Annotated in this window: 51 protein-coding genes and 4 pseudogenes; 44 read left to right on the forward strand and 11 right to left on the reverse strand. The window is 34.3% G+C overall.

What is annotated here, in order from left to right:
- Positions 1–345: 345 nt before the first annotated feature.
- Both ACQKFG_RS26510 and ACQKFG_RS26515 read right to left on the reverse strand, forming a co-directional pair.
- Positions 346–1296: a hypothetical protein gene (locus tag ACQKFG_RS26510; RefSeq protein WP_427563997.1), complete on the reverse strand. Its 951-nt coding sequence runs from the start codon at positions 1294–1296 to the stop codon at positions 346–348.
- 112 nt (positions 1297–1408) lie between these two features.
- Positions 1409–1657, reverse strand: a complete 249-nt coding sequence (locus ACQKFG_RS26515) for a hypothetical protein (protein WP_201182465.1) — start codon at positions 1655–1657, stop codon at positions 1409–1411.
- Positions 1658–1923: 266 nt separating this feature from the next.
- On the opposite strand from ACQKFG_RS26515, the pseudogene ACQKFG_RS26520 reads away from it, so the two are divergent.
- From ACQKFG_RS26520 to ACQKFG_RS26540, 5 genes and pseudogenes are all read left to right on the forward strand, one after another.
- Positions 1924–2096, forward strand: a pseudogene (locus ACQKFG_RS26520) (DUF6366 family protein); the annotation flags it as partial.
- A 173-nt stretch (positions 2097–2269) separates the two neighbouring features.
- Positions 2270–2953: a hypothetical protein gene (locus ACQKFG_RS26525; protein WP_427563999.1), complete on the forward strand. Its 684-nt coding sequence runs from the start codon at positions 2270–2272 to the stop codon at positions 2951–2953.
- Positions 2954–3621: 668 nt separating this feature from the next.
- Positions 3622–4413 carry a PhzF family phenazine biosynthesis protein gene (locus ACQKFG_RS26530; protein ID WP_427564001.1) on the forward strand — a complete coding sequence of 264 codons (792 nt, stop codon included), beginning with the start codon at positions 3622–3624 and terminating at the stop codon, positions 4411–4413.
- Between the two features lie 751 nt (positions 4414–5164).
- Positions 5165–5923, forward strand: a complete 759-nt coding sequence (locus ACQKFG_RS26535) for a hypothetical protein (protein ID WP_427564003.1) — start codon at positions 5165–5167, stop codon at positions 5921–5923.
- A 183-nt stretch (positions 5924–6106) separates the two neighbouring features.
- Positions 6107–6442: a hypothetical protein gene (locus ACQKFG_RS26540; RefSeq protein ID WP_427564005.1), complete on the forward strand. Its 336-nt coding sequence runs from the start codon at positions 6107–6109 to the stop codon at positions 6440–6442.
- Between the two features lie 128 nt (positions 6443–6570).
- On the opposite strand, the gene ACQKFG_RS26545 is transcribed toward ACQKFG_RS26540, so the two are convergent.
- Complete coding sequence (locus ACQKFG_RS26545; protein WP_427564007.1) at positions 6571–7593, reverse strand: STAS domain-containing protein; 1023 nt, start codon at positions 7591–7593, stop codon at positions 6571–6573.
- Between the two features lie 228 nt (positions 7594–7821).
- On the opposite strand from ACQKFG_RS26545, the gene ACQKFG_RS26550 reads away from it, so the two are divergent.
- Complete coding sequence (locus ACQKFG_RS26550) at positions 7822–8931, forward strand: lactonase family protein (protein ID WP_427564009.1); 1110 nt, start codon at positions 7822–7824, stop codon at positions 8929–8931.
- A 263-nt stretch (positions 8932–9194) separates the two neighbouring features.
- Here ACQKFG_RS26550 and ACQKFG_RS26555 read toward each other — a convergent pair whose 3' ends face one another.
- Positions 9195–10445, reverse strand: a complete 1251-nt coding sequence (locus ACQKFG_RS26555; RefSeq protein WP_427564011.1) for an MFS transporter — start codon at positions 10443–10445, stop codon at positions 9195–9197.
- A gap of 195 nt (positions 10446–10640) precedes the next feature.
- On the opposite strand from ACQKFG_RS26555, the gene ACQKFG_RS26560 reads away from it, so the two are divergent.
- On the forward strand, positions 10641–11492 hold the full coding sequence (locus ACQKFG_RS26560) for a LysR family transcriptional regulator (RefSeq protein ID WP_096340395.1): 852 nt from the start codon (positions 10641–10643) through the stop codon (positions 11490–11492).
- Between the two features lie 1201 nt (positions 11493–12693).
- Here ACQKFG_RS26560 and ACQKFG_RS26565 read toward each other — a convergent pair.
- On the reverse strand, positions 12694–12930 hold the full coding sequence (locus tag ACQKFG_RS26565; protein WP_427564013.1) for a peroxiredoxin family protein: 237 nt from the start codon (positions 12928–12930) through the stop codon (positions 12694–12696).
- Positions 12931–13247: 317 nt separating this feature from the next.
- A complete protein-coding gene (locus tag ACQKFG_RS26570) occupies positions 13248–13679 on the reverse strand; it encodes an ASCH domain-containing protein (RefSeq protein WP_349730158.1) in 432 nt (143 codons plus the stop codon).
- Between the two features lie 172 nt (positions 13680–13851).
- Between ACQKFG_RS26570 and ACQKFG_RS26575 the strand changes: the two are divergent.
- The 3 genes and pseudogenes from ACQKFG_RS26575 to ACQKFG_RS26585 all read left to right on the forward strand — a co-directional run.
- A pseudogene (locus ACQKFG_RS26575) lies at positions 13852–13959 on the forward strand (M4 family metallopeptidase); the annotation flags it as partial.
- A gap of 559 nt (positions 13960–14518) precedes the next feature.
- On the forward strand, positions 14519–14806 hold the full coding sequence (locus tag ACQKFG_RS26580) for a hypothetical protein (protein ID WP_427564016.1): 288 nt from the start codon (positions 14519–14521) through the stop codon (positions 14804–14806).
- Positions 14807–15116: 310 nt separating this feature from the next.
- Positions 15117–15449 (forward strand): hypothetical protein, encoded by a 333-nt coding sequence (locus tag ACQKFG_RS26585; RefSeq protein ID WP_427564018.1) that lies wholly within the window; start codon positions 15117–15119, stop codon positions 15447–15449.
- A 301-nt stretch (positions 15450–15750) separates the two neighbouring features.
- Here ACQKFG_RS26585 and ACQKFG_RS26590 read toward each other — a convergent pair whose 3' ends face one another.
- From ACQKFG_RS26590 to ACQKFG_RS26600, 3 genes are all read right to left on the reverse strand, one after another.
- Positions 15751–16386, reverse strand: a complete 636-nt coding sequence (locus ACQKFG_RS26590) for a putative bacteriocin export ABC transporter (RefSeq protein WP_056520936.1) — start codon at positions 16384–16386, stop codon at positions 15751–15753.
- 1 nt (position 16387) lies between these two features.
- Positions 16388–18382, reverse strand: coding sequence for a hypothetical protein (locus ACQKFG_RS26595; protein WP_427564020.1), 1995 nt, complete (start codon positions 18380–18382; stop codon positions 16388–16390).
- Positions 18383–18802: 420 nt separating this feature from the next.
- Positions 18803–19162 carry a hypothetical protein gene (locus tag ACQKFG_RS26600; RefSeq protein ID WP_056520940.1) on the reverse strand — a complete coding sequence of 120 codons (360 nt, stop codon included), beginning with the start codon at positions 19160–19162 and terminating at the stop codon, positions 18803–18805.
- A 486-nt stretch (positions 19163–19648) separates the two neighbouring features.
- On the opposite strand from ACQKFG_RS26600, the gene ACQKFG_RS26605 reads away from it, so the two are divergent.
- From ACQKFG_RS26605 to ACQKFG_RS26625, 5 genes are all read left to right on the forward strand, one after another.
- Positions 19649–19861, forward strand: coding sequence for a hypothetical protein (locus tag ACQKFG_RS26605; RefSeq protein ID WP_427564021.1), 213 nt, complete (start codon positions 19649–19651; stop codon positions 19859–19861).
- A gap of 180 nt (positions 19862–20041) precedes the next feature.
- Positions 20042–20398: an ABC transporter gene (locus ACQKFG_RS26610; RefSeq protein WP_427564023.1), complete on the forward strand. Its 357-nt coding sequence runs from the start codon at positions 20042–20044 to the stop codon at positions 20396–20398.
- 501 nt (positions 20399–20899) lie between these two features.
- Positions 20900–21244, forward strand: coding sequence for a hypothetical protein (locus ACQKFG_RS26615; RefSeq protein ID WP_106027904.1), 345 nt, complete (start codon positions 20900–20902; stop codon positions 21242–21244).
- A 199-nt stretch (positions 21245–21443) separates the two neighbouring features.
- Positions 21444–21881 (forward strand): VOC family protein, encoded by a 438-nt coding sequence (locus ACQKFG_RS26620; protein ID WP_349730160.1) that lies wholly within the window; start codon positions 21444–21446, stop codon positions 21879–21881.
- Positions 21882–22225: 344 nt separating this feature from the next.
- Positions 22226–22666: a cell wall hydrolase gene (locus ACQKFG_RS26625; RefSeq protein ID WP_192206669.1), complete on the forward strand. Its 441-nt coding sequence runs from the start codon at positions 22226–22228 to the stop codon at positions 22664–22666.
- Positions 22667–22797: 131 nt separating this feature from the next.
- Here ACQKFG_RS26625 and ACQKFG_RS26630 read toward each other — a convergent pair whose 3' ends face one another.
- Positions 22798–23934 carry a site-2 protease family protein gene (locus ACQKFG_RS26630; protein ID WP_192206668.1) on the reverse strand — a complete coding sequence of 379 codons (1137 nt, stop codon included), beginning with the start codon at positions 23932–23934 and terminating at the stop codon, positions 22798–22800.
- A 525-nt stretch (positions 23935–24459) separates the two neighbouring features.
- Here ACQKFG_RS26630 and ACQKFG_RS26635 point away from each other — a divergent pair.
- From ACQKFG_RS26635 to ACQKFG_RS26730, 20 genes and pseudogenes are all read left to right on the forward strand, one after another.
- Positions 24460–25014, forward strand: a complete 555-nt coding sequence (locus ACQKFG_RS26635; protein WP_342614648.1) for a GNAT family N-acetyltransferase — start codon at positions 24460–24462, stop codon at positions 25012–25014.
- Positions 25015–25342: 328 nt separating this feature from the next.
- Positions 25343–25602: pseudogene (locus ACQKFG_RS26640) on the forward strand (L-dopachrome tautomerase-related protein); the annotation flags it as partial.
- A 953-nt stretch (positions 25603–26555) separates the two neighbouring features.
- Positions 26556–26840, forward strand: coding sequence for a putative quinol monooxygenase (locus ACQKFG_RS26645; protein WP_387551073.1), 285 nt, complete (start codon positions 26556–26558; stop codon positions 26838–26840).
- 234 nt (positions 26841–27074) lie between these two features.
- The gene (locus ACQKFG_RS26650; protein WP_427564027.1) at positions 27075–27422 is read left to right on the forward strand and encodes an ArsR/SmtB family transcription factor; all 348 of its coding nucleotides are present in this window, start codon (positions 27075–27077) and stop codon (positions 27420–27422) included.
- A gap of 11 nt (positions 27423–27433) precedes the next feature.
- Positions 27434–28399 (forward strand): TIGR03571 family LLM class oxidoreductase, encoded by a 966-nt coding sequence (locus ACQKFG_RS26655; RefSeq protein ID WP_427564029.1) that lies wholly within the window; start codon positions 27434–27436, stop codon positions 28397–28399.
- A gap of 37 nt (positions 28400–28436) precedes the next feature.
- On the forward strand, positions 28437–29459 hold the full coding sequence (locus ACQKFG_RS26660; RefSeq protein ID WP_413018332.1) for an LLM class flavin-dependent oxidoreductase: 1023 nt from the start codon (positions 28437–28439) through the stop codon (positions 29457–29459).
- Positions 29460–29600: 141 nt separating this feature from the next.
- Entirely contained in the window at positions 29601–29906 is a 306-nt protein-coding gene (locus ACQKFG_RS26665) for an iron-sulfur cluster assembly accessory protein (protein ID WP_427564031.1), read from the forward strand.
- A 141-nt stretch (positions 29907–30047) separates the two neighbouring features.
- Complete coding sequence (locus tag ACQKFG_RS26670; protein ID WP_427564033.1) at positions 30048–30560, forward strand: type 1 glutamine amidotransferase domain-containing protein; 513 nt, start codon at positions 30048–30050, stop codon at positions 30558–30560.
- Positions 30561–30674: 114 nt separating this feature from the next.
- On the forward strand, positions 30675–30953 hold the full coding sequence (locus tag ACQKFG_RS26675; RefSeq protein WP_427564035.1) for a hypothetical protein: 279 nt from the start codon (positions 30675–30677) through the stop codon (positions 30951–30953).
- A complete protein-coding gene (locus ACQKFG_RS26680; RefSeq protein ID WP_427564037.1) occupies positions 30856–31299 on the forward strand; it encodes an SDR family oxidoreductase in 444 nt (147 codons plus the stop codon). Before ACQKFG_RS26675 ends, ACQKFG_RS26680 begins: the two co-directional genes overlap by 98 nt.
- A gap of 269 nt (positions 31300–31568) precedes the next feature.
- Complete coding sequence (locus ACQKFG_RS26685) at positions 31569–31817, forward strand: hypothetical protein (RefSeq protein WP_063596876.1); 249 nt, start codon at positions 31569–31571, stop codon at positions 31815–31817.
- Positions 31818–31917: 100 nt separating this feature from the next.
- On the forward strand, positions 31918–32475 hold the full coding sequence (locus ACQKFG_RS26690) for an MEDS domain-containing protein (protein WP_336867059.1): 558 nt from the start codon (positions 31918–31920) through the stop codon (positions 32473–32475).
- Positions 32476–32776: 301 nt separating this feature from the next.
- Positions 32777–33247, forward strand: coding sequence for a phosphoribosylanthranilate isomerase (locus ACQKFG_RS26695; RefSeq protein WP_427564039.1), 471 nt, complete (start codon positions 32777–32779; stop codon positions 33245–33247).
- A gap of 159 nt (positions 33248–33406) precedes the next feature.
- Complete coding sequence (locus ACQKFG_RS26700) at positions 33407–33841, forward strand: hypothetical protein (RefSeq protein WP_427564041.1); 435 nt, start codon at positions 33407–33409, stop codon at positions 33839–33841.
- Positions 33842–34048: 207 nt separating this feature from the next.
- A complete protein-coding gene (locus tag ACQKFG_RS26705; RefSeq protein WP_427564043.1) occupies positions 34049–34681 on the forward strand; it encodes a hypothetical protein in 633 nt (210 codons plus the stop codon).
- A 48-nt stretch (positions 34682–34729) separates the two neighbouring features.
- Complete coding sequence (locus tag ACQKFG_RS26710) at positions 34730–34936, forward strand: hypothetical protein (protein WP_336867050.1); 207 nt, start codon at positions 34730–34732, stop codon at positions 34934–34936.
- Between the two features lie 370 nt (positions 34937–35306).
- Positions 35307–36086 (forward strand): helix-turn-helix domain-containing protein, encoded by a 780-nt coding sequence (locus ACQKFG_RS26715; RefSeq protein ID WP_419880513.1) that lies wholly within the window; start codon positions 35307–35309, stop codon positions 36084–36086.
- 67 nt (positions 36087–36153) lie between these two features.
- Positions 36154–36537: a DUF1398 family protein gene (locus ACQKFG_RS26720; RefSeq protein WP_328102897.1), complete on the forward strand. Its 384-nt coding sequence runs from the start codon at positions 36154–36156 to the stop codon at positions 36535–36537.
- Between the two features lie 27 nt (positions 36538–36564).
- The gene (locus ACQKFG_RS26725; RefSeq protein ID WP_427564046.1) at positions 36565–37239 is read left to right on the forward strand and encodes a DNA alkylation repair protein; all 675 of its coding nucleotides are present in this window, start codon (positions 36565–36567) and stop codon (positions 37237–37239) included.
- A gap of 136 nt (positions 37240–37375) precedes the next feature.
- On the forward strand, positions 37376–37618 hold the full coding sequence (locus ACQKFG_RS26730) for a hypothetical protein (RefSeq protein ID WP_427564048.1): 243 nt from the start codon (positions 37376–37378) through the stop codon (positions 37616–37618).
- A 261-nt stretch (positions 37619–37879) separates the two neighbouring features.
- Here ACQKFG_RS26730 and ACQKFG_RS26735 read toward each other — a convergent pair.
- Positions 37880–38196: pseudogene (locus ACQKFG_RS26735) on the reverse strand (recombinase family protein); the annotation flags it as partial.
- Positions 38197–39381: 1185 nt separating this feature from the next.
- Here ACQKFG_RS26735 and ACQKFG_RS26740 point away from each other — a divergent pair.
- The 9 genes from ACQKFG_RS26740 (at position 39382) to ACQKFG_RS26780 (ending at position 46144) form a co-directional block, all read left to right on the forward strand.
- A complete protein-coding gene (locus tag ACQKFG_RS26740) occupies positions 39382–39477 on the forward strand; it encodes an anti-repressor SinI family protein (RefSeq protein WP_427564065.1) in 96 nt (31 codons plus the stop codon).
- A gap of 202 nt (positions 39478–39679) precedes the next feature.
- Positions 39680–40399 (forward strand): nucleotidyltransferase domain-containing protein, encoded by a 720-nt coding sequence (locus ACQKFG_RS26745; RefSeq protein WP_427564050.1) that lies wholly within the window; start codon positions 39680–39682, stop codon positions 40397–40399.
- 493 nt (positions 40400–40892) lie between these two features.
- A complete protein-coding gene (locus ACQKFG_RS26750) occupies positions 40893–41468 on the forward strand; it encodes a TetR/AcrR family transcriptional regulator (protein ID WP_048678351.1) in 576 nt (191 codons plus the stop codon).
- A 110-nt stretch (positions 41469–41578) separates the two neighbouring features.
- Positions 41579–42427 (forward strand): alpha/beta fold hydrolase, encoded by an 849-nt coding sequence (locus ACQKFG_RS26755; RefSeq protein ID WP_427564053.1) that lies wholly within the window; start codon positions 41579–41581, stop codon positions 42425–42427.
- Positions 42428–42441: 14 nt separating this feature from the next.
- Positions 42442–43500: an alkene reductase gene (locus tag ACQKFG_RS26760; protein ID WP_427564055.1), complete on the forward strand. Its 1059-nt coding sequence runs from the start codon at positions 42442–42444 to the stop codon at positions 43498–43500.
- Positions 43501–43603: 103 nt separating this feature from the next.
- Complete coding sequence (locus ACQKFG_RS26765; protein WP_427564057.1) at positions 43604–44596, forward strand: NADP-dependent oxidoreductase; 993 nt, start codon at positions 43604–43606, stop codon at positions 44594–44596.
- A gap of 677 nt (positions 44597–45273) precedes the next feature.
- Positions 45274–45498 carry a hypothetical protein gene (locus ACQKFG_RS26770; protein ID WP_427564059.1) on the forward strand — a complete coding sequence of 75 codons (225 nt, stop codon included), beginning with the start codon at positions 45274–45276 and terminating at the stop codon, positions 45496–45498.
- Positions 45499–45503: 5 nt separating this feature from the next.
- On the forward strand, positions 45504–45779 hold the full coding sequence (locus tag ACQKFG_RS26775) for a hypothetical protein (protein WP_427564061.1): 276 nt from the start codon (positions 45504–45506) through the stop codon (positions 45777–45779).
- Between the two features lie 182 nt (positions 45780–45961).
- Positions 45962–46144 carry a hypothetical protein gene (locus tag ACQKFG_RS26780; protein WP_427564063.1) on the forward strand — a complete coding sequence of 61 codons (183 nt, stop codon included), beginning with the start codon at positions 45962–45964 and terminating at the stop codon, positions 46142–46144.
- The last annotated feature ends 156 nt before the right edge of the window (positions 46145–46300 follow it).

A 46300-nucleotide genomic window follows, 5' to 3' on the forward strand; every position in this document is an offset into this window, starting at 1 on the left:
TGGAGGGTTATTTGGCATGGCCAAAAATAGTATATCATAAGGGAAATGAAAATTTTAGAGAAAGATATTGACATCCTATTAGCTGGTTTAGTTGAATAAGAATAACTAAAAAAGTCGATTCCTTAGATGGAAATCGGCTTTTTTAATAGGTGATATTTCCTTAGCGTTATAAATCCGCATTTTCCTGACGCTACCCCTAAAGGGGCAGAATAATTTCCTTGATTAAATGGGGTGAAGAAATGTATGGAAATTAAGAATTCCTCTTTTTTTGTTTGTTATGGGTGTTACATCTGGTCCCCACAAAGAGAGGTTCTAAATGAATAGAACCTCTCTCGAATAATATTTTCACTTCAATTCTTCTGCAAGTTTAAGAGCTTCTTCATTCGTTTGATTTGTAACTAACGCCATGTAAATTCTGTCCTTTTCAAACTTTACAACATTCATTTTTTCATCTGCAGCATTTTTAAAATTGCCTATTTCGTATGCAACATCATCTACCACAACTTTAGAAAAGTCCTCGTCATCTACATCATTAACACTGATAGGATTATCATTTTGTTGGGTTAGAATGATAGTATCTTTTTTTGCACTATCGAAGTGACTGACAACGACATCCTTGCCTAATGGTTCAACTTGTCCGTCAAAATCGTCTCCTATAGCCTCAGATAAGCTCTCTGTCTTTTCTGTAAATTCAGTCGGGATATCTTCGTCAGAATAAGTTTCAAAACTTGCTGCCTCATCCAAATAAGCAAGAGATGATGCGCTGCCGCCAACGTCTAAAACAACGTTTGCTTCGTTATTACAATTGATTGATGGCGTTGCCCAGCCAGATTTTGTTGTTACATCATAGTGAGCGTTCTTGTTTTTTGGACCTAAAGGCATCGTACGATTCCAGGAATACTTGAATGTGCCACTTTTTAGTTCAACACCAGAGTATTTATGATCTAACTTATTGTATTTTGTATTCTCGTAGTTTCCTGTCAATGCGACACCACCAGTCATTCTACCTTTAAGATTGGAAAGTTTAAAGGAGGAAGTATTCCATCTGAAATTCTTGGTATCCCATTTTCCAAAATTAACAATGTGCTCGAGGTCGTATGTCACTTTGCCACATGCTGTGAAATAAAGACCAGACCTAATTTTTTGTAATTTAGAGAAAGTACCTGATGAACCACTTTTACCAAGCTTATAAACATAATTATTTTTCTGTCCTCCTGCATACGCTTCCGTACTTAGTAGCGAAGAAAACAACATCACTGCTAAACACGAGAATAGTAGCCTTTTCAAGACTTTCATTCCTTACATCCCCAATCAATTGTTTTTGTGATTATCAATTTTGGTAATCACAAAAACAACATTAACACAAAACGACAAATAAATGTTAAATTATTGTGAATAAGTAAAATACTTACATTTTATTATCTTTATCCACTCGTTTTTCTACAGCGCCCCAAGAAAAATAAATCAACAGAGTTGTTGCCAATATTATGAACCCAGCTTGTGAGAGATACATGAAGTCCCATTCTTTAATTTCTTTCTCTTTCTGACCATTATAATTTTGTATTACATAGTTTGATGTTTCATAGTCCATAAAAACGTAACAAATAATTCCCCCTATTATTACTCCACCTAATAATGATAATAAGAACTTTTTCAAAGTTGTGTCCTCCTGCCATTTAAGATGTAAACCGTCCTATACATACTTTTCCGCATTATATAGAGTTCTATAAAAGGGTTTGAATACCTTCAAGCCTATTTCAAATATTTCGGTCATACAGACCGTTTAATAGTTTGGTGAACTTCTTATATTAAGTAAAACGCTAACACTTGTTATACGGCTTACTTAGGGCCTTAAATCACCACCTTATAGTAAGTTCTTCGACTTAAATACGCTTAAAAAAAGGAAAATGAAATGAATGGAGAAAAGAAACACCTGAGAGAAGAAGAGAAAGACTTAGACAAGAAGAACTAAAAAGAAATCCGGGGGGGGGAGCATTCATGGTGGTGGTCTTTCGGATTTAGTAGGTAGCTTGGGATGGAAGGATACCGGAATCCTAATCATAGTAATTATAATTGCTGCAATATTCTTAAAATAATAGATAGTTTACTTCAATAACAGGAGTTGTTGTGGCAGCCTTTTTCTTATGGAACTATAGGGTGCGTTACTTCAATATCAGGAGCTGATCAGCAGCTCCTTTTCTTATGGAACTATTGGGGCAGATTACTTAAGGATATGAAGGTATAATAAGATGTTAAGAGGTTATTAAAAATGGCTAATGAAAAGCTATTTACAGCTATTTATATTCCAGAGACACCTTTTGTCAATGGAGTATTAAAGCCTAAAAAGGCAAAGAAATATAACTTTGAATTGTCTGGGAATAAAAAAATGGTAAGTAATCTTTATCATTTTATTTATAAAAGGGATGAAAAACAAATTCACTGTTATTATTTCGAGGATTTAGAAGATGACTTGTTAAGATATTTGTTTGTGGAAAACAATGATTTATATGATGACTTTGTTTCGCAGTTTAGGGGCGGAGGACAAAGGTATTGGGAAAGTGGCATGGACGTTTATTTAGATGTAGATAGTCCTGACGAGGTATTCGAACATTTAAACCATGTATATAACAATAGTTTTTATGATGAGGATGAACCTATGCCCTTGTGCCATATTTTTGGTCAACAAATGTGGCATAGCAACGCTTACCTTATTGCCAATCGAACAGCTTTATTGGAATTAAAAGAGGCGATTGATGTTGCCTTGAAGCATGACGAAACAAGATTAGGTTTAATGCCTTCTGATGGCGAGGGATATGATTTATTCATCAAATGCGTTGAAGATAATTTTGAATGGGAAGAGTTAGAAATGCCTTATCATGATAGAGAATGTTATGTGCCTGATGAAACGGTAGGTCTTCCGCCAAATAAAACTTTTAAAAAATATAAACTTTAGAGGGGAAAATCCAATCTGCTAGATGCTTTCTTCATTTAACTAACAGGTGCGTTAGCTGAAGATCGGAGCTGTTTGAAGGCAGCTCTTTTCTTATGGAACTAAAGGGGCAGTTTAGTTGAACAATGACTTGAAGAGAATTATGATAAAAAAAATCATTGATGATTAAGTGACTCGATTATAATAGAGATGGCAATGGAACTTAGAAATCATAAGGCGGTTAAAAAATTGAAATGGGTAAATGTAGCGTTGAGTAGTTCGATTTTTATTGTAATAACTTTCCTTCCCCCGTATCTTGATAGAATTGGTATTTCTTTTTGGCTTAAAGTAGTATGTGGAACTGCTGTACTTTCTAGTGTTATTTATATTGTATCTAAAATCAAATTCCTTCAGAACTCGGTAACAAAAAAAGTAGGCTGTTTGATTTTGATTTCAGTTTTTATCTTTGTATTCATCTTGGATGATTCAATCAATTATTGAGGTGAGTTTAATATATTTATTTAAGGTCGATTCCCTAACTTGGAAATCGGCTTTTTTGATTATGGTTAGTGTCATAACTCAAAAGTTATGGAGTGTTTCTTGTTCAACTATAGGGGCAGGATAGTTGCATAAAAACTGTTACAGAAAGTAAGGTTTATAAAGAAAATTAGAATTTAGGGGTGGGTGCATATATGAATAGCGAATTTTATTTTATTAATGCTTTTTCTAAAGAAGAATTCAAGGGAAATCCTGCAGCAATAGTTTTCTTGAGAGAGAAAAGAACAGAAGAGTGGATGAAATCTTTAGCAAAAGAACTCAATCAACCTATCACAACTTTTATTACAATAAAAGATGCAAATAGCTATCAACTTAGATGGTTTACACCCACTGAAGAGATTGAATTATGCGGGCATGGTACATTAGGAGCTGCTCATATTCTGTGGAGTGAGGGTTTTATTTCATCAGAGTCGACAATTAATTTTTATACTCAATCAGGACTCCTTCGAACTGAGTTATTAGAAAAACAAATAATTATAAGATTTAATTTAAAAGAAACAACTCAGAATGAAGTGACTGAGAAGTTAATAAGTGTAATTGACTTTCCTATAAAAGCTGCTGCTTGGGCAGAAGATCGGTACATTTTAGAATTGGAAAATCAGGATATGGTTCATAACTTAACGCCTAATTTGGAAGCAATAAAAGAACTAGAGGGTCCGGGAATAATTATTACTAGTCGTGGATCAGATAAGTACGACTTTGTATCAAGGTATTTTGCTCCTAAGATAGGAATTAATGAAGATTACGTAACTGGCTCTGCACACTGCGCATTAGCTTCATATTGGAGTAATATCTTAAATAAAAAAGAATTTATAGCATATCAAGATTCAGAGCGCGGGGGTGAAATGAAACTAAAGATAAAAGGAGAAAAAGTCGAGTTAATAGGAGACTGTGTAACTTTACTGAAAGGACAACTACATAATTAGTTTATCTTCCGTATGGGAGCTATTCTTTAATAAGTTTCGCTTTTCTTAATGAACTAACGGGTGCGTTAGCTGAGGACCGGAGCTGTCTTTAAGGCGGCTTTTTCTTATGGAACTAAAGGGGCAGGTTAGTTGCATAAGAAAAGTAGGATTAAATAAATCTATTATTGAAAAAAAGTGATTAACAGAGAAAATTTCATTAAGCTAACTTGTGCTATAGTTCAAGATGTGTGGCTGCCACCACAATTATCAAATGAATTGAGGATGGAAATTGAAATGAAGAAAAATATGTTTAGTTATACGTCAGCCATAGTTGGAGTTATGGCTCCATTACTTTTATTTGTTGCAATTGAAATAATTAAGTTTAGTGATATATTACTAATTAGTAGTTTGAGCCTGTATGGTGTTTCTATTATATGTACGATTATCGCTGTGATAAGGAAAGAACAACATAAGATGAAGTACATCCCATTCCTTACACTAATCCCCTTTACTCTTTATCAATTATTAATTTTATTGGTTTATTCATTAGTGAAATTCATAAATGGGTAAACTAACGGGGCAGCATTCCTGTCCAGTATTAACTGAAATACTATAAAGTTTGTGAAGAAATCTACTTAAACTAACGGGTGCGTTAGCTGAAGATTAGAGCTGTCTTTAAGGCAGCTTTTTCTTTATGCAACTATCGGGGCAGGATAGTTTAGTATAATAAGCAACAAACAACAAGTTAATGAACTGTTAAAAGGGTGATAAAATGGATGACTTTGAACGTATGCTGAATGAATTGCAACAATCAGCGATGGAACAAATGAAAAATTCAAAAATTCAAATCGACAAAGATAAATTAAACTCGTTCAAAGATATTATCTCAGAGTTAATAAGCATTAGAAATGAGTTTGCGAGTAAACTTTCCCAATTACAGAATTCAAATGAAAAGAAAATTGTCACTTTTGAGTATTCAAAAGGTGGAGAAACACTTCACAGAGGATATTATTGTCCAAGTCTGGTATTTGATTTAATCGTAGGAAATATTAAAAGAGGTAAACTTCTTAAAAGAAAACCCGATTTTGGAAAATATTCTTATGAATACGGTTTCGATGCAGACAATAGATTGATAAGGGTAAAAGGTGTAAATGAGTTTACCACTCCAGTTAGCCGTTTTGATGAAGAATTCTTGATTTACTCCGATGATATTGTTCTTGGAGTAGAGTTTGATAATATGGGTCACATTGATGTGGTGTCCAGATGTACTTATGATAATGGGGAAATTGTTAAGTATGAACGTAGTGTATGTGGCACACAGGAGTACGCAGACCTTTACTACGAGGAATACTTCTATGAAAACAATACGCTTTCAGAGGTTAGCATATTTGATGCAACTCCACGTATTGAAATATACGAAGAGCAAAAATATAAGGTAGAACTTGATGAAGACAGTAAAATAGTTAAATTAATAGGTGGATTTATTACAAATGGAATCGCAGAAAAAGATGTATTGGATTTTAAGAAGTAATTTATAAATAGAACTTTTTTATAGAACTAACGGGTGCGTTAGCTGAAGATCGGAGCTGTCTTGAAGACAGCTTTTTCTTATGCAACTATCGGGGCAGGATAGTTGTATAAGAAAATGTTAAATTAGAGAGTAGAAGGTGATGAGGATAGTAAGTAATTACAGTTGATAATAGGGGATGTTTATATGAATTGGAACTGGAATGAAACCACTATAGATTCTCCACTCTCGTCCGAAAACTTAAAGAACTTATTAAATACCGTATGTAGAAAAGAAAACAGATTTTCACAATTTGAGTTTATTAAGTGGTGTGATAACCTCACAATGGCTTTTGAGGAAGCTGAAGCATCTAATGAATTTGATGAAATAGCTTTTGGGATAGCACGAGATATTGAATGTCAATGGGATTTATTTTTGGTAAATACTTACTCATTAAAAGAATTGCAGAATTTAGACCTCTCAAAAGTAAAGTTACCTCAAGATTGGTTTATAGAGTGGTTAAAGCAATTAAAAGAGGAATAAAAGGTAACTCCTTATTCTAGTAACGGATGTGTTAGCTAATGATCAGAGCTGTCTTTAAGGCAGCTCTGGCTGTCGAGAAACACTCGAAAGCTGTCAAAAAGAAAGCTTTATTTTTTAGAACCTACCTTTTATTTTTCCTTCTCGACTAATTCAAAACCATTTAATCCAATTGCAAACTCTACTCCTTGTTGGAGGGTTGAAAAAGTGTGAACTTTACTCATATTGAGGTTCAAAATGGAAATTTCGATGGCGAGCTTTGAAGAAATTCCTACTATGAAACACTCAGCTCCTAGCAAATGAACAGATTCAATTAATTTTCGAATGCCAAATATAGTAAAGTCATCAACACTAGTAATACCAGTTACATCAATTAGTAGGTAATTTGCCTTTTGACGAGATATTTCAATTAAAGCGTTTTCAATCAAATCTGAAAGTCGTTCTTGGCTAAACTTTCCAATTAATGGTATAACAAGAATTCCTTTTAAAACAGGTATAATAGGAGAAGATAACTCCTTAACCAATAAGGATAACTCTTCGGTGCGGTCTTTTACCTTTTCCTCTAATTCCTTAATACTTTGTTGTTCCTTTTGCCTCGCTAAGTCGTGAATATTTTTTGTTGGAGTAATGTTAGAAGGGAATACCTCAATTTCATTAAATTCTTCACCTTCCGCTTGACTCTTATTAATCTTATACCACATATCTTGTTGAAATAGTCCTGCAAAGACACCTGCCCAATGACTTGGTAATAAAACTCCCGCGTTTTCTTTATTGGAATTTTTAAAGATTCTATCTTCCCAGCTATTTTTTAATTGAATAACTGCTCTTTTTTCCTCAAATGAGTAATAAGTAATCTTAAAGTTTCCCCAACCAGCAGTTTTATAAATATCACTGTATTCGGTAAAAAGTTGTTCAATGTCTTGACGTTCTTGGTAATATGAACTTACTAAATGTCCCATCCGATAAAAGGTTGCCTCATATACAGTCTTGGACACGTCAGTTCCGGAAACCTCTTCAATTGTATTTAAAAACAATTCTATTGCAGAGTCCCATAATAAGAGTGCAGGTGCATCGTCAAAAGTAAATAACCCTTTTTCTTCATTCCAGATAATTTCATTTTTGTTTACTTGGACCTTTAAATTAGTTTTAGCCATTAATTTCACCTATATATTATGAATTATCTTTATTTTATAGGAATAACAAAAGATTTTCTACTTTCTTAGCTGTCTATAAGGCAGCTTTTTCTTATGGCACTAACGGGGCAGGTTAGTGGGATAAGTTGGATGATAGTCCACCTCTCTTTGTAAACCAATTTACTTCCATTTTCGGAATGTAAATGGCAAAAGAACCATATAAAATTATGGAAGGAGGAGAGTCATAAAATGCAGATAATGAACAATTATTTTCGTGCGCGTGCGAGTATGGTGTACATGATGACCAATAATGAAGTAATGAATCAAATCATTGCCTTTTACAAGGACATGAATGGATTGCTCACCTTTATGGCTTCCTATCCGACCTACGGAAAAGGTACGGGGACAAAGGAAGTCTCAACCGCATTGCGGAACGATGGAATCGATCCTCTTCAGTCTCAAGGCTCTTTAACTTTGTCCAGTGATGGTCGTTTCCTTTTTGCAGTTAATGCAGGCAGTAATAGTATCAGCAGTTTTATGGTAACTGAAAATGGGCGTCTTATCTTTGCGGACGTAGAACCATCGGGAGGCGCCCAACCCAATAGCATCGGTGTATTCGGGAACCTTCTTTATGTCTCCAATGTAGGTGATGCCGCCAATCATTTTGCATCGAATATTTCGGGTTTTTATATAGAAGAAAACGGGCATCTCCTTCCTATTCCAGGATCTAATCGCTCTCTAAGCACCATTAATGCACAACCCGCGCAAGTCCTCTTCACTCCGAACGGAAGTAAAATTATTATACCTGAACTTACTACAAACTATCTCAGCATATTTAATGTTAACAAAAATGGTACAGTGACAGGACCAATGATTAACGAATCTAATGGCAATATGCCTTTTGGCTCTTATTTTCTTTCTTCAGGGTTGCTTTTAGTTACGGAAGTAGGTTCTAATGCGCTTTCTTCCTATTCCTTAAGTAACAATGGAATCCTTCATGTAATTAGTGGCTCTATACCGACCGGACAAAAGGCCACTTGCTGGGTGACGGCATCAAAAAATGAACGTTTTGCATATGCGACCAATACCTTTAGCGGTACAATAACCATTTATCGAATTAGCGGAAGCGGTGCCTTAACGGTAGCCGGGCATAATTCCAGTACGCCAGCAGGTACACCAACCGGTTTACCTATGAATATTGAAGTCAGTCAAGATGGGCGATATCTCTATACGCTTAACGGAAATCAGGGTACAGTGTCAGTATTTAATATCCAAGATGATGGTAGTCTAGTAAGATTACAGGTTGCTGCCTGGACTAACTTTCCTTACTTTGGGTCGCAAGGTTTAGCTGTTCTTTGATTCTATTAGGTTCACCATACTGGGAGGAAAAGAATATACAGGAGTTTCTAAAAACAAGGCTGCCGACACATTGGTGGCTTTTGTTATGAGGCAACATAATTGCAAGCAAGATTGTGAAGAAATGTACTTAAACTAACGGGTGCGTTAGTTGATTAAGGAACACAATAAATGATCAATCTTTTTTATAAATGAATAATCCATTAAATAGTATAAGGGCATGTGTGTTGATTCATCTTTTTTCAAAACATGCCCTTTCGATTTGTTCATTTATCAAGGTTATTTGTATTAATTTGATCAAATTTTGTGGTGATCCTATGATCCATTCTTTTTTTTATTTTTGCTCTGTATAAATTAATCGCTCCTAAAGCTACAGATATTCCGGCCAAATATAGGGCTTGTTGATAACTGTTCAATAGATTAACGACTAATCCGAATAAAGAGGGTGCTATGACAATGAATAATTGATTTAATGTCAATGCTGAACTCACCGTTAAACCTATAAAACGTGAATCCGATTGTTCTGTGATACAAGCAATAAAAATGGAATACCAACCAATGGCTACAAAACCCAAAAGAAAACAAAATAATAGCATCAATATTTCCATTTCAACAGTCATGATGAGTGGCAGCATCACTGTAAGAATTACGGTAACAGCCATCACAATAAGCAATAATCTTTCCTTTATACCTTCAAAGAATTGATCACTCGCCCATGCGATGACTACCCGTCCAACCATACCACCTATTAAAACGACGCTTAAATATTTTCCTGCCTCTGTTAATGAATAGCTCCCTTCGTTATGCAAATAACTCATAAAATGCGCAATGATAATCATCTGTAATGACATCATCACAACACCCACTATATACATCGGATATAACTCCTTATTATTTTTGATGACATTCATTTTCTCCTTGAAACCGACCGAGGTTGATCTCGTTCCACTCGTTCTTTCTGGTTCGTTATATAATAATAAGAAGATCAGCCCTCCCATTATTGCTACGATCCCTTGTACTACATGTACTGATGACAAATTGAAATGATAATATGTATAGGATAAAACTGCAGAGGCTAGAGATCCTCCAATCGGTATTCCCGTCTGTCTTATCCCTAGAGCCAGACCTCGATGTTCGTTTGGAAACCATTTTACGATGGCCGTGCTTCCACCGGTTTGAGCACTTCCGTACCATATACCGACCAACAATAATAAAAGCAGCAATACAATATAATCATTAACAAAAACTAGCGTTAAAGCTGAGAGGCCCAATAAAATGGTCCCCCACCCGATAATGTGTTTTTCCCCTTTTTTATCCATCAAGTAACCGAACGCCAGCATTGAAAACATCGGACCAATATTGACCGCTGAAACAATGAAGCCTGTTTGAAGTGGTGTTAAATTCCATTCAATTTGATAAAAAGCAGCGATGGGTCCCATGCCATATGTCACAAAGGTTGCTGCAGTTTGGGATAACGTGGCCACCAATACGATTAACCATTTATAATATGTATGCATTAAGAAATTCTCCCCCTATGCTTGATGTATCGTTCAATAATAATTCGTTGGGATAAATTCTTATTTTTAGCTTCTAGCATTATCTAGTCTCCCTTACTTATTAAGCTAACTAGAGTTTACTCTGACTGCCCAGAAGCGTAAAATGGAGGAAAATGATAGGGTTCATAAATTTTTTTTATAGGGTGTGCCAACTATATGAACATCAAAGAAATAGCATTGAAAATTGAAATATTAAACCGTCAAAATTTAAGTAAGTCTGCAGAAATCACGAACTATACTCAATCCGCCCTTACGGCTAAAGTGAAAAAAATAGAGTCGGAAATTGGAAAACTTGTTTTTAAACGCACGCCCCAAGGATTAAAAATCACTAGCGTAGGAATACAATATAAAAACTATCTTCAACTTATTTCACAAGAGTACGAAGAATTTTTACAAAACATTGGTGCCATTCAAACTAACTCTAAAGTGGATTTTGGCACATCACATACAACCTTGAAAATCTATGGTGCCCATATCGCGAATACTTTGAATATGAACGACATTCAAATGGATGTGGATTTCGCTGTAGATTCCAGTAATGCCATAAACCAAAAAGTGCACAATTCCGAATTAGATTGTGCACTCATTAGTGAACCTATTAAGAAATATCCCGACTTAACTTATGACATCGTTGCAACTGAAACATTCGAGGTCATTTCAAGTAAGGACCATATCATCAATTTTGATTGGGAAACACCTATTACATTGCTCGTATTGAGTATAGGTTGTATGTATACAAGAGCTGTGACCGAATGGCTTATGAATAATCAAATACCATATAAATTAAAGGAAATAAAATCAATCAGCAGTATCCAAGATTTTTTGCAAATCAGCAATACCATTGCAGTATTGAATACTAAGCTTATAGATTTATATAACTATACAAACATTCACTATTACAAATTAAGCTTTAACAATGTCATTAATACCGTTTTCGTTTATAAGATGAACGACGGCGAACAGAACAATATCGTACAATTAAAAAATGTTCTGAAGACGATTGGTTAATTATAAAAAGGGTTTTATCTTTAGAGTTGCTTTGGTAGCTCTTTTTTTTATGGAACTATCGGGGCAGGTTAGCTCAAGAAAAAATGGGTTAATGTGGTAAAATTAGTTTGGCGATTTTTCTTTAAGAAGGTAATCTATCATATTAGCTAACAAAAAGAAAAGGATAAAGAAGGAGATGGAGTACCTAAAGTATGAAAGATTTGATCGGAAGCTTTTTATTAATTGGCGGATGGATTATTATATTGTGGGCTCTTTATTTTTGTTTAGGGAGCTTAGTGCTTTTTGCTCCGTATACTCTTATACAATCATTATTTATTTTAGCAATTGGAATAGGTTGTTTAAAATGTTCTAAAAAGTTAAGTTCGAAAAAGAATATATAATTTCCAGAAACAATAAAAAGGACAATTTATGAAAAAACGGGTGCATTGGAGTCTTTAAAGTAGTTTTTTCTTTATGGAACTAAAGGGGCAGGTTAGTTGCATAAGAACTGGTATAATTTAGAGAAAAGTAGAGTGTAGAGGTGAATTATGGCTTTCCTTATATTAGCAATCTTATTAATATTTTTATTTGACTTCACAAAAATGAGAAATCAAAATCAAACAATAATTAAACAGAATGAAAGGGTTATCTCTCTGTTGGAAGAGATTAAAAATAAAAAAGCTTAGTTCTTAACCTAACAGGTGCAATAAGGGAGTTGCTTTGGCACATCTTTGTCTTATGGAACTAACGGGGCAGATCAGTTGAAGAAGATTCTGGATATTTATGGTATTGTAAAAGAGGTATATAAGGGGGGGATACGACCTAAATGCTAAAGAATCCATCTTTTTTTTGGGTTAGTTGCTGCCATAATTTCAATTGCTTTATGGTTATTATTAAACTTCTTTAATCCTTACACAAATGAAACTAATTATGATACGACTTCATTGACTTTATTTATGCTTGTTTTTCCTGCTATTACTGCAATAATCTCCTTTTTTACAACAAGAAAATTATTAATGTTAATTGCTTTCATATGGTCTTTTCCTTTAAGTTTGTATATGCTAATGACCCCAGGTATATTTCTTTTGTTTGGAATGACCAGCTTTTGTTATCTATTGAGTTATATCCTTATGAGAAAAAAAATTCGGGCTAATTAGATTCTTATTAAGCAACGGGTGCTTTACTTCGATATCAGAAGCTGATCAGCAGCTCCTTTTCTTAATCAACTAACATCCGTAGAGATAGTGATTAAATGCACATTCTTACTTTCAAAATAACTCTTATTTTCTTCTAAGTCTTTTAAATCTTGGACACAGACTGGACACCACGCCCCTCTGAAGAAAATAATTAAGTGCCAGCTTTGATGTTCTTTTTGAAGAGTCTCATATGAAAATGTTTCACCTGTAGTGGAAGGGAGAATAAAGTTAGGGATGTTTTCATTCAATTTTAATTGAGTCATTTTGGTACCTCCAATATCTTAATTCACTTTGCAAGTGTTGACCACAATATTATCTTACTCTTGATAAGAAATATGTAATGTTAATTACTTTTTTATTTTTTAAGTGATTTGTAACAGAGTATGTAAGCATCTTACATTTTCCAACAGACTAAGGTTTGATTAAGTTTGATTAGGTAAATTAGTCTATATAGAGTGGGATTTTATGTGTAAAGGAGCGGTAGGATGTCTGAAAAAATAAAGAAGCTAGAAGATTTTGTGCGTGAAAAGTGGGTTCCTGAAGGAGCTGATTCAGCGCATCGTGTGCCATGTATCAGCTCCTATAAAATTAAAACATGCTCCCATAATCCTAGCTTTCCCTTTGCTGGAATAAATTCATCCAGCATCTGCATATCCTCAACTACCCAAGCATAACCTCCCACTATAAAGCTACCCATAAAATAGTCATTCCCTGATACGATTCGACCATCCTCCAGAATGGCCCATGTCTCATTGTTTTCAGTTACCTTCAAACAATCTACAAGTTTGCATACAGCAATGATCTGGCCAGTTGGAAGATTCTCTGGTGTGTATCCGTGCTTACCAAGCAACGACTTTATGGCTATATGGTTAGAGACGTCTTTATCTATTTTTTTACTTGTGTGAATGGCAAGTGGCCCCCGATAATTCGTTCTCCATGACCTTGTTTCATATGTTGCCTCTCTAAGGACAAAAAGGCTTGCCCACGGCTGGATCATTGATAAAACCTTCATTCTGACAGCCTCCAACCTATAGAAGTTTATTTTGATTATAGAGTGTCCCTTTAAAGGAATATTATGAGCAAAAGGCAGAATATCAGTTCACGGAGATACAATTTATGAGGCATGAGTCATGACCAGTGATCATTAATATCATATATTAATCAGCGAAATATTTTTGTTGGGTTTTACAAACTCACTAGATGTGATTGGGCACGAACTTACACATGTAGTGACCCAGTTCACAAGCGGGCGAGAATATGAAAAGCAGCCTGGAGCTTTAAACGAACAGATTTAATGTGGTTTGTTATACCAATTGTGGAAGTTTACGTATCGGAAGGAATTCAACTGGTGAATCGATTCAACTAGGCGTAAGTAAAATTAATATTTATAGTGATACTTTTTGTAGTCTAATATTACTTAGACAATCAGAAAAAGGAAGAACAGAGCCGAGCATTCATGGAAGAAAGCAATAAGGTATTTAATGAATATGATATTATATCGCTCGGAGTCAATCCAAATAACAAAACGATTAAAGTCCATGTGCCGATAGAGGAAGAACAACGGAATAACTGGCCTATCCTTTGGCTCAAATCGCTCAAAAGCATGGAATGAAGGATTATGAAGTCATAGTTAGAGCTATAAGAGATGGGTACCCAATTTCCAATTGAAAGCCTTGTGAAGGATTGTACTTAAACTAACGGGTGCGTTAGCTGAAGATCGGAGCTGTCTTTAAGGCAGCTTTTTCTTTATGGAACTAACGGGGCAGTTTAGTTGAAGAATGCTTACTCTATAGTTTATAAAATGTTATAATTGTATTTATTGGAAATTTTTATTAAGATCAGGAGGGGAAAATGGTTGATAATAGTTATGAGAAACAGCATTTGAAAAAAGTCAGGACTTTTATTTATATTACGATAGCATTAATTTTTTTAATGATATTTATATTTATTAGCATTTTTCTTTTGTTTTTTTCTATGTCAGGCATTTTAGACATTGCGTATTTCCCACCAAAACTAGCAATTTTTTCATTCTTAATTTCTATTGTATTTTCTGTTTTAGCAATAAAAAATCTCTTTGGTAAGATATTGTTAGTATTAAACATATTTCTAATGCTATTTATGATTTTTTTTGGACCATAAATATATACAAGAAGACTAACTTAGGGTGTAATAGTCAGGCTGTTGTTTAGACAGCCTTTTTTTAACGGGTCAGGTTAGCAAGATTGTGAAGGTTTGTACTTAAACTAACTGGTGCGTTAGCTGAAGATCGGAGCTGTCTTTAAGGCAGCTTTTTCTTATGGAACTAACGGGGCAGTTTAGTTTAATAAGAGAGAAGCCTATTTTATGTCGCTTTTAATCATCTAAATACCAGATAGTTCTACAAATAGATAAATATGATAAAGTTAAAAAGGATGTAAAAGAGACAGAATTTTGGACAAGGAGATATAAAGTGAAGAAATTAAAAAAACGAGTTTTTCTAGGGTTAGGTGTGCTGATGGCTGCGTATATACTTTTTGTAGTCTATGATTACTTAGACAATCAGAAAAAGGAAGAACAGAGCCGAGCATTCATGGAAGAAAGCAATAAGGTATTTAATGAATATGATATTAAATCGCTCGGAGTCAATCCAAATAACAAAACGATTAAAGTCCATGTGCCGATAGAGGAAGAACAACGGAATGAACTGGCCTATCCTTTGGCTCAAATCGCCCAAAAGCATGGCATGAAGGATTATGAAGTCATAGTTAGAGCTATAAGAGATGGGTACCCAATTTCCAATTGAAAGCCTTGTGAAGGATTTTACTTAAACTAACGGGTGCTTTATTTCATTACCAGGAATATGAGACATTAGAAGCTCAGCTTGATAATTATAGAGGTTTTGTTACATTGGATGAACTTTAGATCTGTTGCTTATTAATCTAACTGGCAGTCTTATACTCTGTTTAAATAAAAAAGGCTGTTATTCTCAGGAAAGGAATTAACAGCCTCAAAACAGGAACATATTTCCAATATGGTACAATGATTTTAGGGATACCACCAACAAAACGCAGAAAATGTTTTCCGCGAAATGTTGGTGCCCCTCTTTATATATTAATGACTCTACTACAAGTTTGAGCAATATGATTATCATGGGTAACAATAACAATTGTGTTACCCTCGTTATTAAAATCCTTTAACATTTGAATAATGACATCCCGATTTTCTATATCTAAGGAGCCTGTAGGCTCATCTGCTAGTATGAGTTGGCTTTCTTGTAAATATAGTTTTAGCATTGCTATTCTCTGTTGTTCCCCTCCACTTAGCTTATATACATGTTTATCCATAAGTTTCTCTAAATGGAGCATTTTTAGTGCTTCTTTAATTTTTTGTACTCTTTCGTTTTTAGACAACTTTTTGTACTCTAATGCAATATTTAAATTCCATTTTACTGTCTCATCTTCTACCAAACCATAATTTTGAAATAAATAACCAATCTTATTACGTCTTAATAACATTGCCTCTTTCGAGTGGATATCAACATTCTTTTTATTAAATAAATATAAATCTCCCTCAGATGGTTTTGAGATTAATCCCATTATATTTAATAGTGTAGTTTTGCCCTTACCACTCTTACCCATGATTGCTACCATTTCACCATCATTTATAGAAAAGTTAATGTTTTCAATTACCGTATTTCCATTAAACTCCTGACATATGTTTTCTAATCTTACTATCTCCAAGTTAATTCCCACCATTCATTACTTTATATACGTCTTTAACTATTAGCTTATTATACAAATAAAGCATAGATGCCAAATCATATAAGATAAACAACAAATAAATGAAAATATTTACATTTAAAATATACCAAACACTCGAAACACCGATCATAAAAATAATCATTACTAAATTAGCCCTTAAATTCTTTAGTAAATGATACCCTTGCATATATCTTGCAGCATAACTTCTACCATTTACAATCATATCTATATAATTTGATATATAAATGATAAAAATTAATACAATGATAAATAAGAATACAAAAAGCTTTGCTTGGTCAAATAGAAATTCATAACTACTGAAAATAGATTCAAACGGGGTCAACAAGTTATGTGCCATATATAGATTATCTAAATCATACTGAATCAACATACTTTTAAATTCTTCCCTATCATTTAACTTAAAAGCCAGCTGGGAAGATCCTAGCATATCGAAATAAAAACCACTTCCAAAACTTCCATTATCAAGCATGATAATAGAATCAGTAAGTTCGATATCTACCTCATCTTCATAGGGAATTGAACTTAATATTTTATATTTATATCCATTGTTAATATAAATAATTTGTAAATCATCAATACTAACTTCCTTACCTTTAATATCATATCTTGTATTATAGTTTAATGTGGTATTATACCTTTCTATAAAATGTTTTTTTATATCCTCTTCACTATCTCTATATTTTTCAGGAACAAGAATTGTAGGGGTATCCTCATTAAAATCCCAATCCATTTTAATGTCAGTATAGTTTTCTATATAATTTTTATTTAAAATTAAATTGTTTCTTTCATAAGTATTCATTACTTCTTCTCGCGATATTCCACGACTTGCTAGGAAATTTGGATCCAAATTATCACGAACTGGATCAAACATAACATACGCTTGATCTATATTTTTGACGTACATCTTCTTTACATTGTCTGCAACTTCTTCTAACCTTTGGGGATTGTTGAGTAATTTATCATATTCATCTGAATTTCTACCATGCGAAGAATACAAGGAATTTAACATTTTATAGTCATCATATTTTTTATAGACTTCATCTAGCTCTTTGTAATAATTAATAACAAGATTCATTAGAATGGTTACAGAAAGAATTAATATAAACTTAATCAAATTAATAATCATATATAGCCTGTTAGAAAAAATTTTATTCTTTAATGCTGCAACGATATTGGTTTTCCTTACAAAATGTTGTAATAGTAATAATAACAAAATGATTATCATACTAACGACTGATAAAAATAAAAATAAGAAAATTGTATAAGTCCAAGAAAATTTATCAGTTATTAAATAAAATACTGAATGTCCCACAACCAAGATTGTTATAAGGATTCCTTGAATTTGTAAAGTTTCCTTTATATTCGTTATAACTATTTTAGTAGGAGAAAAACCACTTAACTTTTTCACTGCATTTGTTTTAAATCTAAATATTGTATATATGTATAAAATTGTAAAGGTAGTGATACCTAATACTAAAAATTGTAATAGATTGTTATTAAAAATTTGATTGTAAGACAACCTATTCTTACTTACTGGTTTAATGTCTACTGCAGTCCTTAGTGAAAGTTCTACCATTTGGTTATCGGATAAATTTGCACTAAAATATCCAGAACTATCTATAAACTCATCTTCTGTCATTTTAAAATACCGATAAACATTATTGGAAATCCCAACATATTGTTTTACTGAGTTTATATCTGTATGGTAAATATCATAATGGGTTTTTCCATCTTCTGACATTGGATTTTTTACTATCTGAAAATCTACGTTCTCTTCAATAAGTCCTTTATAGACTTTTAATAAATCTTGACCTGTTTCATAATCTACTTTATATTCATTTAATGAGGAATCTCCTATATTATTAAGCCCATAGATTTCATAAATAGAGTTAGTGTAGATATAGGAGAATATAATCATTAAACCAGTCAAATAAATTATATATATTTTTTTCATATATATTCCTTCCATCTTCTTATAATATATATATCATTAGCTTAATTACTTGACTCTTGCATTTTTACCAAAAGCCCTAAAAAGGGCCTATTTTTGCAAGAATCTAGTTAATATGTATAGTTCATTACCGCAAAACACTAGTATATATTTTAAATGTAAAAAATAGTATATTTATCCAACTCAGGCTGTCGAGAAAGTCTCGACAGCTTTTTTCATATCTATTTACTACAAAATATAGTGGTGTATCAATGAATTAATACCCGTATGTTGTGGTAATAGGACAAATAAAACATCAAAAAACCCCTTTTTCAATATCTCATTTTGAAAATTAGGGTTTTTTCTACAATCTGAGTTGGATATATTTATCCAACTATTTTTTTATTGGCCACATAATACGTGATAATAACCTTTTAAATACTATTAATATGTTGTTCCCCAATTACTATCTGTATATTTTGTCGTTATACTTTTATAATCATAATCAGAAGTTTCATTAGCATACCATACTCTATTTGCATTTTTAAATGCTTCCCCTATTTTCCAACCAGATGAATATACAGTACTACCAACTTTAACTTTTGCTAATACTGCATAATTTTTTTTATCATCTCTACTGTAAAAAGCCTTATGGTCCCATATACGACAGAAAACAATAGTATCACTTTGTCCAGCATCAACAGCGAGCGCTCCAACAGCTGGGTATTTAATAGCTGCTTGTGCCACAAATGGAAAACTCAAACAGATAATTGCTAAACAGAGAATAGATTTTACTTTTTTCATATTTCCCCCTAATTGTAAATATTATGTAGCCTCTTTTTAAAAATATTTACATATTTTAATATACTTGGAAGTTAATGTTTTTGCAATAAAATTGTTACAAATTGTCATAATACCGTTAAGAAATGAATGAAATATTAATAAGTGATATTCAATCCTATAAATTTCCTAATTTTTATTTCAGCCTTAGGGTACTTCACAAAAGACGAAATAGTAGGGCAAAGTGAGTTTGTTTTTTTCCCATTCTCACAAATTAGAGATACAGAGTAATTTTTCTTTAGCTAACGGGTACTAGAGTTTATATATTTATTTAAACATAACTTGGGTTATTTCCCATTTAACCTTGTGATAATTTATTTCAAATAACGGGTGCAAGAGTAAACAAGGGAGCTGCTGCTGCGGTTCTTTTTCTTGTTCCACTGAAGGGCAAATTAATAGGAAGGGATTCTCGTAATTCAGGAGGAATTATTAAATAGATAAAATAATTTTATGGAAGAAGAGATAATGATGTATTTGTTTTTATCCCTTGTTTTAAGTGCAATTTTAGGTTTCTTATTACTTATGATAGGTCCACCGCAAGTTGCTGGAGTTATTGCTTTTGGTATTATTGTTGGAATTCTTTTTAGAGGATTGTATTTACTAAATAGTTTACATAAATCATTTAATAATAAATCTTCCAAGTATGCTTCAAAAGACGAATAAATCCTCTTTCTTCAACTAAAAGAAACTACAAGAGATTGTGAACAAAGTTACTTAAGCTAACGGGTGCGTTAGCTGAAGATCGGAGCTGTCTAAAGGCAGCTTTTTCTTTATGCAACTAACGGGGCAGTTTAGTTGCATAAGAAATGATAAAATATGTATAGCTAAATTGGACTTTGGGACGTGATTAAAACTGATAAAAGGTTATTGGACATATATAAGGAATGGGAAGACAAATTAGATGATGACGAGTGGTATTTTAGTAATTCTTTTGAATCAATTACTAAGGATATGTCCCCTGAAGAAGCGTTTAACTACATTCCAAATGTCATTGAGTTGTTATTTAAGTTAGACGATGACTTTTTGGTATGGGAAACCCTTTATTTCTTAATTGAACTGTATAGTCTTGCTGATACCACGCAGATACATCCATTCCTCGAAAGGAATTGGTCTGTGTTAAAGAAACATATTAAGAAATATGAAGACTCCTATACTACTCCATTTAAGGAACTTAAAAGCCACCTTAGAGTTATAGAATGAACTTATCTTGTTGAACTAAAGGGGCAGGTTAGTTGGATTGCCTGCCAAAGAATAGGAGTGGTTTGAATTTATGGAAATAACAAAGAAAAGATTCTTCATTACTTGTATAGTGGGTATCATACTCAAGTATCTTGCAAGCTCTGGTCTGCAATACTTCAGGGGACAAACGATAAATTGGTTAGGAAATTTAGCATACGCATTCTATTTCGGAGTATTTCTTTCACTTTTACTTTGGTTATTTGGAGATTCTGGTAAGAAAAAAGCCGATCATTAATTCAGTGATTGGCACAGGCTGTTGAGAAACCCTCGACAACCTTTAATGAACTAACGGGTGTGTTAGCTGAAGATCAGAGCTGTCTTTAAGGCAGCTCTTTCTTATGCAACTATCGGGGCAGGTTAGTTGAACAAGGATAATCCACAATTTGAATAGAATATGTAGAAAACAAATAGTTGTTTGGAGTATCAATCCAAATAATAACCTATGAAGGAAGGGTAAGTAAAATGAAGAAAATGGTTGGTTGGACACTTACTTTAGCTACGCTTTTGATAGGTGGAGTCATTTATTATTTCATAACGTTATCTCTATACGAACCATCAAAAGATGCATTTGACTTCCCAGTTCCTAAAAATGCTGAGCTAGTCCAGGAAAATGAACAAGGGAAAAGTTATGATTGGTCAAAAGCATCGGAAGAAAATGGCATACCATTTGGATATGAATTAGTCCTTAAAGCGAATGGATGGAAAAAGGGAGAAAGAGAAGGGGCTTCCGTTTTTTACACAAAAGGAAATCATAAAATAGATTTGATTTCTACAACGAAGCATTTAAACATCCTTAAAGTGAATTAATATAATGGAAATATCTTATTCAGCTAACGGGTGCGTTAGCTGAAGATCGGAACTGTCTTTAAGGCAGCTTTTTCTTATGGAACTATCGGGGCAGGTTTGTTGAAGAAGGATATTTTCTGTTTTAAGCGAATTAGAATTTCAAACATCCTTTACACGAATACAGGTATTGAAAATAACAGGAATATAGGAGGTATGAGATATGAAGATCAATAGAATAGATCATGTGAGTATAAACGTAAATGATCTTTCAGAGGCTAAAGCGTTTTTTCTTGATTTAGGACTTGAAGTACAAGCGGAATGGGAATTGAATGGAGAACAGTTGGACAGAATAGTTGGGCTTAATGATGTTAAAACGGCATGTGTAGGATTGGGGATGCCAGATGGTCAGGCATGGATAGAGCTAGTCAAATTTTATACGCCGTCAGATGAAAAAGATATTCAGCAACCTTTGGCAAATACGCTGGGTATCCGACATATTTGCTTTGCTGTTGAAGATATTGAAGCTATTATTGCAAAATTGAAAAAGAAAGGCACGGAAATCTTTAGTGAGATACAGCAATATGAAGAAAGTTATAAGTTATGCTACGTTCGTGGTCCAGAGGGAATTATTTTAGAGTTGGCGGAGAAAATCAGATAAATATTGAATGGGACTTTAAATGATTTAGACCTCCAACTTTAAAGATTTCTTCTTAAACTATCGGGTGCTTTACTTGAAGAAGTCAAATAAAAAAGTCGGTTCCTTAACGTACGGGGAATTCGACTTTTTTATGTTTGAATTTGCTTAGCGTACAAAATTTCCGAAATGTTGGCGATACCCCTTTATACAACTAACGGGGCAGTTTAGTTGAATAAAGGGAAAAAAGAATGTAATAGTTTTCATTTTACTTAAAGGCTGTAAGTTATTATAACTAAGCATTTATATTACATAAATAATGACATGACTGTAGGCTATTTTTCATACAATATTTTTGGGGTGCAAAAATGGCAAGAGCAAATTACCGAAGTTCAGACGTTGACTTAATGGCAAGGATGATGAGAGCAGAAGCCGAAGGTGAAGGACAACTAGGAATGTTATTTGTTGGAAATGTAATTGTGAATCGTCTTGTAGCTAATTGTTTAGACTTTAAAGGTTTAAGAACCATTCCACAAGTCATTTTTCATGTACAAGGAGGAAATTATTCTTTTGAAGCTGTTCAAAAAGGCAATGTATTTTATCAAAGAGCGAGAGGTGTCGAAAGAAGATTAGCAGAACAGAATTTGAAGCACTGGAGACAGCATCCGGCTAGATATGCCCTTTGGTATTTCAATCCCTATGCGCCATGTCCTCCAACATGGTATGATCAGCCTCATACTGGTCAATTTAAAGACCATTGTTTTTATGAACCAAAACCTGGAACATGTGATAGTGTTTATAGAGGTTAAGCTTACTCTTTGAGTAAGCTTTTTTACATATTTAAAATATTTATACATAATCAACATTAATATTTCACAAGCCTAAATAACTAGACAGTCAAAGGGGACCTTCATAATTGAGGTCCCTTTTTCATAATGTATTAAGGTAATAACGTTTTATATTGTTCCATTAAATCACCTGCATATAAGCTTGTTATCATTAAAAAAATGGCAAGCCCAATGTATAATGAGAACCAGATGACTTTTGTTTTGAGACTCGATGAGTAATAGGATTTCTCTTTATCCCTAATTTCAGTTTGTTCTTGAACTTCTTTAAAGAAAGTTGCTACTATTCGTTCATACGTGCCTATACTTTTAAAATCGGTAGGTCCGTACTGGTATTCATTCGAATTAGCAGCATCCATTAAGGACCTATAAATATTTAATTTTACCTCGGTCAGCTGTTTTTCTTTTAGCTTATTATCATCAAATAGCGGGATATGCCATCTCTTCATGTTGTTAAACTTTTCATGTAGTTGGCTTAATTCCATATTCCAAATATTAACCAGGCGAATTTTTTCTTCATCTGTTGCACCTTCATATTGTTCTAGTTGCTTTAAACCAAATTGATTCAATTCAATGATGTTGTCTCTTTGATTTCTAGTTGTCTCGCTACGGAATTCCTTCCACCACTTAGAAATACCCAATAATAAGAAAAGAATTAAAAATGGATTTGGATGGAGAAACAAATATACAACCATTCCGATAATCCCTAATACCCAAAGCTTTGTGGAGATGACTCCCACTATACGTCCTCCATCAAGTGGATGTACAGGCATTAGATTAAATAGGTTAATCATGGCTCCAAGTGTAATAACTAAAAGCCAAAATGGATTTTCTGTCATCATAAATAGAGGGATGGCTGGCAGAAATGCTAATGTACCTAATAAAGGACCTCCGAAGGCAAGATAAGCTTCTTGATTAGCATTCTTGGGTTCTTCCTTAAGGGCAATTAACGCTCCGACAAAAGGGATGAAAATGGCATTGGATGTTTTGATGCCTTTTCTCTTAGCAGCTAGTAAATGCCCCATTTCATGGATGTAAATTAGATAGACTAGGGCTACGGCAAATTTCCAACCGTAAACCAAGGCATACGCTCCTAATGAAACGAAAATGGAAATCAGAGAACCTACTTTTGCTATTTTCAATAGCGCAAACAACCATTTCATTTTTCCTAGGAAAAATAACCCGATTGCCCCCAAACTTAACCATCCTTTATTCGATTTAGATTCTTTCAAAATGTACCTCCTATAGTAAATGGGAAAACAGATGACCCCATTGACATTATGTCTATCTGAGCTCCTTCTTGATTTATCATCTTACTAATATCCTTATTATATCGTATTCAATAATCCTTTTCTTTTTCTTTGAGGGAAATTTTTCTAGTTTATTAACTTTCAAGTATTACTCTTTTTTATATTTGGTTATGTTAAAGATAAAGGTTGATTAAAAAATAGACAATATAAAAACTCCGATGGGTATTTATATTAAATTAATATGAGATTGTGAAAATTTCTACTTAAACTAACGTGGCAGGATAGTTCTATAAGGAATACTGTTAAGTGACATTAAAGTTGTATAAAAACGTCAGTCATGTTATTCCATTAAAAGGACAGATTGCCGAGGAAACAGTTGAAACATATATATGGAAAATTATTTGAAAGGATATACTAAGATGAGTGCGATGATATTTAACCCTTATTTGGGGACATTTTCGCTACCATCGGAGGTTCATTAACAAAGCGTAGTTAGAGGAGGTTAAAATGGAGAAGCAGGCTGTTTTATTTCATTCATTAGAGGGTGAAAAAATCTACTTCAAAGCACTAAGGATAGAGGATGTTCAAGAGATACATCATTATGCGTCAGATCAAGAGGTTTCACGATTTATTGGCTGGAATTTGATGAGTACTTTGGAGGAAACTCGTCAGTTCATTGAAATAATGTTAAAACGTGAGTCGGCAGGAACTCATTTATATTCCTCCATTGTTGAAAAATTAACTCAAGCAATTATAGGAACAGCCATAATTTTCAATTTTGACCAAGAAGCAAACCAAGCTGAAATTGGTTATGTGTTGCATAAACATCATTGGGATAAGGGGTATGGAACAGAGGTTGTTGCATTGATAAGTGATTTTGCATTTAAATCACTTAATCTTCATAAGCTCCGTGCTATGGTAGTGCATGCCAATATTGGCTCTGCACGGATACTTGAAAAGAACAGGTATGAGTTAGAAGGACGGTTAAAAGACCACTATTTTATAGAGGATAAGTATTATGATGCATTACTTTTCGGCAAAATTACTAACCTGGAAACTTAGCGTTCTTGTACAGAAAAAATAAGAGGTTTGTTGACGATAATTTCAATAAAATATAGTCCCTTCTTATTCAGTTAAAGGGTGCGATTCTTTAATAAGAATCGCTTTTCTTATAGAACTACCATGAAAATAAGTTTCTTTAAAAATGGAAAAATGACAATACTTAAGAAGACTCTGCTCAATCGTTTAAAAAAAGAGGAGAGCGTAAATAATTAGTCTATGGATTAGGGTTGACTGGATTAAGGTCAGTATCAGTATTGACACTTCCTAACTATTTTCATTCTTTGCGATTCATGGATGGCTAACGGGTGCGTTAGTTCCATAAGGAATGTTAGTTGCTGATGGAAGGGGAACGCTTTGGATATTAGATACAGCGGCACCAAATTTTTCTGAACCTATTAAAGGAGGGGCAAAATTAGTCGCTGTTGATATAGATACCAATACAATAAGAAAAGTATATTAGAAGATGTTGTCCTGCCTACCACTTATCTGAATGATGTCCGTTTTGATTTTCGTGTTGGAAAAGCAGGTTATGCCTATATAACGGATTCTTCTTCAAGAGGACCAGGAGCTATTATCGTCGTGATACTTCTAGCCTTATTCATGGATAGATTGCGGCTTCCCTGAAAGATCATAAACCCAGGTTTAACTCTCTTTCTTAAATGAGTTTTTATTCTTTACAAATAGCATGAATGACACTGGTCGTCTCCGCATTGACAGAGGCGGCTTTTCGATGTGGAAATGGATAAGAAAAGGCGGAATGAGCATAATAATCCTGGAAAGAACGGGAGTTTTTACAGAACTTATTAAGGATTTCAGGTGAGAAAATATATGTTTGGGAAAAAGAAAAGCAAACAAATCCGTCATGAAAATAAGGACGGCAACCAGCTTTTTCAAAAGAATATGGAAACTTGAATTTAGTGAATTGAATCCCCAAGGAAGATTTTATAAGATTACATTAAACAACAGGATGGAATGCTAAAGGCTTGTATTCATATGACCAGCTATATACCGCAATTTGTAACAGCTGGTATTCCATTTCTATTTATCATAATAAAAATTTAATAGGATTTGGCAGGATTATATCAGATGGGATTTATCAAACTTTAATTTGTGATGTGATGGTCGATGCCGAATACCAAAAAACTAGGCATTGGAAAAAAGTAATGACATCATTACAAAAAGTAGGAGGAAGAAGATATTAAGTGGGTTCAATTATTTAGAGCAAAAGGAAAACAAGATTTTTATAAGAAATTAGGTTTTGAAGCCCCAGAATCTGAAGCCCCTGGTATGTCCTTATTTTTATAATTTATTAAGGCACAGATTGGGTTGCTGCTTATGAGGTTTTATCAATGTGTATCAAGTCCTTTACTAATTTAAGCCTAACTAAAAAAGTTAAGAGAAAAAATTAAAAGCTTACATAACTGTAGCGGATAAGAGATTAAAAAGGGTATATTTTTTACACGATGCTGGGAGGGACATAAACTCCACTGCCACCAACTTTTAAAAGAAAGACAAACTACTCATTATTAAGGGGGATGAAAATGGAGCATATTGTAATTACTGCTGTATTAAAACCAAAAGAAGGCCTGCAGGGGCAACTATTATCAGAACTCAAAAAGGTACAAGCGGCATCAAGGGAAGAGGCGGGTTGTATAAAGTATGACTTGCACCAATCTGAAGATCAAACTTTTGTTTTATATGAAATGTGGAAGGATGAGGAAGCGCTGAAACACCATATTCAGTCGGCTCATTATCAGGAATACAGGAACAATATTGCAGACCTTGTATCAACTAGAGAAGTGTATAAGCTGAAAATAATGGAATAAGTTCACAAAGATGGAGTGGCGGAACCGTCTAAAAAACCTGTTATATGCAGGTTTTTTAGACGTCTTTTTTAAGATGGGAGCTTTTCGCCGTATCTCCTTCGAAACAAATCTTTTGATTTGGACGGACCAGATGGCTATTATATTAATATCGCTAATTACCGATTTGGCGTGATGCTTTCAGATCATCTATCCAGCTTCCATTGGGATAGTGATAATCGATATAGAAAGAGGCAAATGACATTGAAGCAGGAATTGGAACGCTTAAATGATGAACAAGCAGTTGAAATTTTTAAGGCATTGTCGAACCAGACGAGGGTGAGCATTCTTCAAATGTTAAAAGATCCCGACAGTCATTTTTCACCGCAAGCCCATATTATTGCTGATGAAGGATTTAAAGGCGGGGTTTGCGTAGGGGATATCCGAAGCATGGCCGGGATTTCGCAATCCACTACTTCACAGTATTTATCGATTCTGCTGAAAAGCGGACTGGTTGAAATGAAGCGAATCGGACAATGGACGTATTATCGCCGTAATGAGGAGACGATTAAAAAGTTCGAAAAATACATTGGTACAAAAATTTAAGGAGAATTGAAGTGAGTTTATTACAGCATCGAGCATTTAACAGGTTGTACCAAAAGGATAAAATGACGCTTGGTTTCACGATTCCGACGGCAAGGATGTCCAAATATCCGATTATGGAAAATCAGCTATCGCTTGCCCGCAAAATTGAAGACCATGGTTTCGCGGCATTGTGGCTTCGGGACGTTATGATTCAGAATTTGAATATTGATGATAATGGTCAAATGTATGATGTATGGATTTATTTGACCTATCTTGCGGCCCATACAAAGGATATTGCACTTGGGACGGCGAGTGTGGTCCTCCCGCTGCGCCATCCTGTCCGAGTGGCAAAGGAAGCATCATCTATTGACCGGCTGTTTCCCGAACGCCTGATCATGGGAGTGGCTTCAGGAGACCGGGATAAAGATTTCACAGCTTTGGGAATATCCAAGCTCGAAAGTGGAGGGCTGTTTAAAAAGAATTATGCATTCCTTGAAATGCTGTTAAAGGAGGACAATCCGACAATCAACAGCGATTTAGGCATCATCGATGGAACGGATATGAGAATGATCCCCAAACCTTTTTCTTCGATTCCAACCATGGTGACAGGATTCAGCAATCAATCGATTGAATGGATCGCCCAGAATGGGGACGGCTGGATCCAGTACCCGAGGATTATCCCACAACAAACTCAATTGATTAACGAGTATCGCGAGTTGTCGGAAATTCACGCCCCAGGAGTGTTTAAACCTTTCACTCAGACTTTATTTATCGATTTATCGGAAAATCCCAATTCGTTTCCTGTTCCGATTCCGTTAGGATTTCGTGTAGGGCGCAAACAGTTATTAGAAATTCTATATCAATTTCAATCCATTGGTGTCAATCACCTGGCATTTGTATTGTATTTTTCAAAGCGCCCTCCCGAGGAAGTCATCCAGGAGCTTGGAGAGTTTGTGTTGCCTTACTTTCCGACTCATGAAATTCCAGTATTAGATTAGTTTTTAAAAAAATTAGATAAGGGAAGAAGATGAACTTATGTCTAAACATGCTAATAAACTGAACGAAATTCCATTCTCGGTGCTTGATCTTTCACCGATAACAGCCGGAAGTACTCCTGCTGACTCTTTCCGCCATACATTGGAACTCGCACAGCTTGCTGAAAAACTTGGTTACAACCGTTTTTGGCTCGCTGAACATCATAATATGCCGTTTATCGCCAGTTCCGCCACTTCTGTGGTAATGTCCCATGTGGCAGCCGGTACATCAAAAATCAGGATTGGTTCAGGAGGAATCATGCTGCCGAATCACGCACCGCTCGTCATCGCTGAGCAGTTTGGCACTCTTGAATCATTATATCCTGGGCGAATTGACCTTGGTCTGGGGCGGGCACCTGGTACAGATCAGGGGACCGCTCGTGCATTGAGACGCGACTTGGGAAGTACCGGAGATGACTTTCCTGAGCAATTAGCGGAACTCCGCGGTTACTTTGATCCATCCCTGGCACAAGGGAACCCTATAAAAGCCATTCCAGGTGAAGGTTTGAATATTCCAATCTGGCTGCTGGGTTCAAGCGGCTTCAGTGCAAAGCTGGCCGGAGAACTGGGTTTGCCATTCGCGTTTGCCGCCCATTTCTCGCCACTTAACACTCTGGGTGCTCTACAGATCTATCGCAAGGCGTTTAAGCCTTCGAATGTTCTCGATAAGCCGTATGCGATGTTGGCATTGAATATCATTACAGCAGAAACGGATAAAGAGGCAAAGCGCCTTTTTACAACAATACAGCAGCAATTTTTGAATCTGATGAGTGGCAACCTTAAACCGCTTCAACCACCGGTAGATGACATATCTGAAGTGGCCAGCAGCTACCAATTAAAGGCTCTCGAGCAGCAATTAGGCTCATCAATCGTTGGCAGCCAGCAGACGGTAAAGGACAAGCTGCATATATTTTTGGAAGAGAGCCAGGCTGATGAAATCATGGCCATTGCCCAAGTTTACGACCACAAAGCTCGCCTGCATTCATACGAGCTTCTGGCAGAAATTACAAAAAGTGAAAGGTGAAAAGGAGGACATTAGCAAGGAATCCTTTTTGATTTTTCCTAAGGCATTGAATATGGATGAAACCGTGAGATCATGTTATGAGCTTGTTTACAGGATTCCTTAATTAAAAAGTTAAAAGTTGTTAGAATAGGAGACAATGATATGAACTGCAAAATTAACCGAAATGCTGCTAAAGTGATGAAACAAATGTTGGAAAGTGAAGAGGCTGAAGGGAAAATGGTTCGTGTCTACGTTACATTGGACCATGGGGACCATGCCCATTATGAAGTAAAGCTTGATACGCCCACGGACCATGATGAAATTGTGAAAACAGACAAAGGCATTGATGTTTTGCTTGATAAAAGGGAACCGTTTTTAGATGGGGTTTGGATCAGGTATTTCTATGTGCCTCAAGCACAAGCAGGATTTGACATCACGAATTCTTCTAAGGGGCATCACCATCATTAAACACGTGACAGAGCGATACTAAATGTTTTTATACCCTCATATATCTAGCTGTATACTAAACCCGGTAGATTACTTGTATTTATTGTGTTAAATAAGAATAATACCAACGATGCTTTTCCAATTTTAAGGGGGCTTATCATAATGAGCAAAAAAATCGCTTCACTAATAACAGACTTATTTGAAGATGTAGAATTCACAGAACCAGCACAAGCATTTAAAGATGCTGGTCATCAAGTGATCACAATCGACATACAGGCTGGAAAAGATATTACTGGTAAAAAAGGTGAAGCAGTAAAAATAGATAAAGGAATTGGGGAAGTTAATCCTCAAGACTTTGATGCTTTACTCATCCCTGGCGGCTTCTCTCCTGATTTATTACGTGAAGACGACCGTTTTGGTGAATTCGCAAAAGCATTTATACAAGAAGGTAAACCTGTTTTTGCCATTTGCCATGGCCCTCAAGTATTAATTGATACAGACCTATTAAAAGGCGTGGACATAACAGGTTTTAAATCAATAAGGAACGATCTCAAAAATGCAGGTGCTAACTACAAAGATGAAGAAGTTGTGGTAAGCAAAAATATTGTAACAAGCCGTTTTCCGAATGACATTCCTGCCTTTAATCGTGAATCCTTAAAATTATTAGCTGAATAATAGCGTAAGTACTCAATAGTATCGTTTTAGGAATTATTATTTCACAATGAATTTCGGGGTACTTCTGGTATTGGTTTAGCAACTGCCAAAGCGTTTCTCGATCAATCAGCTCAAGTGATCATTGCCAGCCGTTCTGTTTCCAAATTAAATGAAGCAAAACAAGTTCTTGGTGGCTATGTAGAAGGAAATGAAATCGATTTTCGAAGCGAAGAAAAAGTAGCAGAATTTTTCAGCAAGGTTGGAAAATTTGACCACCTTGTGGTAACAGCAGGAGAAGGAGCAATGGGGAACTTTAGTGGATTGCCTGTGGCAAGTGCTAAAGAGGCGTTTAATAGTAAGTTCTGGGGGGCAATATATTACAGTCCGTTCAGCACTTCCATATTTAAACAATGAGAGCTCAATCACCTTAACCTCTGGTGTATATGGCGTTCGTCCTCCTCAAGGCGCTACTACGTTAGCGGCAATCAATTCAGCCATTGAAGGATTGGTTCGAGGACTTTCCGTAGACTTAGCCCCTATTAGGGTAAACGTGGTTTCACCTGGAATTGTAGACACTCCAATCTATGCTGGAATGCCAGATGATCAGAGGCAAGCACTGTTCAACGGCATTGCACAACAGCTCCCTGTTGGACGGATTGCAAAGCCGGAAGACATAGCTGAAACCTATGTATACCTTGCTAAAAATGGTTTTACTACTGGTACGGCTGTTCTTATTGATGGTGGAGCCCACTTAGTATAATGGCCTTGTGGAACGGAAGCTTCTCACCCTACCAAGCAGCGGGTTCTAACTAAAATAGAAATAAGTTAAGAATTAAACTAACGGGTGCGTTAGCTGAAGATCGGAGCTGTCTTTAAGGCAGCTTTTTCTTATGGCACTAACGGGGCAGGTTAGTTCAACAAGGTTCGGCAAAAAAGAATAATGGTTTAAGAGCATATATAAATCGGGTAGTAACAATTGAATATAAATAATTGACTACTAACATAGAGCATCTATGGGGAGGCAGCACTATGGCTTACTTGTTGGGAAATCTAAAAGCATCTTTAGAGCAAACCAAGGAACGTTTAAATCTTCTCAACGAACGTGGTGTTGAAGCATTAAACATTCTTTATCCAGGACTAAATTATGGTGGAATGCTTTATTATCAGCTTTTAGAATCTTTACCCAAAGAAATCACAGCCGAATCCTTGAATTTAAGGGAATATATCCTGAAAAGTATGAAAATTTCAGATAAGTGCTGTTATGTAAACATATTTTAGGTAAATGACTGTTTGTTAAAATATATTTTTTATTCCGATATTCAATTGTCTTGAAGTATGTTTTGTAGTGTTACAATACAGTTAAAAAGGAGACCATAATGTGGAATATAATTTAAAATTATCCAATGGAGAACATATATTTTATCACTTTGAACAAATTGACTATTATATAGAGAATGCTGTCTCTTTTATAGTCTCCGGTATTAAACAAGGAGACCATATAATATTAATCGAAAATGAAAGCATTTCTGTAAGGATATTTAATAAAGTTAGATTAGTGCTTACCGCTGAAGAATTGTCTAACGTACACTATACAGACAACTTTGCTTTCTACTGTAAACACGGGGATTTTCATACGCCAACGATTGTAGCGGATTTTGCCGAAATTTTAAAACCGTTCCTTGATGAAAATTTAACGATTCGAACATGGGCTCATGTAGAGTGGGGGCATCAGCTAGAAATAGAACAAAAAATAAATCAATTTGAAGAAGTAGCAAATAAAAGCGTAAATGAAATGGGGATAGTATCAGTTTGCGCATATGATACAGCAACAATAACTGAATCTATAATGCAAAATTTAATGAAAAGCCATGAATTCCTCATGACAGACATTGAACTTCGTCCTTCCGCTTATTACATCAGAACAATTATAGCATAGTTGCTATGTTTAGTTTTGTTCTCACCTAATTCATTTTGATATTTTAAACTGACTGCATGAACGGCGGCTTTTTTCTTGTTGAACTAAAGGGGCAGGCTAGTTGCATAAAAAATACGTTGCAAAAAGGGATTATTACTGTTGAGGCGAATAGATATAAATTAGATGAAGATCAGAGCTGTCTTTTAAGGCAGCTTTTTCTTTACGGAACTAACTGGGCAGTTTTTTGAACATAGTTATAGTGAAATTAAGAAGAAAGTGGAGAGGCAAATGGATAATCACAAGTATGATGAGTTTATTGAAATTGCAAAAAAAACTAAACGATATTGAAATTATTCCATTGTTAATGGGTTCCGTTGGTTTAGAAGTCATTACAGGAAAGAGTTGGGATGCTCAAGACTTAGATATTCATGTACCTGGTAAAATAAGAGGGTGGGAAGTGCCGCCTGAATTATCTATACATAACTGGATTAATATTGTGAAAATCATGAATTCAATGGAATATAGTCTAATTGATTTGCATGAACATGAGTTCTATAAAGAGGGGTTATCAGTTGAGTTTGGTATTATTGACACTTTACCGAATTTCGCAGGAGTACAATTAGAGAATTTAGAAATACATCAAAAGAGGAACGTAAAGTATTATTTACTAAATCCTGAGCAATATTTATGTGTTTACGAGTCTTCTTCTAAGGATAGTTATCGAGCAGATAAAAACAATCATAAAGATATTAGAAAAATAGATTTCTTAAAAAGTATAATACATTATGACTAAAATTCTTACTAATTTTATTGTGCTAACAGCTGCGTTAGCTGAAGATCGGAGCTGTCTCTAAGCAGTTTTTTCTTATGGAACTAACGGGGCAGGTTAGTTGAAGAAGGAAATTTCGGGAAGATAGAGAATTATGCAATAAAATGAAACTAAAGGTGAATTATGACAACCAGTGATTTGCAATATCTACGCTCAGGATTAAGAGTCAAATGTGAAAAGGATGTAAATCCATCAGTAAGACGGACTTGCTTAAGCTTTGCGGTTTGGTTACGTACATATATGGAATTTCCGATAAGGGTTGTTGTATATCTAAAAACGGATTATCAACTTAAAACCAGAGATACAAAAGATCTGGCAAGTGCTACTTTTTTTGCACCTTATGATAAAGCTGTTGAACCTTACATAAGAATTGCCACAGGAGATTATGAAGAATTAGTTTCAGAAAGAGGGAAAAATGATGCTTTATGGGCAATTTTACGCAGCATGGCTCATGAGATAATCCATTATCAACAATGGCTAGAAGATAAGGAAATGGATGAGAAAGAAGCAGAAAAAGGAAGCGAAGAATTATTAGATAGTCATTATGAATTTTTGTAATTAGATATACCTGTTGAACTAACAGGTGCTTTACTTCAATAAGAGAGTTGCCTTGGCAGCTCTTTTTCTTATGGAACTAAAGGGGCAGGATAGTTGAAGATGAATATAAGTTTTAACGGCTGATAAAATTTCAGTCGTTTTTTTGTAAACAAATGTAAACAATTATTGTTTACAAAGATGGTAGTTTTATTTTAAGAGGTGTTTAAAGTGTCTGATTATAGAAAGAAAATGTTTCGAGGAGCAAAGATTGAAGATTGCATTTTAGATTTTATAGATATGGATAAAGAACTTAGTAGAACGCTTGCAACTGCTGATGAGCAGGAAAGACAATTATTGTTGGGGATGAGTAAAGCGTATCGTCTGATTGTTAATCGACTAGTAAGAGAATTTGATTATATCAAAGGTGGGGATATGGTGAATACAAAAGTAAAAGATTTAATTAGTTCGTTAAATAGAAGAGCTTCCGAAGCAAAAGAGCAAAGTAAAAATAACGTTTTGGACTTAGTAAATGGAATGTACTATGACGATATACCTGAAGAAGCTAAGAAAGAAATAGCTAAAGTTCCTCAAGAATTACAAAGAGGTTTATTTGAAGGAATGGCTATTGGTTATGAAAAAATTGTTATTGACTTGGAATTACTGTTGGAATCTACCGATAATGACAAGATAGCTCAAATAGAAAAAAATTTAGCAAAATATAAAAAAATTGCTGAAATGTTAAAAAATAAATTTAAAGAAGGTGAAATAGATTTTAGAAGTGGTTACATTCAAGGCGAAATGTCTGCTTATCAAATGATCAGAGAGGAAATCCAGGTTGTTTTTAGAACTGAACTAACCTAGAAAATGTAGTGCTTTTAACGAAACGTAGCCTAAAATAGGGGAGATTTAATGGATTTTTTAAATTGGTATGATTGGATTCAACCAACTAATCCTTATGCATCAATATTTTTCGGAATTATTTTCACAATTCTAACGGGGGTAATTGCGTGGTTTGATACGAAAAAAATCAGAACATTCGTCTTAATAATAGCTGGAGGATTAAGTTTTACCATCATTGGCGTTATAATCTTAAACTCCGTCGGTTATTATGGCTAAAATAGTCTTAAAAAGGAAAATATCATTTTGGACAAAGAACGGATTGTGAAATTTAAAGTAACGGGTGCGTTAGCTTAAGAATTTCAATACCCTAACAGGTGCCTTACTTTAATAAGGGAGTTGCTTTGGCAGCTCTTTTTCTTATGGAACTATCGGGGCAGGTTAGTGACACAAGTAACCGGGTCACATTAGCTAAATAAAAAACAAAAAGTGTTATTATGTTTTTTTTATTATAGAAATTCTCTAGTCTGTTAAAATGTTGTAGAGGAAGAGATACTAATAGTAATTGAAAAAATAATGTAGCATTCCCCATGGTTGTTTTTTAATACTGCTTTTTAAACAGAAAAGATTGAAGAAAGGCAGAACTCCAATGATAGTTATTCGTCCAAAGAGATTAGCTCCATTTGTAGAAAAAATAGTATGGCAAGGTAAAGGATCAAAAGAACCTTATATAGTTTATCCTGATATTTTTCATGTAATGGGATTTCAAAACTTAGGCCAAATTAATGTATTAAGTGGAAATCAAAGTCGGAAACTTGAAAGTGCTGGAATAACAGGTATTGATTCAGCTCCAAAAACTTTTCAGGCTACAGAGAATATTTCTTCTGTATTAGTTTTTTTTAAGCCAGAAGCTCTTTTTCAGTGGAAAAAGATTCTTCCTAAAGAAGTGGCAGGAACTAGTATTGGTTTAATGGATTTTTGGATGAAAGAATCAGACTGGGATAGAATCTTGAATATACAAGATGAAAGCCCATATAATTTTTTAGCACTAGTAGAGCAAATGTTATGGAATGAATTTAAAACTGTAGAGGCTGACCCTTGGATTTCATGTGTTATAAAAGAAATCATATCGACGCATGGCACAATTCGAATTAATGATTTAGCCCAAGATGTAATTCTTAGCAGAAGGCAATTTGGACGAAAATTCACTGAAAGAATAGGTATTTCCCCTAAGACATTTTCACAAATTGTACAATTTCAATATGCCATAAATTTGGCAAATGAAAAAAATAAATTTGTAGATATAGCCTTTGAAGCTGGATATACTGACCAATCACATTTTATAAAAGAATTTCGAAAGCATACTGCTTCAACACCGAGTGAATTCTTTTCATTTGATAAAGATAATGTCCCATTTTTACAAGAATAAGAAGTATCACCAAGGTTATAATTATGATGACGTTAAGGGAATATAATCATAATTGGAGGTACTATTCATGAATGACAAAATAACAGAAAGTGAGTTTCAAGAAATTATCCGAAGAAGAAGTAACGGTGTAATCGATTTTTCTCAATTCTTAGATGAATTGTCCCAAAGAGGGATAAATGAATACGAAATAGAAGTTGCAACAGGGCAAGCAACATATAAAGGAGTATATTCAGAGTTTAAAACAGATTCCCAAGTAAACTTGGTAATTTCAGATAACTTTAATCGAAATAAGGTACTTGAGGCAATCTCAAACATCTCTCTACCTTTCTTAGACTTCTTAAAAGAGATTGCCGATGCAGGAATTGTCACATATCGTGTGATTATTCCAGAAAAAAAAGCTATATACCTTGGTAATAGAGGAGAAGAAATTGAAGAACAGCTTAAAATATAAAGAAATTCCAAAACTAGGTGCTAAGTAATGGTCATAATAAACAGTTACGTTGAGGAACTTGTTAAACTATATACCCAACATATTGATATGGATTATGCTAACTGGTCTAAAAATTACTTGAGGAACCAGTTTGACTTTTTAGGTATTCGAACACCAATACGTCGAAAACTAACGAAACATTTTTTAAGTGAATTTGGTGTACCGAAAAAAGATTACCTAAAAGATGTCATTCTTACATTGTGGGAACGTGCAGAAAGAGAGTATCAAAAAGGAGCACTCGATATACTTGACAAAGTAAAAATGGATCTCACCCCCGACGATATGCAATGGTTAAGTTCCTTATTAGTTAATAAGTCATGGTGGGATACTGTGGATGTGCTTTCCCCTCATATAATGGGTTATATGTTTATAGCCTATCCAAAACTAATTTCTCAATATGCAGATCAATGGATTTTAGATGAGAATTTTTGGTTACAAAGATCAGCGTTACTATATCAACTTTATTACAAGAATCGGACGGATGAAAAACGCTTATTTCAATATATTCTTAATAGGGCTGATAGTGAAGAATTTTTTGTTCAAAAAGCAATAGGTTGGATCTTGAGAGAATATGCAAAAACAAACCCCTTAGTTGTAAAAGAGTTTGTTTCTTTAAACAATTTAAAGCCACTTAGTAGACGAGAAGCATTGAAAAATCTGTAAATTATGTTTAACGATATTAAGCTAACAAGTGAACTAAACTAAAGGGTGCAAGAGCTGAAGATTATTAACGAGTCTCCGGCTCTTTTCTTTTTGCACTAACGGGGCAGTTTAGTTGTATAAGGTGAACATGTCTTTTGTGTCGTTTAAAACAAAATGTGGAGGAACAAATGAACTGGAAAGGATAAAAAAGAAATTAATACTAAAGGTATTAGTTGTTCAATTAATAGGGAAGCTATCTGGTACTGACGGAAGTAAATTAATTACCGAAAAAAGACTCCAAAGTGCTATTGATGAGTTTGAAAAGAAATTTGGAAAAGGTGTTCTAAGGGAACACTTGGAAAATCACAAAATTAATCATGAGAAAAATGATAATGAATAAAGAAGGGTTGTGTATTATATTAAAACTGTAAGTAATTTAAAAATTATAGTCGCCTTAATTATTTCCATTGGACTTGGATTTGTCGTACCTATTATCTTAAACTGGGTTTTGAACACATTCGTATACTGATGAATTACTAAATGGCTTTAATTATCCCTATAAATAATACTTATGAAAAACATGGGCAATAGGCCCAGTACCAGCGTTGCTGAAACCAGGGCAAAGTAGACATAGCTTAGACACCTCTTGCCCCATTGGTTACTAGTTAGTCTCATTATTGTTTTGTATCTTACGATACAGAGTCATTCTAGAAATACCGGCTTTCTCTGCAGCATCCGTTCGACTCATTCCCTGTTCCATAAGATATAGAGCATATTGGATCTTTTCTTCATCTGCTTTCGGTCTTCCAGGAAGCTTTCCTCGTTTCCTTGCAGTCAAAATCCCTCTTTTGTCCTTTCAGAGGTTAAATCCCTTTCAAATTGTGCAATCCCAGCAAAAATGGTAAACAGCATTTTTCCATGGGCTGTTGTTGTATCGAGCCAGGATTCCTTTAAACTCTTTAAATGTGCTCCCTTTTTGAGCAAAGAAAATAATTAAGGTAATGTTAAATCAAGGGATTAATATGCCAAATAAAAGAGGAGGAAAAATCATTAATAAGAACTTAATATTGGTAAGTCTAGTGTTTATGTTTTTAACTGCTTGTTCTAATACTCCTAAAGACCCAGAAATATTTTCAACAAATAAGAAAGAAAAGGAAATTGAATCATAGATTTTAAGGAGCTAGACAAGCAGTAGGTTGACGTTGTTGTAGCTTATGGAATATCCACAGAAAACAACTCAGTTAATTTGGGGATTAGAACTTCAAAAGAAGATTTCGATAGTACAATACAAAATCCGGAAAAAATAGTGAATAAAACTCTTACTAAAAATGGTATAGAAGGTTTAGCAGTAAATATAAAAAAGAAGTAAATTAAATTTGTTGAAAACTGACCGATAAAAAACGATTTAGTGAATTTGTGAAGAAATCTACTTAAACTAACGGGTGCGTTAGTTGAAGAACGGAGCTGTCTATAAGGCAGCTTTTTCTTATGGAACTAAAGGGGCAGGATAGTTCCATAAATGACTTGGGTTTTTATGTTAAAATATAAAGTAAAACTTATTGTTGGGGGGAATTACTTGGAACTTATTATGGTTTTAGTCGTATTTTTAGTTTGTATATGTATTAGTTCGGTTCTGAATATACTTTTTAAACTGACGAAAAAAAGAGATTGGCTTATAACATTCTTAATAAGTTTAGGTTTATCAATAATAATAGCTCCTCTATTAAATGCTGGATAAGATCTGGTTAGTGTTATGAGATGATTGAGTGGGATTTTATTATTTATTATTACTTCTGATAGGTTGTTGGTATTCTTTTTATCGTTTTGGCAATTATTTTGTTAATGCCAAGAAGTTCTGATATTATTTCTGAACTGTAGAAATTAAATGAATAGAAATTATTAAGCTAACGGGTGCGTTAGCTTAATATCGGAGCTGTCTTTAAGACAGCTTTTTCTTATGGAACTAAAGGGGCAGGATAGTTGAATAAACGTAGTTTCTTAGTAAGACGATGATTTTTGTAGAAACGCGTAGGGAATTTTCGGAAAATTACATTAAAACCTCGTTGGAAAAATGTATAATTAGATATATTATTCTCAAGTTTATTAAGGAGGTATAATATTATCAATTTAATTAATGAGGTTGAATCAAATATTGATTTAGATATTGAGTGGATAAGTTTAATTCTTTTAGCTAAAGAATCTGGTATATCTATTGATAAAATTAACGAATTCTTAAATCAATCTTCGGGACCTCGATAAGGTCCTTTTTATTTTCACCTTATAAGCTGCTGCATAGATTGTGTCAACTCTACAATAAGACAGGTTGCTGAGGCTGCCTTTTTCTTATGGAACTAACGGGGCAGTTTAGTTGAAGAAGGGACATTACTTTTTAGAGGTATCCTCGCCTTAAAATCGAAATGTATAAATAGTAACTGAAAATTCGTCTTCAGAGGTGAAGGTAATGGAGGATTTTAAGAGGTTAATTCCACTTGAAGCAGCACAACAGTTTATCTATAAGTATTTTCCAAATTGCCAAGGAGCTCTATTAGCTGGGAGTGTCGTTCGAGGTGAAGCAACAGAAACATCGGACCTTGATATTGTTGTTTTTGATAAAAACCTTAGTTCACCTTACAGAGAGTCATTAATTGACTTTGGTTGGGCTATAGAGGTCTTTGTACATAACCTAACCTCGTATAGGCATTTTTTTGAAAGTGATTACGAAAGAGCAAGACCTTCTATGCCCAGAATGGTTTCAGAAGGCATTATTTTAAAAGATGACAGAATAATAGAATCCATAAAAAAAGAGGCGAAAGAAATATTAGACCAGGGTCCGAAGAAATGGTCAGATGAAACCATTAAAACAAAGCGATATTTTATAACTGATGCACTAGACGATTTAATAGGCAGTAAAAATAGAGCCGAAGAAATATTTATTGCTAACACATTAGCTGAACTGGTTAGCGAATTTTATTTAAGATCAAACCTTCAATGGATTGGGGCTTCTAAATGGATAGTACGTTCATTAAAACAATATGACCAGAAATTCGCTAATCATTTTGTTGAAGCCTTTGATGTTTTATATAAGACAGGCGATAAAAATAAAGTTGTGCAATTAGTTGATAAGGTCTTGAAACCATATGGTGGACGGTTGTTTGATGGCTTTTCGTTGGGCAAAAATTAGCTGAATAGTAAAATTAACTCTTTCAACTAAAAGGCTGGCCTTATTCTTATGGAACTAACGGGGCAGGATAGTTCAACAACGATAATGGTTGTTTGTGGTAAAATTTAAAAGGACTGGTTGCTTAATTTGGGGCAGTTTGGTTGAGAAGGGCTCAGATGTTTTTTTCTAATTGCTGTTTCTTGTTTATTTGGTATGAGAAGAGTTTGATCCATTAATTGAAACAGTGGAAGAAAACAATCCTGAAGAAACTAAACGAATAGAAAAAATGTTTGGCGGTACCCTAAGTGAAAGTTAATGGATAACATTGTGATATGTAGCAAATATATTGGGAATTATTGGTTAGTTATAATTCTTTACTAATCGTTCTAAAAAGGGTATTATTTAATCATGGTTTGAAATTCATTTGTTTATTTTAGAATGAACATTCTATAATAGATTATGACGTTTGTTTTTGTTAGTATTGGTTCATGGATTTTTTTAAAGGAGAAATAAAATGGCTAGAAGTAAAGAGTTTGACGAAAAAGCAGTATTAAGAAAAGCAATGGAGCTTTTCTGGGAACAGGGTTATGAGAAAACATCCATGCAAGATTTGGTGGATCATATGGGGATACACCGCAGGAGTATATATGATACATTTGGTGACAAGCGTTCATTGTTTTTAGCTTCCCTTAATCACTATGAAGAGCTCATCGTCAATGAGATGGAAAGCATAATTAGTAGCACTTCATCCATTAAACAGACGATACGTGATGTTTTTATTTTCGTACTGAATTCCATTGAACAATACCCAAAAGGTTGTCTATCAGTAAATGCAGCCATAGAATTATCTTTGTTGGACAAAGAAATTGGACGCATAGTTACAAAAATGTTTAACCGTACTGAAGATATGTTTAATAACCTTATAAAACGGGGCCAAACTAGTGGAGAGCTATCAAAAGAAATCGATTCTGATAACACATCTCGTTTCTTACACAACAATTTGGTAGGTATAAGAGTACTAATAAAAACTAATTACAATAAAAAAGAATTAGAAGGTATCATCACTCTAGCACTTTCAGTGTTGGACTAGCTTTCTTTTTTTACCCTTTTGAGAACGTTCATTCTAAAATTAATATGAAACAAACCATCATAATGCATACTTATAAAATCGTTTTTTAATTTCTAAGGAGGAACACAAAAATGGCAAACTTTAAAATACCAACAGAATCAGAATTTATTGAAGCAGATGGAACTCGTTACGCATATAGAAAATTTGGTACACAAGATGGTATACCAGTAGTATTTCTTGTTCACTTTAGAGGAACGATGGAAAACTGGGATCCAAACATACTTGAACCTATTGCAAATACACGCCCAGTAATCTTATTTGACAATAAAGGGGTTGGTGAGACCGATGGACTAACGCCTACTACAATTGCTGATATGGCAAAAGATACAGCAACATTTATAAAAGCTCTTGGATTAGAACAAGTTGACATTCTTGGTTTTTCCATTGGTGGCATGGTTGCACAAGAGCTAGCTTTACAAGAAGGAGATTTAGTAAGAAAAATTATTATGGCAGGTACTTCGCCTGAATCTGGTATTAATCCAAATCCAGAGATTTTTGAAAGAATGAATCGTCACGGCGGAACGGAAGAAGATGGAATAAATGATTTTATGTTCTTTTTCTACGAACAAACCGAAACAAGTAAATCTGCAGGAATGGCTTCACTACAAAGAATTTTTAATCAGAAAAAAGTAAACAGTTCAGAACAAGTAAAAGAGGCACAATTACAAGCCATTGCAAAATGGGCTGAACAAAAATCTAATCATGATTATGAATGGTTACAAAACATCAAACACCCTGTACTTGTTACTAATGGTGTTAATGATGTGATGGTACCGACTAAAAACAGTTATATCTTAACAGAGAAATTACCCAGAGCACAGCTGATTATATATCCTGATTCTGGTCACGGGCATCTGTTTCAATTTCCAGAACTATTTGCAGAACACGTAAATTTATTTCTTGATTCTAATTCTTATTAAAAAGGAGTATTCATATGAGCAGATTATTTGAAAAAGTTCGTATCGGAAACATTGACTCAAAAAATCGTATAGGTATGGCTCCAATGACTAGAAGTAGAGCTTTACCAGATGGTACGCCGAGCGATTTAGTAGCAGAGTACTATGGTCAGCGTGCTTCAGTCGGTTTAATTATAAGCGAAGGAACCCAACCTTCAGATGATGGTCAAGGTTACACTAATACACCTGGTATTTATACAGAAAATCATATTAAAGGGTGGAAAAAAGTAACTTCTAAAGTTCATAGTGAAGGCGGTCATATTTTTGTTCAGCTTATGCATGTGGGACGTGTATCACACCCTGATAACACACCTCACCACCGCCAAGCAGTTGCACCGTCAGCTATTGCACCTGGTGTAGAAATTTTCACGGCAGAAGGAATGAAAGAAATTCCAACTCCAAGAGAATTGAGTGAGCTTGAGATAAAAGATGTTATCAATGAGTTTCGTTTAGCAGCACGTTCAGCAATTGAAGCTGGTGCAGACGGAGTTGAAATTCACGGAGCGAATGGTTATCTGATCCAACAATTCCTTAGTGAAAACTCCAATCATCGTCAAGGTGCATACGGTGGTACGGTTGAGGGTCGTTCTCGATTCGCTATTGAAGTAGCTAAAGCAGTTGTTGATGAAATAGGAGCAGAAAGAACAGGCATCCGTTTTTCTCCTCAAGGAACAATGCAAGGCATTGATGAGGGGGAAAATAGCCTTGAGATGTATCGCTATTTAATAAGTGAATTAAATAAGCTTAACCTTGCATATCTGCATTTAATGCACTTTGGAAACGAGCAATTCCTAAAAGATGTGCGTCAACTTTGGGATCAATCACTTCTTGTTAACCGTCCAGGTCGTCCTCTAGATCAACTTTCGTCTGATGTAGATAATAATCTTGCAGATGTTGTCACAGTAGGCACTTGGGTACTAGCTAATCCAGACTTTGTAGAACGGATTCAATCAGGTGCTCCCCTAAACGAACCTGATAAAAACACGCTCTATGCAGGAGGAAAAGAAGGTTATACAGATTATCCTTTCTTAAAATAATTTATTTAATATGAATATCCCATCTAGGGATATTCATAATCTTTTTTCTTAGGTTTGTTATGAAAAGATACATGTGCGTTAAATAAAAATGTGGAGGATTGTAATGAAAGCTTTAGCAATTGAAAACTACGGTAAAAAACCAAATTTTTTAGACTTCCCTATGCCCAAAATAAATAATGACGAGGTCTTAGTTGAGATATATGCGGCAAGTATAAATCCTCTTGATACAAAAATTCGAAAAGGTGAATTAAAAATATTATTGAAATACAAGATGCCGTTAATTTTAGGAAACGATTTTTCTGGAAAAATTGTTGAAGTAGGTACTAGTGTCACGAAGTTTAAAGTCGGTGATGAGGTATATGGTCGACCTAGAGCAAATAAAATGGGAACTTTTACTGAATATCTCTCTGTTAACCAAGAAGATATTGCATTAAAACCTAAAAATTTAAGTTTTGAAGAAGCTGCCTCCATCCCTCTAGTCGGATTGACATCCTACCAAGCTTTACATGATATTCTGCGAATTGAAAAAGGACATAAAATATTAATACATGCAGGATCAGGGGGAGTAGGAACATTTGCTATCCAACTTGCAAAACATATGGGGGCTTTTGTCTCAACTACAGCTAGTGATGGTAGTGATTTAGTAAAATCTCTTGGCGCTGACGAAGTTATTAATTACAAGACAGAAAAGTTCGAACATTCGATTCGAGACTACGACGCAGTTCTTGATACCATTGGGGGGGCGACGTTAGAGAGATCATTTGTAACATTAAAAAAAGGAGGAAAGATTGTTTCTATATCTGGAATCCCGAATGGTCGCTTTGCTGAAGAAAACGGATTTAGCTCATTTAAAAAAACCTTATTTTCAATTGCAAGTTATAAACTTACGAAGCTAGAAAAAAAACATAATGTCCAATACACGTTTCTTTTTATGAAGCATAGTGGAGAGCAGTTGAAAATTTTAACAGAAATGTTAGAGTCAGAAGTGATTAAGCCTACACTTGATAAAGTTTTTATTTTCGAAGATGCCCAAAAAGCATTGGAGTATGCAGAGGCGGGAAGAGCAAAAGGAAAAATAATACTTAAATTAAAATAATTAGTCTTATCTAACAAACCTTTCCTTAGGTAGAAAGTGTTTGTTTTTTTAACTTATCGAGGTTGCTTATAGAACTAACGGGTGCTTTACTTCAATAATCCAGGTTGCTGCGGCAAACTTATTCTTACGGAACTGCATTAATGGGTTATTTAGAGCAATCATTTGTGGTGAGGATCGGAGAGAAATATGAAACAACTAGCTTGGCTTTTGTTGCTTTTTCACTTATTAATTTTGATATTTTGGGTTGCGAATTCAGTATATTTATTCTCTCTATGGGGTGTATTTATATGGATTACGTCCATTGTTCTTGGGTTTGTTGCTTATAAGAAAATGAAAGAAACAGACATTGTAAAGAAATTGATAATGACATCAAGTTACTTTATGGCTTTTTTAGTTGTAGTTACAATTGCTATCTTCTTTACAACTAATTCAATGCCTTAGTTTTACTTTCCAGAACGAGGGTGATTCTGCGATATCTATGCAGCAGACATATTTTTGAATAATCTTTTGTTATAGGGCGCATTTCTGTAGAACTAACGGGTGCGTTAGCTGAAGAGCAGAGCTGTCTTTAAGGAGGCAGCTTTTTTTATGGAAGTAACGGGGCAGGATAGTTCACTAAATATGGATAATTTTTCAATTTACATATATTGTAGAAGGAAGAAATGGAGGGATGAAATTTGAAGATTTTCAAGATGTTTTCTATGTGCATTTTAATGATAATATTCTTAAATGCTTGTAGTTTAGAAACTACAAAAACAAAAAGTAAAATTTTAGAAATACCTAATGAAGATGAATATACAACTTTATTAGTGCAAGGTGTTGATGAGGACGGGGTAACTTCCCAGTCAACTTCAAAGGTCATTACAGATATTAATGAAATACAGGCTTTTATAGAAAAGTGAACAAAATGGAAGTTGTGCAACCTCCTAATAAGGAGTTATTGGAGAAGAGTAAAGAATTAAATAAAAAAGGGAATTACTTTTTTGTTTTATCCGATAAGGAAACCATGGATAACAAAGTATACACTATAAATTTTTTTAGTGATGGAAGGATTATGTTTCAAGAAACGAACGGAAAGAAGCAAGAAACAAATGGAGAAGAACAGAAAATGATGTATTTATCAAAAGAAAAACATACTGATGTTCTTCTTGAAATGAAAGAATTATTAAACATTAAGTTTTAATTAATCCTTAATGAACTAAAGGGTGCGTTAGTTGAAGATCGGAGCTGTCTTTAAGGCAGCTCTTTCTTTATGCAACTAACGGGGCAGTTTAGTTGAAGAAGCTTAATATTTCCAATATATAAAAACATAAATATTTAGTAAAATAGATTTAAATTATTAATAAAAAAATGGAGTAAAATTTTATGGGCAAAAGAGTCTTGATTTCTGTATTTATTGCTGCAATTCTTTCCGTTGTTATTCGTTCCATACTTCGTGCTAATGGCATTCACAATTTTCTTAGTGAAAATTCAATGGGTCAAGCATTAATATATTTGGTCATTTATTCATTGGTTTTCTTTGTTTTTAAAAAGAAGTCTGAAAGATAAGACTTTTATTGGTAAAATCTTGTTCAACTAACGGGTTAGCTGAAGATTGGATCTGTCTTAATGGATTTGAGTCAATATTTTGGACACTAAAATGTTAAATCTTAAGCTGTATTCCTAATTCGATCTTCAATGGCTTGTGGGGTTTGATAGCCCAAG

Origin of the sequence: Peribacillus sp. NPDC076916, assembly GCF_050269675.1 — a bacterium.
Classification (GTDB): Bacteria; Bacillota; Bacilli; order Bacillales; family DSM-1321; genus Peribacillus; species Peribacillus aracenensis.

Bases quoted from the DNA above. Each gene is read 5' to 3' on its own strand.
- ACQKFG_RS26510 (WP_427563997.1), bottom strand. From the start codon at position 1,296: ATGAAAGTCTTGAAAAGGCTACTATTCTCGTGTTTAGCAGTGATGTTG.
- ACQKFG_RS26525 (WP_427563999.1), top strand. From the start codon at position 2,270: ATGGCTAATGAAAAGCTATTTACAGCTATTTATATTCCAGAGACACCT.
- ACQKFG_RS26530 (WP_427564001.1), top strand. From the start codon at position 3,622: ATGAATAGCGAATTTTATTTTATTAATGCTTTTTCTAAAGAAGAATTC.
- ACQKFG_RS26535 (WP_427564003.1), top strand. From the start codon at position 5,165: ATGGATGACTTTGAACGTATGCTGAATGAATTGCAACAATCAGCGATG.
- ACQKFG_RS26540 (WP_427564005.1), top strand. From the start codon at position 6,107: ATGAATTGGAACTGGAATGAAACCACTATAGATTCTCCACTCTCGTCC.
- ACQKFG_RS26545 (WP_427564007.1), bottom strand. From the start codon at position 7,593: ATGGCTAAAACTAATTTAAAGGTCCAAGTAAACAAAAATGAAATTATC.
- ACQKFG_RS26550 (WP_427564009.1), top strand. From the start codon at position 7,822: ATGCAGATAATGAACAATTATTTTCGTGCGCGTGCGAGTATGGTGTAC.
- ACQKFG_RS26555 (WP_427564011.1), bottom strand. From the start codon at position 10,445: ATGCATACATATTATAAATGGTTAATCGTATTGGTGGCCACGTTATCC.
- ACQKFG_RS26560 (WP_096340395.1), top strand. From the start codon at position 10,641: ATGAACATCAAAGAAATAGCATTGAAAATTGAAATATTAAACCGTCAA.
- ACQKFG_RS26565 (WP_427564013.1), bottom strand. From the start codon at position 12,930: ATGACTCAATTAAAATTGAATGAAAACATCCCTAACTTTATTCTCCCT.
- ACQKFG_RS26570 (WP_349730158.1), bottom strand. From the start codon at position 13,679: ATGAAGGTTTTATCAATGATCCAGCCGTGGGCAAGCCTTTTTGTCCTT.
- ACQKFG_RS26580 (WP_427564016.1), top strand. From the start codon at position 14,519: ATGGTTGATAATAGTTATGAGAAACAGCATTTGAAAAAAGTCAGGACT.
- ACQKFG_RS26595 (WP_427564020.1), bottom strand. From the start codon at position 18,382: ATGAAAAAAATATATATAATTTATTTGACTGGTTTAATGATTATATTC.
- ACQKFG_RS26600 (WP_056520940.1), bottom strand. From the start codon at position 19,162: ATGAAAAAAGTAAAATCTATTCTCTGTTTAGCAATTATCTGTTTGAGT.
- ACQKFG_RS26605 (WP_427564021.1), top strand. From the start codon at position 19,649: ATGGAAGAAGAGATAATGATGTATTTGTTTTTATCCCTTGTTTTAAGT.
- ACQKFG_RS26615 (WP_106027904.1), top strand. From the start codon at position 20,900: ATGAAGAAAATGGTTGGTTGGACACTTACTTTAGCTACGCTTTTGATA.
- ACQKFG_RS26620 (WP_349730160.1), top strand. From the start codon at position 21,444: ATGAAGATCAATAGAATAGATCATGTGAGTATAAACGTAAATGATCTT.
- ACQKFG_RS26625 (WP_192206669.1), top strand. From the start codon at position 22,226: ATGGCAAGAGCAAATTACCGAAGTTCAGACGTTGACTTAATGGCAAGG.
- ACQKFG_RS26635 (WP_342614648.1), top strand. From the start codon at position 24,460: ATGGAGAAGCAGGCTGTTTTATTTCATTCATTAGAGGGTGAAAAAATC.
- ACQKFG_RS26645 (WP_387551073.1), top strand. From the start codon at position 26,556: ATGGAGCATATTGTAATTACTGCTGTATTAAAACCAAAAGAAGGCCTG.
- ACQKFG_RS26650 (WP_427564027.1), top strand. From the start codon at position 27,075: ATGACATTGAAGCAGGAATTGGAACGCTTAAATGATGAACAAGCAGTT.
- ACQKFG_RS26660 (WP_413018332.1), top strand. From the start codon at position 28,437: ATGTCTAAACATGCTAATAAACTGAACGAAATTCCATTCTCGGTGCTT.
- ACQKFG_RS26665 (WP_427564031.1), top strand. From the start codon at position 29,601: ATGAACTGCAAAATTAACCGAAATGCTGCTAAAGTGATGAAACAAATG.
- ACQKFG_RS26670 (WP_427564033.1), top strand. From the start codon at position 30,048: ATGAGCAAAAAAATCGCTTCACTAATAACAGACTTATTTGAAGATGTA.
- ACQKFG_RS26685 (WP_063596876.1), top strand. From the start codon at position 31,569: ATGGCTTACTTGTTGGGAAATCTAAAAGCATCTTTAGAGCAAACCAAG.
- ACQKFG_RS26700 (WP_427564041.1), top strand. From the start codon at position 33,407: ATGACAACCAGTGATTTGCAATATCTACGCTCAGGATTAAGAGTCAAA.
- ACQKFG_RS26710 (WP_336867050.1), top strand. From the start codon at position 34,730: ATGGATTTTTTAAATTGGTATGATTGGATTCAACCAACTAATCCTTAT.
- ACQKFG_RS26715 (WP_419880513.1), top strand. From the start codon at position 35,307: ATGATAGTTATTCGTCCAAAGAGATTAGCTCCATTTGTAGAAAAAATA.
- ACQKFG_RS26720 (WP_328102897.1), top strand. From the start codon at position 36,154: ATGAATGACAAAATAACAGAAAGTGAGTTTCAAGAAATTATCCGAAGA.
- ACQKFG_RS26725 (WP_427564046.1), top strand. From the start codon at position 36,565: ATGGTCATAATAAACAGTTACGTTGAGGAACTTGTTAAACTATATACC.
- ACQKFG_RS26745 (WP_427564050.1), top strand. From the start codon at position 39,680: ATGGAGGATTTTAAGAGGTTAATTCCACTTGAAGCAGCACAACAGTTT.
- ACQKFG_RS26750 (WP_048678351.1), top strand. From the start codon at position 40,893: ATGGCTAGAAGTAAAGAGTTTGACGAAAAAGCAGTATTAAGAAAAGCA.
- ACQKFG_RS26755 (WP_427564053.1), top strand. From the start codon at position 41,579: ATGGCAAACTTTAAAATACCAACAGAATCAGAATTTATTGAAGCAGAT.
- ACQKFG_RS26760 (WP_427564055.1), top strand. From the start codon at position 42,442: ATGAGCAGATTATTTGAAAAAGTTCGTATCGGAAACATTGACTCAAAA.
- ACQKFG_RS26765 (WP_427564057.1), top strand. From the start codon at position 43,604: ATGAAAGCTTTAGCAATTGAAAACTACGGTAAAAAACCAAATTTTTTA.
- ACQKFG_RS26775 (WP_427564061.1), top strand. From the start codon at position 45,504: ATGGAAGTTGTGCAACCTCCTAATAAGGAGTTATTGGAGAAGAGTAAA.
- ACQKFG_RS26780 (WP_427564063.1), top strand. From the start codon at position 45,962: ATGGGCAAAAGAGTCTTGATTTCTGTATTTATTGCTGCAATTCTTTCC.